Source organism: Thiomonas sp. UBA7699 (assembly GCF_002482605.1).
GTDB lineage: Bacteria > Pseudomonadota > Gammaproteobacteria > Burkholderiales > Burkholderiaceae_C > Thiomonas > Thiomonas arsenitoxydans.
Map to the genome: position 1 here is coordinate 56,571 of NZ_DLGH01000024.1, position 57,671 is coordinate 114,241.

Consider the following 57,671-nt stretch of genomic DNA (forward strand, 5'->3'; position numbering starts at 1 on the left):
AGGACATGTCGGGCGTCATAGCGTCGACCGCACGGCGGTTGGCTGCCCCCAGAAAAACCCCTGTCCCCAATGCACGCCGAGGTCGCGCAGCCACTGCAGCGCCGCCTGGCTTTCCACGCCCTCGGCGATGGTGATGAGGTTCAGGTCTTGCGCAAGCTGGAGCAGGTGGTGCATCACCTGCTCGCCCTTGGCCGTGCGCAGGCCCGTCTGCACCAGGCTTCGGTCCAGTTTGAGATAGCGGATGGGCAGGGCCAGCAGATAGGGGAAGGCACTGTGATTGCTGCCGAAATCGTCGAGCGCCAGTTCAAAGCCCAGATCGAGCAAGGGCTCGAGGTTCGCAAGAAGACGGGCCGGATCGGTGTCGAGATTGCGCTCGGTGATTTCCAGCACCCAGGGTGTCTGGCTTGTATCAGCGCCGCTCTGCTTCTGCCGCCAGTGCTGGTGCTGCCGCGCGAGCTTGTCCATGCAGGACGGCTCAGCCAGGAAAGCGCTGGAGCAGTTGAGGAACAATTTCCCCGGGGCCGCCGCGAACGGTACGGGCTGAGAAGCGGCGGCCATGGCTTGCGCGGTGATGACAGCGTCGATGCGCGGCTCGATGCCTAATTTAGCGGCCGTGCCGATGAACGCCTCCGCCGTCACCACCCGCCCTTGCGGGGTCAGCAGACGCGCCAGCGCCTCCTGGCCCATTGTCTGCAGATCGTCCAGACGCAGGATGGGTTGATAGGCCACGCGCAGCCGCTGTTCCTGCAAGGCCAGCCGCAGTTGGGCGCGCGCAAAGGCGTCGCTACCGCTGGCGGCGCCCAGCCGCTCCCGCACCCACTGGGCCGGAAGGAGGGATTCTGCAGTAGACAAGGCCGACGGTGCGATGAACTCCGGCGCGCCCATGGTCAATGGTCCTGATGGGCGGGATTTTCCTGCAGCGTATCCAGCGGGTTTTCGTTCATCACGAACAGGCCGTTGGAAGCGGGCGCAGCGGTGCTGTAGATCATGTCCTTGGCACCCATGACATAGAACATCTGGCCGGTGAAGGTGCTGCTTTTTCCGGAGGGATTGGACTGGGTGATGGTGACGCTGGGGGCATTCAGGATGTAGGGCGTAGTGCGGGTGTTGTTGAGGGAAAAATTGCCGAAGCTCACGCTGGCGCCGGGCTTGAAATCGTCGTCGCTATAGTCATGTCCATTCCCGTTGGGTAGAGCCTGACTGAGATCAAGCCCTGCGGTCTGCGGCATGACGCAGGCGCCGAGCACCAACCCCCCTACTGTGGCGCCCGTACCCATGAGTCGCACGCCAAACATGCTGCTGTTGCTCCCACAATTCACGCCGTCGCTGTGCTGAGAACTGTATTGAGCGATTTGCGCCCAGCCCGGCTCACTGTTCTGCGGCACCAGCACCGCATCGAAGCGGGTGAGTACGCCGCCCGACTGGGTGCGGCCGCCCATGCGCAGGCCATAGCCGACGCTAGCGCTTGGGACGCTGGCGGTCGATGAAGCGCTGCTCGCAGGCACACTGGGGCTGGGTGCAGGCGCCGTGCCGCCGACGACAAAGCCGCTCGGCAGCAGCCCGGCCTTGCCGGCCAGCACATAGGTGTTGCCTTGGCCGTCATTCACCGTCAGGGTCATCAGATTGCCGACGATCACGCCGGTCACAGTGCCGCTGCCGTCCGCCGAACTGAGGTTGCCGTTGGCGTCCACGCTGACCAGGGTGTTGAGAATGCCAGGTGGCAGAGTTCTGGTCTGTGTGGGAATGGATGCAGCGGATGCGGCGGAAGCCGGCGGGGTCGGCAGCATGGGCAGGGCGCTCATGCCCGATTGCGCCAGCACGCCCTGCAGGCTGTAAGTGCCGGGGGCCACGGCAGGTGCGCCTTGCTCCAGCACGTCGCCGAGGTCAAGCTCAGGCGCCCAGCGTTCATCTGACGAGATGTACTGCATCAGCGACTTAAGGTTGCCGTCGCAACTCGGACCGAGCGTGGTCGACGCCGAGTTCAGTGCACTGGCCGCGTTGTTGGACAGCCCCTGCTTGGCGATGTCATGCGCCATGTCTTCGGTGTCGTGATACTGCGCCGGGCGAGCGCAGTAGCCGTCGGCCACGGCCTTGATCGCGGCGGACAGCGCGAGGATGTCATCGTGATGCTGGGACAGCAGCGCGGCATAAAGAGCAGGCGTGAGGTTGGCATAGCTGCCGCCCGAGGCGATATAGACCGCCAGCGCGGCGGTGGTCACCTGGCTGATGACCAGATTGGGCAAGTTGGCCGATGTGAGCGAGCCCGCGGCGAGCACGGCGCTGCTCGTGCCCAGATAGGCGGTGAGTACCACCTGGCCGTCCGGCGAGGTGGCATTGGCAAACAGCGGTACGGAGGTGTTGGGCAAAGTTGTCTGCACGGTGTAGTTGCCGCTGGCGTCTGCCGTGGCGGTGCCCACTACCACCGAGCCTGGCTGGCCCATGGGGGCAACCGTAGTGAACGTCACCGCCGCGTTGGCGATGGGCGCATCGATCACGGCGCCTTTGAGCGTGGTGTTGGCTGCGACCGGGTTGATCTGGGCCGTGCCGCCGCCGCCCCCTCCGCAGGCGCTCAGGCTGAGCGCCAGGGCGGCTGCGATGGGCAAGAGTTTTCGGGTGGAACGTGTGCGGGATTGCGAGGGCTGCATGAGGATCTCCAAGAATGGGTCGGTGGCGCGCCGCATGACGATGCGTGCCGGAATAATAGATGGGAAAAAATAACATGCAATAAAAATCTTGCATTAAACTTCGGTCAACCCCTTCAAACGTCTTCAAGCACCTCGATCAAAACTCATGGGACGCCCCCCGCGCCGTCTGCCTTGCCCTCCTCCGCCAGAGCATCCATTGCCTGCGTCGGAGGATGTGTTGCGGGCGCTCGCGCAAGTCATGGCACCGCTGGCGCGCCTGCTGCTGGCCAGTGGCCTGGACTACACCCGTCTCGCCGCGGAACTCAAGCCCCTGTTTATCGAGCAGGCCAGGCTGGAGCTGCTGCGCTCGGGGCAGAAAGACACCGATTCGGCCATCAGCCTGCTCAGCGGCGTGCACCGCAAAGATGTGCGCGAATGGCGCACGAATGGGCTGAGCGGCCGCATCGCGCAGGAGATGTCGATCAGTTCGCAGGTGTTCGCCCGCTGGGTGCAAGACCCTCTTTATCGCGACCGGCGCAAACGCCCCAAGCCTTTGCCGCGTCTGGGGCCGGCGCCGTCTTTTGACAGCCTGGCGCGCAGCGTCACGCAGGACATCCATCCCTTTACCGCATTGACCGATCTGCTGCGCCTCGGGCTGGTGACAGTCAAGACCGTGAAGGAGCAGGAATGGATCGTGCCGCACCGCGAGGGCTTTGTGCCGCCGCCGGGATCGCGTGATCTGCTCGATCTGTTCGGCGCCAATCTGTCGGACCATGCGGCGGCGGCCGTCGGCAATTTGCTGGGGCAGCCGCCCCAACTCGAGCAAAGCGTGTTCGCCGAGGGCGTGACGCCCGAATCGTCCAGAGAACTGGGCGAGCTGGCGCGCAAGCTGTGGGCGCAGGCACGCGCCGAAATGATTGCAGAGGCCACCCGGCGTTATGCGGCCGACCAAGGCCGCGCCGATGCCACCTGCCGCCTGCGTTTTGGCGCCTACTACTGGGCGGAGGATGTCTCGCAGCAGACGCCGCAGCCCGACCCCACGGCAACGGGAGACGACCGTGATGATGCATAAAAATCATTTGCGCAAACTGGGCGCGGTGGCGCTGGTTCTGCTGGCCGCCTTATTGGCTTCCTGTGGGGGCGGTGGCACGGTCGCCACGACGGGCGGCGTCGGCACGGGCGGCACGGGCATTTCCACCGGCACCGTCACCGGCTTCGGCAGTGTGGTGCTCGATGGCACCGCCTACAGCAGCGCCAGCCCGGTTTACTACGCGGGCACCGATCAGGACGAAGAGGCGCAGACTTCCTCCACTGCGGTGAATCTGGGCGACCAGTTGCAGATTCGTCTCGACGCCCAGGGGCATCCGAGCAAAGTGGTCATCGATCCTGAGCTGATGGGGCCGGTCGCCAACCTGGGTGCAGGCGGCTTCACGGTCAATGGCGTGGCGGTTCGGGTGAACAGCAATGCAGACGCCGGGCCGGTGACCTACTACACCGGGTTGAACGATTTTTCCAGTCTGCAGAGCGGCATGCAGGTGGAGGTACACGGCGCCTATGGCCAAAGTGCCAGCGGGCAGGGCTATATCCAGGCCACCCGCATCGAGCAGTTGCCCGCCAGCAATCCGGTGACGCGGCTGACCGGCGTGGTCAGCCATCTCAATGCGGTGAACGGCAGCTTCCAGATTGGCGCCACCCTGGTGCAGACTCAGGCTTCAACCCTGATCACGCCGTCGGGCATGGCGCTGGCGAATGGACAACTGGTGAATGTCTGGAGCAACACGGCACCTGCGGCCAATGGCGCGATTCAAGCAGGCGCGGTCAACGTGCGCACCCTGCGCGGCGTTTCCGGCCCGGCGCAGGTGGGCGGGCTGGTGGCGCAGTTGGCGGGCAGCCGCTTCCAGGTCGCGGGCATCCCGGTCGATGCCAGTGCGGTGAATCTCGCCAGCGCAGTGCAGAGCTTGAGCAATGGCGCGTATGTAGTGGTGCAGGGGCAGGCCGATGCCTCCACCGGGGTGCTCACCGCCACATCTTTGCGCACCTACGCGAACAGCCCCGCGCAGGTGGAATTGCGCGGCACCATCACCGGCTTTGTGAGCGCCAGCAATTTTCTGGTGCGCGGCGTACCGGTGGATGCGTCTGCGGCGAACGTGGTGTTCACCGGCGGCACCGCCGCTTCGCTGCGAAACGGGGTGTTTGTGGACGTGGTCGGCCAAGTGGCGGGCAGCAGCGGCAATCTGGTGACGGCCAGCAGCGTGTCCGTGCTCAGCCAGGCGCCCGATGGCGGCACGGTGGACTATCAGGGCACGGTCAGCGCAGTGAATCCGGCCAGCGGCGTGTTCAGCCTAAGCGTGCAGGACGACGGAAAGACCCAGACTTTACCGGTCACGCTCGCCCCGAATGTGGTGTTCAGCCATGGGACGGTCGCGCAATTGATCGATGGGGCCAACGTGGAGATCGAAGCCACCAATACGGCGAGCGGGCTGCTGGCCTACAGCGTGTCGTTTCAGAAAGTGCAGGCCTCCTCTGGCTCCAGCGATGGGACGTCCTCGCCCGTGCTGGAGACCAAAGGCACGCTCTACAACCTCACGGCAAGCAGCTTTGAGATCAACGCCCTGACCATCCAGATCAACGGCGTCATGCCCAAGAATGGAAAACTGGTCAATGGGGCGAAAGTTGATGTGAGCTTCATCCAATCCGGTAGCCTGAATCTGGCTCAGGAGATCAGTCTCGACGACTGAGAAAATAGGCCCAAAAAAACCCGGCGGCGCCGGGTTGAAATGAAGCGAGAGCTTTGTGCTGCCTGCTCAGGCGGGGTCGATCAGTCGGCGTTGGCGCCTTCGACACTGTTTTCAAGCACGGCGCCGGTCTGGGCGTCCACGCCCACCTCATGCTCGGTCTGCTCCACTTTGAGGTCGAAGGAATACCGCAGGCCGCTGCCGCCCTTTTCCTTTTCGAGTTCCTGGTCGGTGATGGTGGCGCCAGGGAGGGTTTTGAGAGCGATGGCGCGGGCTTCATTCAGCGTCACCTTGGCTTCCTTGGTGTATTGCGAACCGTCCATGGCATAGGCGGAGCCAGCGGCGCCGGCCAGGCCAAGAGCCAGCGCGCTGGCGAACAGAAATGCGGTTTTGTTGCGTTGTTGCATGATCAAACTCCTTATGAACTCTTGCGAGCGAAACACCGCTGGATGCGGCGATCGCAAACCGTTTGCGATGGAAGGAGTGTCGTCTTCTGGAATGAGCGCACGCTTAGCAAAACGTCACGGTTTGATGACATCTGCACACAACTCGGCAGGCGGCATCCGCATACAGTACCCGGTATGTTGACCCAATCATTAAAGAGAGGCGCGCCATGAAATCACCCGCTGAACGCCAGACTGTTGCCAGCGCAGAGGATGCGCCGTTGAATCTGCCCCGTCGCAAAGCATTGTTGGCGCTGGGGGCGCTGGGCTTTGCGGTTGCCGGGCAGGCGCGCGGCGCTGGAATGGGCGGCATGGCGGGGATGCCGGGCATGGGCGGCATGGCGGGCATGGACATGGGGCAGTCACGGCCGACGGCTGCTGCGCCAGGAGTCGGCGTGTTCAGCCGCGCCTTGCTCATTCCTGCGGAGCTTCATGGCCAGCCGCGCGACGGCGTGCTGCATTACGCCCTGCGCATGGCGCCGGGGCACAGCATGCTGGTGGATGGTCTGCAGACTGCCACCTGGGGCTACAACGGTGCGGTGCTCGGCCCCACGCTGCGCGTGCCGCGCGGCAAAGCCGTGCAAATCGATCTGAACAACGCGCTGGACCAGTCCACCACCCTCCATTGGCATGGCGCGCATGTGCCGGGCGAGATGGATGGCGGGCCGCAAAGTCTCATCGCGCCCGGCGGGCAACGCCGCCTGCACTTCACCCTGCAGCAGCCCGCGGGCTCGCTCTGGTATCACCCCCATCCTGACACCCGTACCGGGCCGCATGTCTATGCGGGCCTGGGCGGCCTGTTCCTGGTGGACGATCCTGCTGACCAACACCTGGGTTTGCCGCAGCAATACGGCGTGGACGATATTCCCCTCATCCTGCAGGACCGCCGTCTCGCTGCCGATGGCCGACTGCTTTACATGACCCGCATGATGGATCGCATGGGCATGAAGGGCGACCGCTTTCTGGTCAACGGTCGCGAGCAGCCGTACTGGAACGCGCCGGCGCAGTGGGTGCGGCTGCGCCTGCTCAATGCGGCCAATGCCCGGGTGTTCAATTTGGCGTTTGCCGATGGCCGCGTGTTTCATGTCGTCGCCACCGATGCCGGTTTGTTGCCGCGCCCGGTGCCGGTGCACAGCTTGTTGCTGGCGCCAAGCGAGCGCGCTGAAATTCTGGTGGACCTACGCGGCGATCAGGGCAAGCGCTTGATATTGCGCAGCAATTCCGGCGCCGTGGTGCCGGATCTGAGCGCTATGCCGATGGACGCCGACTCCTTCGATCACCAAGGCTTCGAGCTGCTGGAGTTCAGAGTCGGCCCGCCTGCGGGAACCCCCGCACGGCTTCCTGCCCGGATGGTGGATCTGCCCGTGTTGCGTGCCGACGCGCCAGTGCGCCGCTTCACCCTGCAGGGCATGTCGGGCAACATGATGGGCGGCGCAATGGGCGGTATGGGGAGCATGCGCAGCGGCTCGCAGGTGATGGATGCGAGCGAAGTCGGTCCTGGCGGCATGAGCCTGGGGGTAGGAGGGCAGAAGCTGTTTTCCATCAACCACCACCACATGGACATGGCCCGCATCGACCAGCGGCTGCGGCTGGGTTCCACCGAGATTTGGGAAGTCGCCAATCAGGGCCATATGGCGCATCCCTTCCACTATCACAGCACCTCGTTCCAGATTTTGAGCCGCAATGGCAACCCACCGCCCGCGCACGAAGCCGGGTGGAAAGACACCGTGCTGGTGCGGCGGGGCGAAACCGTGCGGCTCATCGCCCACTTCGGTCAACCGGCGGGTGATGCCCATCCCTTCATGTTCCATTGCCACATTCTGGAGCATGAAGACAACGGCATGATGGGCCAGTTCACCGTGACCTGATCTCAGCCGCCAAAGTAACCCGGCAGAATTTTCTCGTGCGTCGTCGGCGGGTTATCGGCCAGCAGGCGTTTGTCGGTGGTGACGATGATCAGCCCGGCCATCGGGTCGCCGAAGCCGTGCACGGTGGGGCGCTTTTTCGGCACGGTGCGGCCGCCCGGCTCCTTCGCCAGTTCGGCGTGCACCGAGCAGTAATAGAACTGCAACCCCGGATGCTTGAACGCAATCGCGTAGGTGCTCACCGGGTGTCCTGGGCCGGGCGTGCCTTGCACGGCGCCATCGAAGCGGGTGCTGGTTTTGCCCGTCAGCGGGTTGTAGCCGATGATGGTGTGCGCGCCCGTGTCCTGATCGACGAACACCACCTTTTGCCCGGGGCGCACCATCACCACGTTTTCCAGAAACATGTTCGCGCCGTTCATGTGCACATAGACCGGTGTTGCGGCGGTGGCGGCGAAGCTGCCGGGCGCCAGTAGCAGGGCGCCGGCTGACAGCAGCGCGCTTGCCGCGGCATTGCGCGCCCGAGCGCGCAGGGGGTTGGACGTGTGCAAGTTGATCTCCTTGGCGATGGCGGGTTGTGCAACAACTGGCGGCGACCACCGCTTCGTGCCGGTTGCAAACGAGGGATGAGTGTGAGCGGTAAGAGTCTTCATTCGGGCGCCCGGTTCCGGGGATGGGCCACGCCAAAGCGCAGCGCCAGCGAGGGCAGCACGAACAGGTTGTAGAGCAAGCTGGTGAGCAGTCCGCCGAGCAGCGCCACGGCCATCGGCCCTTCGACTTCGCGCCCCGGAGCGTGTAGGCCCAGCGCCAGCGGCAGCACACCCAGTGCCGTGACCAGGCTGGTCATCACGATGGCGGCCAAACGGTCGGCCACGGCGCGCTGCAGGGTATCGGTGTTCCAGTCCAGGCCCTGCTCGCGCTGCAATTGCGCGGCATGGGCAAAGATGAGAATGGCATTGCGCAGGCTGATGCCCATTAGCGCGAGCAGGGCGATCACCGCGCCCAGCGAGAGCACGCCGCCCACCAGCCAGGCGGCGAACACGCCGCCCGCCCAAGCGGTGGGAACCGAGAGCAGCACCAGCAGGACCTGCCGCGTCGTGGTGGAAGCGGCCTGCAGCGGCGTGGCCGCATACCCCTCCCGCGCATGAGGTCTGCGTCCCAAGGCGATCGACAGCAGCAGGATCAATCCGGCCAGCACCCCGAGCACGTCCACACCCAGCCGCTGCAGCGTGGCGCTGCGCTGCGCCGCCTCGCCCTCGAATTGCAGGGTGATTCCTGGCGGCAGTTGCACCAGCCGGGCAATGGCCGCGCGGGCGCGTTGCACAAAGCCGGTGAGATTGGTCGATGTGGTGGAAGCCAGCACGGTCTGCTCTCGCTGCCCGCCCAGATGGCGGATGTCCGACGGGCCGCTGGCGGCGCTGATGCGCGCCAGTTGCGACAGTGGCACGAAGCCCAGCGTCGGCGTGTGAATCAGCAGATCGCCCAGTGCCTGCGGATTGCTACGGGCGCTGCGGTCCAGCACCACGCGCACCGGCACCGGCACCGCGCCGTGGAACACCGTGCCGGTGATGCGGCCGGCAAACGCGGTCTGGATGGTCTGCAGCACCGGCAGCGGCTGCAGCCCCCAGCGACGCAGCGCCTGCGCATCCAGGCTGATGTCGAGTTGCGGCACTCCGGGCGGCGCCTGCAACTGCACGCCGGTGGCCGTGGGCAGGCGGCTCAGCACGGTGGCCACTCGGGCGGCCACGGCATCGAGGGGGTGCAGATGGTTGCCCAGCACATGCACCACCAGCGGCGCACCCGCGCCGCTGGCCACGGTGTTGTCCATGCGCTCGGTGAGAAAGCTGTTGACGCGAAAGCTGGCCCCGACAAAACCGCCGAGCACGCGCTCGATGGCGGCCAGCGCCTGAGCCGAATCAGCACCCGGTTTGAGATTCACGTCGAGCGAACTGCTTTGCGTGCCGGAGGCGTCGGGCGAAAGTGTGGCGCGGCCGGTGTGCTGCGCGACCAAGCGGACTTGGGGCAAGCGTTCGAGCGCCTGGGTCACGCGCGCACCTTCGTCCAGCGAAGCCTGGATGGAGGCGCCCGGCGCCAGCCGCATGTGCACGATGTATTGCCCTTCCTGCAGCGGTGGCAGAAAGCTGCCGCCCATGCCCCGCGCCAGCAGCGCCGCACCGCCAACGAGCAGAAGGGTGATGAGTGCCGCGGGCAGCCAGTGCGGCAGCAGACGGTGGAGCAGGGCGCCATAGCCACGTTGGGCGACGCGTACCGGGGCAGGCGTATAAAGCCGGTGATCGCGCCCGGCCAGCAGCAACGCGGCCAGCGCTGGCGTGACCGTGAGCGCAACTGCAAGCGAGGCCAGCACCGACAGCGCATAAGCCTGCGCCAGCGGCGCGAACAAGCGGCCCGACAGTCCCGGCAGCAACAAGATCGGCACGATGACCAGCAGCACCGCAGCCGTTGCGTAAACCACCGCGCCGCGCACTTCCAGGCAGGCGGCGAGCACGACGCGCAACGGCGGCTGCGGGTGCGCGGCCACGGCGTTGGCGCGCAGTCGGCGCAGGATGTTCTCGACGTCGATCACCGCATCGTCCACCACCACGCCGATAGCGATCGCCAGGCCGCCCAGGGTCATCACATTGAGCGTCACACCCATCCACACCAGCACGGTGACCGCGGCCAGCAGCGACAGCGGAATGGCCAGCGAGGAGATCAGCGCCGCGCGCCAGTCCAGCAGCGTCAGCGCAATGACCAGCACCACCAGCAGCGCGCCCAGCACGAGCGAATCGCGCACATTGCGCATGGCGATGGTGATGAAGTCCGCCGGGCGGAACAGCTTGGCATGCAGCGCGATGCCCTGCGCCGCGAGCGCGGCCCGGTGGCGCTGCAACACCGCCTGCACCCCGCGCGTCACCTGCAGAGTGTTGGCGCCGTAAGACTCCTGGATTTTGAGGATGACTGCAGGCTGGCCGCTGATACTGGCGCCGCCGATGGCGGGCAGCGAGGCATAGCCCACTTGCGCCACATCGCCCAGAGTGATGGCGCCGTCCGGCGTGGCGCGCAGCACGGTGTCGGCCAGCGCCTGTGGGGTGTCGGCCGCGCCGTGGCTGACCAGCAGCACGCGTTGCTGCGGCGTGGGCATGAAGCCCGCGCCCAGCAGCCCCGTGGCGTGCTGGGTGGCCGCCTGCACTTGCTGCAGATCGAGATGAAAACTCTGCAGCGCCTGCGGATCGACCCGCACCTGCAGCGCCCGCACCTGCTGGCTGAACACCAGCACATTGGCCACGCCGGGCACGGCCATGAGCTGCGGGCGAATATCCCATTGCGCGATGGACTGCAGATCCATCAGGCTCTTGCGGTGCGAAGTCAGCCCGGCCATCAATACCGTGCCCGTACTGGAGGTCAATGGAATCAGCCGCGGCGGCCCGACGCCCGCAGGCAGATGCACGCTGGCGAGGTGTTGCGCCACGCGCCAGCGGTCCTCCTGCAGCTGGGTGTCGTCCTCGAAATACAGCTTCAGGATGGAGATACCCGGCAGGCTTTTCGACGCCACCTGCTTCACCCCCAGCAGCCCGCTGGACGCCGCCTCCAGCGGGTTGGTAACGAGCAGTTCCACCTGCTCGGGCGACAGGCCGTTGGCCTCGGTCTGCACCTTCACCATCTTGGCGGCGAATTCGGGGAACACGTCGGTACTCGCGGTGCGCGCGACGTTCACCGCCAGCACGGCGAGCAAAACCGCCAGCGCCAGCACCACGCCACGGCGACGAATGCTCAAGGCGATGAGCGCGGCTTGCCAACCCGAGGTGCGAGCCATCAGTCGTCGTCTCCGCCAACCGTGGGCAGGGCGTGTGGTTTCGGTGGCGGCGTCAGCACCAGTCCGGCGCCGCGCGTCACCACATCCACCGCGCCCCAGCCCGGTTGCACATACCCGCCGTGCAACGGCCAGGCGGTGGACACCTTGCGCGCGGTGAAATAGCGGGCCTTGCCGTCGGCTGAGGCGGCGACAAACACGACCGCCTCGGCGTCAGTCCACACCACACTGCTGGACGGCAGCCTGACGCCAGATTGCGCTCGTGCGGACTGCACTTCGGCCACCAATTCCAGCCCCGGCATCAGACCGGGTGCGGCGGGGGCGATGAGCACCTCGCGCCATCCCTGCAACTGGCTGGAGGCCGCAGCGGCCGGGCCGATGACGCGGGCGTGCACTGTGCGTTGGCTGCCTGGAATATGCAGTTCGACTTGCGCTGTCTGGGGCAGGGCTCGGCCCGGCGGCAAGGTGAGATCGACGATAAGTTCGCTCCCATTCAGAATGGCCTGCCGCACCGCAGTTTGCCTGCTCAGTTGCGACGCCAGCGCCGTGCCAAGCTGGGCGGTGAGCTGTGCTTGAGCCACGTCCACTGCCGCACGGGCGCTGTCGACCTCGGCCCGCGCTTGCTCGGCTTCCGTCTGCGCTTGCTGCACCTCGGCCAGCGCGACATTTTGTCCGGCCTCGAATAGCCCCTGATCGCGCTGCGCCTGCATGGCGGCGAGTTGCAGGTTGCTTTGAGCGACCTTGAGCCGCGACCTTGCCGCGTCCAGTGCAGTCAGGCTGCGCAGCAAACCCGATGGGCTCTGGACGGTGGCGCTGGCGGTGAATCGCGTGCGGTAATTCGCGGGCGTGAGGTGCTCGATCCGCAAGTCGGCCGACGCCATCTGCGCAGAGCTCCACAGCACGGGCTGCGGCAAGGCGGCCTGCGCCGAAGTTGCCCCCAGCCAGCATGCGGCCGCGCAACAGGCCGCAAGGCTGAGGCGGGAGAGAGAGGGTTTTTTGCTCTGCATCAGGCTTTACTCCTTGCGCCAGATCACTTGAGATAGGTGCGGCGCAACAGCGGGCGGCATGACAGCGGGCGGCGCCGAGTTGGAACGCCGCGACCGGGCTGCCGAAACAATGGGTTGCTCGAGCGCGCCCTGCAATGCGCCGAGCGCCTGCCATTGATCGGTGCGCGCTTGCAGCGCCGCCTGCTCGGTGGACAGAAGTCGCAGTTGCGCACGCAGGGCAGGTTCCGGTCCAAGCAGTCCGCGGTGCTGTGCGGCAAGGTCGGCGTTGAGCAATGCCCGATTGGCGGCGATCAATTGCTCGGCCTGGCGCACCCGGTCTTGTGCGGCTTGCAGGGCGGTTTCCGTCCGTTCGATGCGCACGAGCACTCGCGCCTGCGTTTGCTTGAGCAGGGCTTCACGCAAGCTCAAACGCGCGCGGGCGGCAGCGATCTGGCCCTGATGCTGGTTGAACAGGGGCAGAGGGATGCGAGCGCCGAGCATCAGACGGTTGACACCCTGATCGCGCTCGGCACCGGGAGCGATCGACGGCGGCCCGCCGTCGCTCTGGGCCTGCGCCAGCCGCAGGGCGGCCTGCGCCGAGAGCACCTCTTGCCAGGCGGCGCGAACATCGTCGCGCTGTTCCAGCGCCTTGCGCCGCAACTGCGTTAGCTGGGTTGCATCTGGAAGGGTTGGAAGGCTGTGAAGCGCAGAAAAGTCGATTTTCACTCCCTGCAGCGCGGCAACCGGCAGACCCATCGCACCGGCCAGAGCGACGCGGGCGGCGCCTTCCGCGCCGATATCGCGGCTCTTTTGCAGGGCGGCGCTTTGTGCGGCCTGCTGGGCCAACGCGGCGGCCAGTGGCGAGTCCACACCCGCTTGCGCCCGCGCGGCGGTGCGGCCTTGCAAGGCTAGATCGGTTTCCAGCACTTGTTGCTGAAGATGCGCCCTTTGCTGCGCCGCCCAAAGCGAGACATAGGCCTGTTGCACTTGGTCGCGTACCGTCCAGCGTGCGCCGCTCAGCAGCAACTGCGCAGCGTGCACGCCCGCCTCGGCACGCGAGGTCTCTGAGGTGCGTTGAGCCTGCGATTGCAGCAGCAGGCCGATGGCCATGCCCACAGTCCACGGGCTCGGCGCCAGCAGCCCGGCCGCAGCGCCGTATTTCAGACCGAGCTGCAAACTGGGGTTGGGATACTGGCGGGCGATCTGCAAGTCGGCCTGGGCCAGTTGCGCGTTGGCGCGGCTCACCTTCAGGCTGGGGTGGAAGTAGAGGGCGGCCAGACTCAGATCTTGCAGCGTCCAGGGCTGGGCGATTGGGTGCGGCTTCCCTGTCTGCAGGGCGATGAAACGCTGCAATCGCGGATCGAGCAGGCTGCGGTGTTGCAGTGCATTTGCGCTGGCTTGCGGAGTGACTTCGGTGGGCAAAGCCGGTGCGCTCGCGCAACCCCCCAGCAGCGCTGCGAGCAGAGCTGCAAGTAGCAATCGACCCGCGTAAGAGCGGTTTGATGAGCGTGCTGTCATCCCCGCATGCTGCACTGCGGGGCTTGACGCCGACATGAAGTCCGCATGACGATTCCGTCATGTTGCAGACCGATACGTCGCTCTGCCAGCGGCGGGCCGACAATGGGGGATGCGAATTCTCATTGTCGAAGACGAGGCCAAGACGGCGGCCTATCTCAAGCGCGGACTCGGGGAGAACGGCTTCATCGCAGATGTCGCCGTCGATGGCACGGATGGTCTGCATCTGGCGCTGACCCAGCCGTACGACTTGATCGTGCTCGATGCCATGCTGCCCGGCCGCGACGGCTGGAGTGTGTTGAGCGAACTGCGGGCGCGGCAGACCACCCCGGTGCTCATGCTCACCGCGCGCGACGGCGTGGCCGATCGGGTACGCGGGCTGGAGCTGGGCGCCGACGACTATCTGGTCAAGCCTTTCGCGTTTTCCGAGCTGCTGGCGCGGGTGCGTAGTGTGCTGCGGCGCGGTGTCACGCGCATGCCCGACGTGATGGAAGTGGCCGATCTACGGGTTGACATGCATCGCCAGCGCGCCGAGCGCGGCGGGCTGCGGCTGGCGCTCACCCCCAAGGAGTTCGCGCTGCTGGCGCTGTTGTCACGACGCGCTGGCGAGGTGCTGTCGCGCACCCTGATTGCCGAACAGGTCTGGGATATGAACTTCGACAGCGACACCAATGTGGTGGACGTACACATTCGTCGCTTGCGCAGCAAGCTCGACGAGCCCTTCCCCGCGCCGCTGTTGCACACCGTCCGCGGGGTGGGTTATGTATTGGAAGTGCGCGATGCAAAGTGATTCGACCGAGGCCGTGGTCGCTTCCCGGCCTTCCCCGCGAACCCAGGCAGGCGAGGGCCGAAAGAGGCAAGGCATGGGCCTGCTGGGCTGGACCGACTTTGCGCTGCGCCGTCTGCGCCAGTACGGGCTGCCGCCGCGCTCGCTGGCGGCCTGGATGGCGGGAGCGTTTTCGCTGACATTGGCGCTCATCCTGCTGGCGGCAAGCAGCTGGGTGTACTGGGGTCTGAGCGCGCGCATGATGCAGGAAGACCGCGAGTCGGTGCTGCGCAAACTCGATACCGTTGCCGCGCTGTTGCAGACCCACCCCGTGCAGAGTGATGAGGTGGGGCAGGAGGCTTATCTCAAGCTGCCGCCGGATGCGCCGCGCGATCTCTACCTGCGCCTGCTGGACGCTCGTGGGGCCGTGCTGCTGCAAACACCGGGCTTTAGCCGTGCGCTGAATGAAGGCGCTTTTCTCACGCCGGGCGTTGAGGGAGCGCCGCGATTGCACGAAGTGCATCTGCCTCACGATCAGCATTACCTCACCGCCCTGCTGCCCCTGACGGCGCGGGTTGTGGCAGGGGCGGCGCTCACACCCATGCGCCTGGAAGTGGCGCTGAACCGTACGGCGGAGTCGCGTATTTTGGCCGATTACCGGCTCCGCCTTTCGGCAGTGCTGCTCGCGGCCATTCTCGCTGCGGCCGCGGCGGGTTATGGCATCGCCTGGCGCGGTCTGCGTCCCTTGCGGCATATGGCCGATTCCGCGCGCGGTATCGGTGCGCAAGACCTGCACAAGCGGCTCGATACCCAACGCCTGCCCGCAGAACTGCAGACGCTCGCCCTGGCCTTCAATGTCACCCTGCAACGGCTGGAGGAATCGTTCGGCCGCATCTCCCAGTTTTCCGCCGACATGGCGCATGAATTGCGCACACCCATCACCAATCTTTGGGGCGGGCTGGAGGTGGCGCTGGGCAGACCGCGTGAACCTGGCGAGTACCGTGAGGCGCTCGAATCGGCGGTGGAGGAGTGCGAGCGTCTGTCGCAAATGATCCAGACCCTGCTGTTTCTGGCGCAGACCGAGCATCCAGATGCCGCGCTGCGGCTGGAACGGCTGGATGTCGCGCAGGAACTCCGCACCCTGGCCGATTTCTTCGAAGCAACCGCAGCCGAGGCCGAGGTGCGCCTTCATGTGCGGGTGACACCGCAATTGGCCTTTCAAGCCGACCGCATGCTGCTGCAGCGGGCCATGGGCAATCTGATCGGCAACGCCTTGGCGCACACCCCGCGCGGCGGCGCGGTGACGCTCTCAGCGCATCCACACAGAGGCGTAATACGTATTGAAGTGGCCGACACCGGGTGCGGCATCGCCGCCGAGCATCTGCCGTACCTGTTCGACCGCTTTTACCGCGCCGATGCCGCGCGCAGCCGAAGCCGCGGTGGGTTGGGCCTGGGCCTGGCCCTGGTGCGCAACATCGTGCGCCTGCATGGCGGCGAGGTCAGTGTCGAGAGCATTCCGAATCACGGAACCCGAATGATGCTGGACTGGCCCGCCTGAAAAACAGCGCAGGGGCGCTGATCAGAGGGCCGCGATGGCCGCCTTGTCTCTCGCGGCTTTCAGTGATTGTCGCGTCCGTGACCGTTGCCTGGCCCATGGTCAGGCCCGTATCCTTGCTGTTCCCGGTCATGTCGGTCCGGGCCGCGTCCGTGGTCTGGGCGTTGTCCCGGGGGGCCGCCCTCGGGGCGATAACCGGGGCGGGGCGACTCGGCGCGGAAACGCTTCCATTGCGGATCGCGGTCGTGGCGATAAGCGCGGTCTTGGGCCCGCTGCCAGTCGCGATCATGGAATTGGCGCAGGCCGGGCGGAATGCGTGCGGCGGGATGCCACGGGCCGCCGTAGTGCGGGCCGGTGTACCAACGTCCACCGCTGTTGTAGTAATAGACGCCGCCAAGGTAGAACAAAGGCTGCGATACCCCCAGCGCGACATAGCCGCCGAATTCGGGGAGCCAAATCATGGTGGGCGGCGCCGCGACGACTACGGGCGGCGGCGCATACACCGGCTGCGGCGCCACATAGACCGGCTGCGGGGGCGGCGTGCCAATGCTGAACTGAATGCTCACCGGGGGGCCATCAGCGTGCGCAGGCAAAGCCCAGACGCAGGCGCTCAGGAGGAGGGCGGGGAATGCGAGATTTGGTTTCATGGGATACCAACGGAGACGATCAGGGAAAGTTGACAAGTGGGTCTTGCCATCGAACTGAAATAGGGGTGCTCAGCTTACAAGACTTGAGCCGTAGCGCAGCTTGCCTACACTGCGGTAAGCAACCGAGAAAACTCCAATATGACGACGACTGCCTATCTCCTCACCATTGACGCCCACGATCCCACGGGGGGCTCGGGCCAAGCGGCCGATCTTGCCACCTGGGCTGCGCTGGGCTGGCGCGGCACGAGCATCACCACGGCGCTGACCGCGCAGAACTCCTACGGCGTGCAGGGCGTGCAGGCTGCGGAGGTGGCTTTGCTGCGCAATAGCCTGCGGACCTTGCTGGCTGACGGCGAGCCCGCCGCAGTGAAAATCGGCATGATCAGCCATGCCGCGGTGGCCGAGGAGGTGGCGCAGTTTGTCGAAGCGCGGCAGTGCCCGGTGGTGTGGGACCCGCAACTGGCTTCGGCGGACGGCTCGGAGCCCTGGGCCCGAGCGCACGGAGGCGGTCTGGCCATGCGTCTGGCACAACGGGCCGACCTCATCACTGCCAACCGTGCGGAGGCCAGCGCCTTGCTCGATCTGCCTGCTTGGGAGATGGGGCCTCCCCCGGCCGCATGGATCAACGCGATTCGCAGCCGCTGGCTGGAAGCGGGCGCGCCGCATCGCGCCGTGGTGGTGAAAGGCGGCAATGCCTGGGGGGCGCACAGCACCGACTGGTACATCACCAGCAGCACGGTGCTGCCGCTCGTCAGCCGCCGCCTGCCGCGCAGTGCGCATGGCTCGGGCAGCGTTCATGCCAGTGTGTGCGCCGCGCGACTGGCCGAGGGCTGGAGCGTGCTCGACTCCGCTGCCGAGGCGCAGTTGCGAGCACATGCCGGCATCGATCAGGCCATTGCGGCCGGACCGGGTCGGCCGAACACCCGAACCGACGCGCGGGCTGACAGCGACGATCTGCCCTGGCTGCCGTTGCCGGGGCAGTCTGAAGAGGCGCCGCCCGATTTCGCGCGGCTCTCCGGGCAGATCGGGTTTTATCCCGTCGTGCCCGATACGGATTGGGTGTTGCGTCTGCTGGAGTGGGGCGTGTGCACCATCCAACTGCGCATCAAGGAAATCGAGGGCGCCGAATTGCGCATGCAGATTCGCGAAGCCGTGCAGGCGGCGCGAGAGGTGCCGGGCACGCAGTTATTCATCAACGACCACTGGCGCGAAGCCATCGAGGCGGGCGCCTATGGCGTGCACCTCGGGCAGGATGATGTGCATACCGCCGACCTGCCCGCCATCCACACGGCCGGGCTGCGTCTGGGTCTGAGCACTCATACCCCGGCCGAGATCGCCCGTGCGCATGCGCTTCGGCCTTCCTATATTGCGCTCGGCCCGGTCTTTCCCACCACGCTCAAGGCCATGCCCTATCGCCCGCTGGGCCTGGAGCGCCTGACTCAGTGGCGGCAGTGGTTGTCCCCGCGCTACCCGGTGGTGGCGATCGGCGGCATCAGCCTGGGGCAAATGTCGGCTGTGCGGGCCACCGGGGTATCCGGCGCGGCGGTGGTCAGCGCAGTGACGCAGGCGGTCAACCCGCGCCTGGCCGTGCGCGAGGCCCTGCACATCTGGCCGGCCTGCGCTGACGAAGCCGTGGCGCAGGCGATGGTTTGAAGCGCAAAATTTGAACAGTTGACGCTGCAAAAATGAAGTCTTGCTGAAATGCGGCGTTTGGTTACCACCGTTCTGTGAAAGGTCGTCGCGGGCGTAAATGGATGCAATAAACGAGATGTTTGGTTTGAATTGACATACTCGCTGGACTATGGTTTGTGCAGGTCGGTTGTCGCACAGGTGTCTTGGTGTGGTGAATTCGGCCACCGGGGTTGGGCTCTCTTTCCCCGGATCCACAACTCACTTGAGGAGAACGCCATGAGTGCAGCAAAACCACGGGTCTTGATTCTGGGCGGCAATTTCGCGGGCCTGGGCAGTGCGCAGGAAATCCGTAAGTACGCGGGCGACAGTGTGGACATCACGGTCATCGACCGCAAACCCTACCTGTTGTACGTCCCCAATATTCCGGCAGAGGTATTCGAGAACCGCAACCCGCAGCTCACCATGACCATGGACATCCTGGAGCCGCTGCACGACATCGGCGCGCGCTTCATCCAGGGCGAAGTCACTGCCCTCGATGTGGATGCCAAGCGCGTGGACTATGTGCCCACTGAGCGCCCCGGCGCAGCGCCCACATCCACGACCTACGACTATCTGGTGGTGGCTTTGGGCAACCGGCTGGCGTTCGACAAGATCGAGGGCTTCGCGCAGTTCGGCCACACCGTCACCGACAACACCTACGGCGAGGCGCTGCGCCAGTATCTGATGCACGATTACAAGGGCGGGCCGATAGCCATAGGCTCGGCGCGCTTCACCCAGGGCGATGGCGCCAAGGGGCTGGAGCCGTATCCCGGCGGCAGCATTCCTGCAGCCGAGGCCGCGTGCGAAGGCCCGCCGGTCGAAACCATGCTTGCCTGCGCCACCTGGCTAGGACAAAACGGCAAGGGCGGGCCGGACAAGATCACCGTGTTCACCCCGGCCGCGTTGATCGCCGAAGACGCTGGCGAGAAAGTGGTCGGTCAGTTGCTCGACATCGCCAGCGGCATGGGTTTTCACTACATGAACAAGACGAAGGACATCAAGCGGCTGACCAAGGAGGGTGTGGAATTCGCCAACGGCCAGTCGGTCGAGGCCGAGTTGAAAATCATTTTCCCCGACTGGACGCCGCACGCCTTCCTCAAAGGCTTGCCGATCAGCGACAGCGAGGGCTTCATCATCACCGACTTGCTGATGCGCAACCCAAAATATCCCACGGTCTTTGCTGCGGGAGATTGCGCCGCCGCCACGCTGCCCAAGCTCGGCGCCATTGGCCACCAGCAGGCTGAAATCGTCGGCAAGCAAATTGCCAAAGACATGAAGCGGCTCACGGCCGAGCAGGCCGATGGCAAGCTCCAGCCTGTGGTGTATTGCATTGGCGACATTGGCAACAACCAGGCCTTCTACATCCGCTCCAACTCCTGGTTCGGCGGCGACACTCAGGTACTCAAGCTCGGTCACATTCCCTATTTGCTGAAGATGCAGTACAAAAATCTGTTCTTCCGCTCCAAAGGCAAGATGCCGCCGTGGGGCCTGGATGCCGCCCGCATCATGGCCGAAAAAATGGCGGCTTGAGCCAGCGCAACGGGAGACCACCATGGACATGACCGATACCTCGAAGGGGACCGCGGCCGCCCCTGCACTCAACCCGACGCAATGGGCCGCGCTAGGCCGTATGGCCGACCGCTATGCGCAGGCCGAAGAACTTGGCAGTTTTGCGGTGAAAAACCTCGGCGGCGAAATGACCGAAGCGGTGCTCACGCTCACTGAACTGGTGCAAGACCCCAAGCTGCTGCCAGCCGTGCGCGAGCTGCTCGCCACCCTCGTCACCCTCTACGAAGTGGGCGCTTTGCGGCAATTGCGCGATAACGCCATCCTCGCGGCAGAGGGGCTGCGAGACACCGACCTCAACGCCACCATGACGCAGATGCTCAAGCTGCCCGACAGAATCAGCGCGGTGATCGATCAGGCCAGTCAAGCCTCCGACGACAAACACCTCGGCGGCTTCGGCGGCCTAATGCACATGCTGCGCGACAAGGAAGTGCAGCACGGCATCCAAACCCTGGCCCGCATGGCCGGCGCGCTGAACAACAACGACCCTGACAGCAAGGGAGCTGCGGGGCATTGAAGCCCGAGTCTTACCTCAGGCTTGCGGGGACGCGGTCAACTCAGCGCGCAGGCGGTTTTTCAGAATCTTGCCGGTGGCGCCTAGGGGAATGGCCGGGACGAAGACCACATCGTCCGGGATCATCCATTTGGCCACCTTGCCTTCGTAGAACGCCAGCAGCTCGTCGCGCTCCAGCGTGCTGCCTTCGCGCTTGACCACGACCAGCAGCGGCCTTTCGTCCCACTTCGGGTCGGGGCGGGCGATGCAGGCGGCCATGGCCACGGCAGGGTGGGCCATGGCGATGTTTTCCAGTTCGATGGAGCTGATCCATTCGCCGCCGGACTTGATCACGTCCTTGGTGCGGTCGGTGATCTGGATATAGCCGTCGGCGTCGATGGTGACGACGTCGCCGGTCGGAAACCAGCCGTCCTGCAAGGGGCTGGGCGCCTCGCTGCGGTAGTAGTCGCTCGCAATCCACGGCCCGCGCACTAGCAGGTTGCCGGTGGATTTTCCGTCCCACGGCAGGTCGGCGCCGTTGCCGTCTACCACGCGTACATCCACCCCGAAAATCGGCCGCCCCTGCTTGACCTGAATGGAAAATTGCGATGCTTTATCCAGTGCCAGGTGTTTGTTTTTCAGGCTGCACAAGGTGCCCAGCGGGCTCATTTCGGTCATGCCCCAGGCGTGCAGCACGTGAATGCCGAGTTCCTCTTCGAAGGCGCGGATCATGGCCGGGGCGGCGGCCGCGCCGCCGATCACCGTGCGCTGCAAAGTGGGAATTCTGACTTTGTTGTCGCGCATGAAATTGAGCAGTCCGAGCCAGACGGTGGGCACACCGGCGGCTAGGGTCACGCCCTCGTCGCGCATCAGTTCGAACAGCGATTTGCCGTCGAGCGCCGGGCCGGGGAACACCAGCTTGGCGCCGGTCAGCGCCGCCGCGTAGGGAATGCCCCAGGCGTTGACGTGGAACATGGGCACCACGGGCAACACGCTATCGCGCGCCGACAGGTTCATCACATCGGGCAGGGCGGCGGCGTAGGCGTGCAGCACGGTGGAGCGGTGGCTGTAGAGCACGCCCTTCGGGTTGCCGGTGGTGCCGCTGGTGTAGCACAGCGAGGAGGCGGTGTTTTCGTCGAACACGGGCCACGCGTAGCGGGTGGGTTGCGCTGCGAGCAATTCGTCGTAGCTCAGCACCCCTGGGATGGCCTCGGCCAGATCGGCGGGCAGGGCACCAGTTTCGCACAGCGCCACCCAGTGTTTCACCCCAGGGCAATGCGCGGCGATCGCCTTGGCAATGGGGGCGAAGGTGAGATCGAAGCACACCATGCGGTCGTCGGCATGGTTGATGATCCAGGCAATCTGCTCGGGGTGCAGCCGGGGGTTGAGGGTGTGCAAAATGCGCTCGCTGCCCGACACCCCGTAATACAGCTCGAAGTGCCGGTAGCCATTCCAGGCGAGGGTGCCCACGCGGTCTTGCGCCGTCAGCCCCAGCGCGTCGAGCGCGTTGGCGCACTGGGCGGCACGCTGCTGCACTTGGGCATAAGTGGTTCGGTGAACATCGCCCTCTACCCGGCGAGAGACGATTTCGGTGTCGCCGTGATAGCGCGCAGCGAAATCGAGCAGCCCGGAAATCATCAGCGGATGGTTTTGCATCAAGCCCAGCATGGCGGTCTCCTGTTTTGTGATGTTTACCAATTGTTGCACTGCCGGGCTGGGAGGTGCATGACAGGGTATTCACTGGAGTTTGCGATCATTGCGTCTGCCACTCTCGCCATCCCGCCCATGACCGTACCCGTTTCTGTTATTGCACCTGGCCAATCCGGCTTGATCTGCGGCTATCTGTTCGATGCACAGGGGCGCGGCCAAGCGCTGGATCTGTACCAAGCCGAGCGTTGGTTCGGTGATGCGGCGCCGACGGAGGGGGAGTCTTTCGTCTGGCTGCATTTCAACGCGGCCAATGTCACCGCTGAAAAGTGGTTGCTGGCGAACCTGCCGCATGCCGCGCATTGCTTCGAGACCCTGCGCGAGGGGGTGCGTTCCACCCGGCTGGAAGTGGTGGATCAGGCGCTGGTGGCCGTGGTCAACGATGTGGTGTACGACTTCGCACAGCGCGAATCGCTGCAGGTCTCCACCCTGTGGATGAGTGTGGAGCGGCGTCGGGTCATCAGCGTGCGCATGCAGCCGCTGCGGGCCATCGACCGCCTGCGAATCGCGGTCAAGGCGGGCGAGACGTTTTCCTCGCCGCTGTCGCTGGTCGATCATCTATTGCGCGATCAGGCCGATGAACTTATCGCCATTCTGCGCGGCGCCGCCAGCAAGGTTGATGCCATCGAAGATCAGCTGCTGGCCGGCCGTCTGGGCCGACGCCGGGTGCAACTCGGTGCGCTGCGCCGCAATCTGTTGCGGCTGCAACGCCTGCTGGCGCCTGAACCCGCGGCCATGTTCCGCCTGCTCAGTCGTCCGCCGCAAAGCCTCGGGCCGCAGGACTGGGAGGAACTGCGGCATTCCACCGAGGAGTTCTCGGTGGTGCTGCGCGATCTCGTGGCGCAGCAGGAGCGTATCAAGCTACTGCAGGAAGAAATCGCCGCCAGCATTGAAGAACGCACCGGGCGCACTCTGTTCGTGCTCACCGCGGTGACGGTGGTGGCGCTGCCGATGAATGTGATCGCCGGCCTATTCGGTATGAACGTGGGCGGCATTCCCTTCGCGGAAGACAAGGCCGGGTTCTGGACCATGGTGGCCGTGGTGCTGATGGCCTCCGGCCTGCTGGCGTGGCTGCTGTTTCGTCAACGAGACGACTGACCTCTTTAGCGCGTCACTTCGACCAGCCGAATTAGGCGGTTGCGCCCGCGAGATAGTCAGGTACGCCGCTTGCCCCGGCAAACGGACTGGGATTCAGTCCGTTTGCCGCAAGCGGTGAGAAGGAGTGCCGCAGAGATGGCGGCAAAGCACAGCACGGGAACGATTCGTGTCCGCATGGCTCACCCGACTTCCACGCCGGGCGTGTGACTTACTCGCCCAGAGCGGCCATGCCGCCGACCACGGCGTGCATGCCGGCATCGACGTGCAGAATCTCCGCGGTGATGCCGGCCGCTAGATCGGACAGCAAAAAGGCCGAGGCGTTGCCGACCTGCTGTGTGTCCACATTGCGGCGCAGCGGGGCGTTGGCCTCGTTGAACTTGAGCATCTTGCCGAAATCGGCAATGCCCGAGGCGGCCAGAGTCTTGATCGGCCCGGCGCTCACGCCGTTCACCCGCATGCCGCGCGGGCCCAGCGACTCGGCCATGAATCGCACCGTGGCTTCGAGTGCGGCCTTGGCCACGCCCATGGTGTTGTAGTTGGGCACCACGCGCTCTGCGCCCAGGTAGGTCATGGTGATGAGCGAAGGCATCTGGCCCGCTTCCACCGATTTGCTCAGCAGCGGCAACGCGGCCTTGGCCAGCGCGGGGAAGGAATAGGCCGAGATGTCGTGGGCGATGCGGAATCCTTCGCGAGAAAGGCCGTCCATGAAGTCGCCGGCAATCGCCTCGCGCGGCGCGAAACCGATGGAATGCACCAGCCCGTCGAGCTGCGGCCAATGGGCGGCCAAGCCGCTGAAGGTGGCGTCGATCTGCGCGTCGTCGCTCACGTCGCAGTCGAACACCAGGCTGCTGCCGAACTCGGCGGCGAATTCGGTGATGCGCTGCTTGAAGCGTTCGCCCACATAGGTGAACGCCAACTCGGCGCCCTCACGGTGGCAGGCCTGGGCGATGCCGTAGGCGATGGAGCGGTTGGACAGCAGGCCGGTGATGAGAATGCGTTTGCCTTGAAGGAATGCCATGATGGGGCGCTTTCAGTTGTGATGCAGTCTTGCAGGGGTTTGCCACGCAGCCGTGGCAAGTCATGCAGAATTCTCGCATGGCACACGCCCTGTCCCGTCCGCTATCTCCCGCCCGCCGCCGCTTGCTGCAAAGTCTGCCGCTGGGCTTGTTTCCGTTTGGGGCGGCGTGGGCGAGTCAGCTGGAACAACAGCCGGAACAACCGGCCTACGCGCTGTACGACCAGCCGAAGTATCCGCCCGGATTCACTCATTTCGACTACGTCAATCCGCAAGCGCCGGTCGGCGGCAGCCTGGTGCTCACGCCGTCCACCGTGGGCGGCAGTTTCGACAAGCTCAACCCCTTCACCCTCAAAGGCAACGCTGCGCCGGGCTTGAACACCCTGGTGTTCGAGACCCTGATGACCGCCAGTTGGGACGAACCCAACACCGTCTACGGTCTGCTGGCCGACGATATTGCCGTGGCGGCAGACGGGCTTTCCGTGCTGTTTCACCTCAACCCGCTGGCGCGGTTTTCCAACGGCGACTCCGTGACCGCGCACGACGTGGCCTACAGCTACAACACCCTGATCAGCAGCGCGGCCGCGCCGCAGTTCGCCAGTATCTACGCCGACGTGGCCGGCGTGGCCGCGCTGGATGAGCGGCGGGTGCGCTTCACTTTCAAGCGGCGCAATCACGAGCTGCCCATTTTGCTTGCGGGCCTGCCGGTGTTTTCGCCCAAGTGGGCGGGCCAGCGCGCGTTCAACGAAGTAATCGACACGCCCATCGCCAGCGGCCCCTACCGCATCGCCCGCACCTCGCAGCAGCGCGACATCACCTACGTACGCCGCAGCGACTACTGGGGCTGGCATTTGCCCACCCGTCGCGGGCAGTTCAATTTTTCCGAGGTGAGCTACAAGCTTTATCTCGACGGCACGGCGCGGCTCGAAGCCTTCAAGGCGGGGGAGTACGACCTGCTGCAGGAGTTCATCGCCCGCAACTGGGCGAGACAGTATCGCGGCCCGAAGTTCGACAGCGGCGCGCTGAAAAAACTGGAGCTGCCCAACCACAACCCGGCCGGGTTCCAGGGCTTCGTGGTCAACCTGCGCCGTCCGCAGTTTCAGGACGTTCGGGTGCGTCAGGCGCTGGCGCTGGCGCTCGACTTCCAGTGGCTCAACCGCATGCTGTTCTACGGCGCGTACAAACGCATCGAAGGCTATTTCGCCAATTCGCCGTTCGACGCCCATGGCGCGCCGGGGCCGGATGAACTGGCCTTGCTGGAGCCGCTGCGCGCCAAGTTGCCGCCGCAGGCCTTCGGCGCCTTGCCGAGCATGCCATCGACGGCCCCGCCGAACAGTCTGCGCGGCAATCTGCTCAAGGCGCGCGCGCTGCTGGAGCAGGCAGGTTGGCACTGGCGCGATGGTGCGCTACGCAATGCCAAGGGGCAGGCATTGGTGATCGATTACCTCGACAGCCAGGGTTCGATGTCGCGCATCATCTCGGTTTATTCGCAGGCGCTGCAACGGCTGGGCATCACGCTCAACTATCGCCTGGTGGATTTCGCGCTGTACCAGCAGCGCATGGACACTTTCGACTTCGACATGACCACCATCCGCTACGGCGGCAGTACCAGCCCGGGCAACGAGTTGTTCGACCGCTTCGGCTCGCGCGCTGCTTCGGTGCAGGGCTCGGACAATGTCTGGGGCCTGCGCGATCCGGCCGTCGATGCGCTGATCGAGCGCGTGGTGGCGGCCACCTCCATGCAGGCCCTGCAAACGGCCTGCCGCGCGCTCGACCGCGTGCTGGTCTGCGGCTGGTATTCGGTGCCGCAGTGGTACAGCGACACCTTCCGCGTGGCGATTGCCGCACACAAATTTTCCTGGCCGAAGACCTTGCCGCTGTACTACCAGCCTGAAGGCTGGGCGGTGCAATGCTGGTGGGCTGATGCCAAACCCGCTTCCGGAGCGCCGACGTGAATCTCTGGGCCTATATCTTCAAGCGCGTACTGCTGATGATTCCCACTCTGCTGGGCGTGCTCACCCTCACCTTCATCGTGGTGCAGTTCGTCCCCGGCGGGCCGGTGGAGCAGATGGTGTCGCAACTGCGCGGCAAGGAAGGCGGTGCGGCAGGTGAAGCCGCCACTGCGCAAGGCATTTACCGTGGTGCGCAGGGCATCTCGCCCAAGCAACTCGCCGAGCTGCGCCAGCTCTACGGTTTCGACAAACCGCCGCTGCAGCGCTACCTCGACATGCTGTGGCAGTTTGCGCATTTCGACCTCGGCCGCAGCTATTACCACCACGAAGCGGTGTGGACGCTGATCAAAGAGCGGCTGCCAGTCTCCATCTCGCTGGGCTTGTGGAATTTTCTCCTCACCTATCTGATTTCCATTCCGCTGGGCATCGCCAAGGCGGTGCGGCATGGCAGCCGCTTCGATGTGTCCACCAGCATTGCGGTGCTGGTGGGCTACGCCATTCCGGGCTTCGTGCTGGGCGTGCTGCTGCTGGTGCTGTTTGCGGGCGGCACCTGGTTGCAGTGGTTTCCGCTGCGCGGGCTGGTGTCCGACGGCTGGTCGCAATTCAGTCTATGGCACAAGATCACCGACTACCTGTGGCACATCACCTTGCCGGTGCTGGCGGCCACGGCGGGCAGCTTCGCCATCATCACCATGCTGACCAAGAACGCGTTTCTGGAGGAAATCCGCAAGCAATATGTGTTGACGGCGCGCGCCAAGGGCTTGAGCGAGCGCACCGTGCTGTGGCGGCATGTGCTGCGCAATGCGCTGGTGCCGTTGGTGACGGGCTTCCCCGCGGCTTTCATCGGTGCGTTCTTCGCCAGCTCGCTGCTGATCGAGACCCTGTTCTCGCTGCCGGGGCTGGGACTGCTGTCTTATGAGGCCGTGATGCGGCGCGACTATCCGGTGGTGATGGGCTCGCTCTATCTCTTCACCCTGATCGGACTGTTCACCAAACTGATCGCCGACCTGAGCTATGTCTGGGTCGATCCGCGCATCCAGTTCGGAGCGCTGCGGTGAGCGCCGCCGCGCTGGCGCAGGCGCAGCCCGCGCGCCATCCCTTTCTCACGCAGGGATGGGCGCGGTTCAAGGCGCATCGCCTGGGGCGCTGGAGCCTGTGGCTGTTTCTGCTGCTGTTCGGCCTGAGTCTGCTCGCGCCCGTGATCAGCAACGACAAACCGCTGCTGGTGCGCTATGACGGACGGTTTTATCTGCCGCTGCTGCACGGCTATCCCGAAACCACGTTTGGCGGCGACTTCCACACGCCGACCGACTATCTCGACCCCTACATTCGCGCCAAGCTGACGGCCCCCGGAAATTTCGCGCTCTATCCCCCCATTCCCTACAGCGCCACCACCATCGACTACTTCGCGCAGCGGCCTTTTCCCTCTTCGCCCTCGGCGCGGCATTGGCTGGGCACCGACGATCGCGGGCGTGACGTGTTGGCGCGGCTGATCTACGGCTTCCGGCTGTCGGTGCTGTTCGCGCTGGCGCTCACCGTCACGGGCACGCTGCTGGGCCTGCTCATCGGCGCCGTGCAGGGCTATTTCGGCGGGCGCATCGATCTGTCGGTACAGCGGCTGATGGAGGTCTGGGGATCGATGCCTGAGCTGTATCTGCTGATCATTTTTTCGGCGGTGTTCGCGCCCGGCCTGGCCTTGCTGCTGGTGCTGCTCTCTCTGTTCGGCTGGATGGGGCTGGCCGACTATGTGCGCGCCGAGTTTTTGCGCAACCGGCAGATGGACTATGTGCGCGCCGCGCAGGCGCTGGGGCTGTCGCACGCGCGCATCATGTGGCGGCACATCCTGCCCAACAGCCTGACGCCGGTGGTCACCTTTTTGCCGTTTCGCATGAGTGGGGCGCTGCTGGCGCTCACCAGTCTGGACTTTCTCGGTCTGGGCGTTCCGCCGCCCACGCCCAGTCTGGGCGAACTGCTGGCGCAGGGCAAGGCCAACCTGGATGCCTGGTGGATTTCAGCGGCAGCTTTCGGCGCGCTGGTGAGCATTCTTTTGCTGCTGACCTTCATCGGTGAGGCGCTGCGCGACGCCCTGGATCCCCGGCACACTGGCGCGGGCCGGGGATGAGCGACATGCCTTCAACCCCTTTGCTCAAAGTACGCAATCTGCAGGTGCGTTTTGGCGCCCAAACCGTGGTGCATGGCGTCGATCTCGACATCGCCGCGGGCGAAAAAGTCGCGCTCGTCGGCGAATCCGGCTCGGGCAAGACCGTCTCGGCGCTGGCCTTGCTGCGTCTGCTGGACGGGGCGCAACAGACCGGCAGTGTGATGTTCGACGGGCGCGAACTCTCCACACTGAGCGAGCGCCAGATGCGCGGTCTGCGCGGCAAAGACATCGCCATGATCTTTCAGGAGCCGATGACCGCGCTCAACCCGCTGCATCCGGTCGGGCGGCAGATTGCCGAGGTGCTGGAGCTGCACGAGGCGCTGTCCCGCCGCGCGGCTTGGGCGCGGGCCGTGGAGTTGCTGGGGCAGATGGACATCGACCAGCCCGCGCGGCGTGCGGCGGACTATCCGCATCAGCTCTCCGGCGGCCAGAGGCAGCGGGTAATGATTGCCATGGCGTTGGCTTGCCGCCCCCGCCTGCTGCTGGCCGACGAGCCCACCACCGCGCTCGACGTAACCGTGCGCCGCCAGATTCTCGATCTGCTCGACGCCTTGCAGGCCGAGTACGGCCTGGCCTTGCTGTTCATCACCCACGACCTTCATCTGGTGCGGCGCTATGCGCACCGCGTGGCCGTCATGCAGCAGGGCAGGGTGGTGGAAGCCGGAACGGTTTGCGCAGTGTTCGCCGCGCCTCAGCACCCCTATACGCAAATGCTGCTGCGCAGCCGCCCGCGCCGCCTCGTGCAGGAGTCCGAAAAAAATGCGGCGCCGCTGCCCACCGTGCTTCAGGCGCGCGCGCTGAGCGTGCGCTTCGCCCAAAACAGCGGCTTCTGGCGCAAACACTGGCACACCGTGCTGCAGGACATTTCGCTGGAATTGCTCGCAGGGCAGACCTTGGGCGTGGTGGGCGAATCGGGCAGCGGCAAATCGACCCTCGCGCTCGCACTGCTCGGTCTGCTGCGCCGACAGGGCGGGGAGGTGAGTCTGCTGGGACGCGATCCGGCCCGGTTGTCCGCTGCTGCGCTGCGCCCCTTGCGCGCGCAGGCGCAAATCGTGTTCCAGGACCCGTTTTCCAGCCTGTCGCCGCGTCGCACTGTGGCGCAGATCGTCGAAGAGGGTCTGGAAATCCATCGCCCTGGGTGGAATGCCGTGCAACGTCGCGAGCGCGCCCAGCAGATTCTGGCGGAAGTCGGCTTGCCGCTTTCTCCGGCCGAAATGCAACGCTATCCGCACGCATTTTCGGGTGGGCAACGCCAGCGCATCGCGATCGCGCGGGCCCTGATTCTGGAGCCCAAGGTGCTCATCCTCGACGAGCCGACCAGCGCGCTCGACGTCTCCGTGCAGCAGCAGGTACTTGATCTTCTCGCTGCATTGCAGCAAAGGCATGGGCTGGCCTATGTGCTCATCAGCCACGATCTGTCGGTCATTGGCGCGCTGTCGCAGCGTGTGCTGGTGCTGCACCAGGGAAAGGTGGTCGAGCAAGGGCAGGCAGACGCCGTGCTGCGTGCGCCACGCCAGCCCTACACCCAGGCCTTGCTCGCAGCATCCGATCTGGGGGAAGAAGTGCGCGACGGATAGCGCAAAGTGTGCGCAGCCGAGCCGCGTTATTGCCAAAAAGTTCCTTCCTCTCTATAATCCACTTTTTTGTTGACCGCAAGAAAATTTCCGAGAATTTCAGACTCAGGCTTTGTCAGACTTTATCTGATGGGGCATAGAGGGCGCAGTTCAGAGCGCAGTTTTCAAAGAAAAAGTAGTCAAAGAGCAGTCGCTTGGCAGTGGCAGAACACCGGGAGAGCGCAGTGTGCGGGCCCGACCACAGCAGTGAGCAAAAACTGGGCGACGTCATCGCCCTTTTTTTTTGCTTGCGCGGCGGGCGATTGACGAGATTTGCGGTCAGGTGATGAACGGAATATTGGCAAACGCATGAGTGCAGCACAGGCAATCGATACGGCAGTCACCAGTCTTGGACTGGAACTCGTGGAGGTGGAACACCTTCCGCGCGGCTTGCTGCGCGTGACCATCGATCATGCCGACGGCGCCCCGGTGACGGTGGAAGACTGCGAGCGGGTGACCCGTCAGTTGCAGTATGTGTTTGAAGTGGAAAACGTGGACTACGGTCGTCTGGAGGTGTCGTCTCCCGGCTTGGACCGTCCTCTGCGCAAGGCAGAAGATTTTGTGCGATTTGCCGGGTTGGAGATCGACGTCGTTCTTCGCGTGCCGTTTCAGGGCCGCAAGAAGTACCGCGGCGTTTTGCTCGAGCGCTCGCAAGACGACGAGCCGGGGCGTTTTTCCGTCGCCTTGTCGCCGCCTGAGGTGGGCGCAAAAGGCAAAGGCAAAGGCAAACCCGGCGCCGCGAACAAAAAGCCGAAAGCTGTCGGAGCGCCTGTCGCTCCCAAGGCAGAAGAGCAGGACGTGTTGTCCGTCATGAATTTCAGTCTGGCCGAGGTGCGCGATGTGCGCCTGGTGCCTGTTGTCGATTTTGGGAGTGGTCGAAAATGAGTCGCGAGATTTTGATGTTGGTGGACGCCCTGGCGCGTGAAAAGAATGTCGATCGCGATGTCGTCTTCGGCGCCGTCGAGGCCGCGCTGGCCTCCGCAACCAAGCGCTTGTATGAAGGCGAGGCGGATGTGCGCGTGCAGATCGACCGCAATACCGGCGAATACGAAAGCTTCCGTCGCTGGCATGTGGTGCCTGACGAAGCCGGACTGCAGTTGCCCGACAGCGAAATTCTGCTGTTCGAAGCGCGGGAACAGATTCCCGATATCGAAGTGGGCGACTACATCGAGGAACCGATCGAGAGCATCGCCTTCGGCCGAATCGGCGCGCAGGCGGCCAAACAGGTCATTCTGCAGAAAATCCGTGACGCCGAGCGCGAGCAGATCCTCAATGATTTCCTGGCCCGTAACGACAAGATTTTCAACGGCTCGGTCAAGCGCCTCGACAAGGGCGACCTCATCATCGAATCGGGCAAGGTCGATGCGCGACTGCGCCGAAGCGATCTGATTCCGAAGGAAAACCTGCGGGTGGGTGACCGGGTGCGCGCGGTGATTACCAAGATCGACCGCACCGCCCGCGGCCCGCAGATCGAAATCTCGCGCACCGCGCCGGAATTCATGATCGAGTTGTTCCGCCTGGAAGTGCCCGAGATCGAGCAGGGCCTGATGGAAATCAAGTCTTGCGCCCGTGAGCCGGGAGTTCGCGCCAAGATTGCGGTGGTGTCGCACGACCGCCGTGTCGATCCCATCGGCACCTGCGTGGGCATTCGCGGCTCGCGCGTCACCGCGGTGACCAATGAACTCGGCGGCGAACGGGTCGATATCGTGCTCTGGTCGGAAGATCCGGCGCAGTTCGTCATTGGCGCGCTGGCGCCGGCGAATGTTTCCTCCATCGTGGTGGACGAAGAAAAGCACGCCATGGATGTGGCTGTGGACGAGGAAAATCTGGCGCTGGCCATCGGCCGCACCGGGCAGAACGTGCGGCTGGCCTCCGAGTTGACGGGGTGGAAGATCAATATTCTCAGCGCCGAAGAGTCCGACGCCCGCAACACCCAGGAAACGCAGAAAATGCGCAGCCTGTTCGTCGAAAAGCTCGACGTCGATCAGGAAGTGGCTGACATTCTCATTTCAGAAGGGTTCACCAGCCTCGAAGAACTGGCCTACGTGCCGATCAACGAAATGTTGGAGATCGAGGCCTTCGATGAAGACACGGTCAATGAACTGCGCGAACGCGCCCGCAATGCCTTGCTCACGCAGGAAATCGCGCGCGAGCAGAAGCTCGATGAGGTCGATCCGGCGCTCAAGGCGCTCGATGGCCTGAGCGCAGACGAGCTGGCCCTGCTGGCCGAAGCCGGTGTGCTCACCCTTGACGATCTGGGCGATCTGGCGACCGACGAGCTCACCGGCATTCTCCGCACCGACGAGGCCCGGGCCGCCGACCTCATTCTGAAGGCGCGCGCGCACTGGTTCGACGCCTGAACCCCTCCGAACCTGTCGCCCGCACTTCACACGTTTCAAGCCGTACTAGGACACACCATCAATGGCCAGTCATACCGTCTCACAACTCGCTGCAGAACTCGGCAAACCCTTGAACCTCTTGCAGGAACAACTGCAACAGGCGGGAGTCGGAGCGCGCGCGGCAGACGACGTCATCAGTGAGGCCGACAAGGCCCGCCTGCTTGAGCACTTGCGCGCGGCGCATGGCGGTGCAGCTGGCGGCGAGCGCAAAAAAATCACCCTGACCCGCAAGCAGACCAGCGAGATCAAGCAGGCGGACGCCACGGGCAAGGCGCGCACCATTCACGTGGAAGTGCGCAAAAAGCGTGTGTTCGTCAAACGCGACGAATCCGCACCGGTTGCCGAGGCGTCGGCTGCACCCGAGTCGAACGAGCCGGTGGTGGATGATGCCGAACTCCAACGCCGCGAGGCTGAGGCGCAGCGTCAGGCCGATTTGCTCGCGCGCCAGGCCGAAGAACTGGCTGCGCAGCGCGCAGCCGAGCAGGAGCGTCGGGCTGCCCAGGAGCGCCAGGAGCAGCAAGCCCGCGAGCAGGCCGAGCGCGAGGCTCAGGCGGCCCGCGAAGCTGCAGCCAAGTCGCAACAGCCCGCGACCGTGACGGCCGAGCCGACCGCGCAAATACAAGACAAGCAAGACAAGGAGCCGTCGCAAGCGAGCGAGGCGGCTGCCTCGGCTTTGGCGAGTTCGCAGGCCGCTGCAGCCGAGCGCGCCGCAGCGCAGAAGAAGCAGGACGCCGAAGAAACCGCCAAACTGGCGCAGATCGAAAAGCGCCGCAAGGCCGCCGAGGCGGAAGCCGCCGCCATTCGCGACATGATGGCCCGCCCGCGCACGGTGATGCGCGCCGAGAAGCCTGCGGTCAAGACGGCCGAGGCAGCTCCCGTCAGCGGCACCATCAAGGGCACGATCCACAAACCGGCGGCGGGTGCAGCCAAGACGGCCGGGGCCAGTGCCACGGCCGCGCCGGGTACTGCGGCGAAGAAGGACGACAAGCAGGTCAAGTCGGAAAAGCTGTCGTCCTCCTGGGCGGACGACGCGGCGAAAAAGCGCGGTGCGTCGATCAAACCCCGCGGCAATCCCACCGGAGCGCCGGGTGGCTGGCGCGGCCCGAAAACGACGGTTGGGCGTCGCGGCGGACGCAATGATCGGGGCGGTGAGCAGCATGTGCAGGCAGCGCCTGCCGAGATAATCGTGCGCGAGGTGCATGTGCCCGAGACCATTACCGTGGCCGAATTGGCGCACAAGATGTCGGTGAAGGCCGCCGAGGTCATCAAGAGCCTGATGAAGCTGGGACAGATGGTGACCATCAACCAGGTGCTCGATCAGGAAACTGCGATGATCGTGGTCGAGGAACTCGGCCATACCGCCGTTGCCGCCAAGCTCGACGATCCCGAAAACTTCCTGACGGAAGACGGCGAAGGCGCGATGGCCGACGCGGAACAATTTCCGCGAGCGCCGGTGGTCACGGTCATGGGTCACGTCGACCACGGCAAGACTTCGCTGCTCGACTACATCCGCCGCGCCAAAGTGGCGGCAGGCGAGGCCGGCGGCATTACGCAGCACATCGGCGCCTATCACGTCCAAACGCCGCGCGGCATCATCACCTTCCTCGACACCCCGGGTCACGAAGCCTTCACGGCCATGCGGGCGCGTGGTGCGAAAGCGACCGATATCGTCATCCTGGTGGTGGCCGCAGACGACGGCGTGATGCCGCAGACCAAGGAAGCGATCGCCCACGCCAAGGCGGCAGGCGTGCCCTTGGTGGTGGCGCTCAACAAAATCGACAAGCCGGGGGCCAACCCGGATCGCGTCCGCCAGGAACTGATTGCCGAGAGCGTGGTGCCCGAGGAATACGGCGGCGACTCGCCCTTCGTGCCCGTGTCTGCCAAGACCGGCGAAGGCATAGATAGCCTGCTTGAACAGATTCTGCTGCAGGCCGAAGTGCTGGAGCTCAAGGCCCCGATTGACGCCCCAGCCAAAGGGCTGGTGATCGAATCGCGCCTCGACAAAGGCCGTGGTCCTGTGGCCACCATCCTGGTGCAGTCGGGCACGCTCAAGCGCGGTGACGTGGTGCTCGCCGGGGCCGCATTCGGCCGCGTGCGCGCCATGCTCGACGAGTTGGGCAAGCCGGTGACCGAGGCTGGGCCGTCCATCCCGGTGGAAATTCAAGGCTTGACCGAAGTGCCCAGCGCCGGTGAAGAAATCATGGTGCTGCTCGATGAGCGCAAGGCGCGCGAAATTGCGCTGTTCCGCCAGGGCAAGTACCGCGATGTCAAGCTGGCCCGCCAGCAGGCCGCCAAGCTCGAAAACATGTTCGAGCAATTGAACGAAGGCGCGCAAAACCTGCCGCTCATCATCAAGGCCGACGTGCAGGGTTCGCAAGAAGCGCTCATCCATGCGCTCACCAAGCTCTCCACCTCCGAAATCAAGGTGCAAGTGGTGCATGCGGCGGTCGGCGGCATTTCCGAGAGCGACGTCAATCTGGCCATCGCCTCGAATGCGGTGATCATCGGCTTCAACACCCGCGCCGATGCTGGAGCGCGCAAACTGGCCGAGAACAACGGCATCGACATCCGCTACTACAACATCATTTACGAGGCGGTCGACGAGATCAAGGCGGCCATGTCAGGCATGCTCACGCCGGACAAGAAGGAAGAGACTCTCGGTCTGGTCGAAATTCGCCAGGTGTTCCGCATCCCGAAGGTGGGCGCGGTGGCCGGCTGTATGGTGTTGTCGGGTCTGGTGCGCCGCTCCGCGCAGGTGCGCGTGTTGCGCAACAACGTGGTCATTCACACCGGCGAGCTCGATTCGCTCAAGCGCTTCAAGGACGATGCGCGCGAAGTCAAGGAAGGCTTCGAGTGCGGCCTGTCGTTGAAGAACTACCAGGACATCGAAGAGGGTGATCAGCTCGAAGTCTTCGAGATCAAGGACGTGGCGCGCACCCTGTAATGGGCCAGCAGCCAGACTGAGATGAAGCGCGCAACGCCCAACCGCACCCAGCGTATCGCCGACCAGATCCAGCGCGATCTGGCCGAACTGATTCAGCGCGAGCTGCGCAACCCGCAGCTTGGGCTGGTGACGCTCACCGATGTGCAGCTCACGCCCGACTACGCCCACGCCAAGGTTTACTTCAGCGTGATCGGCGCCGAGCCAGACACTGCGCGCCAGATCTTGAGCGACAAAGCCGGGTATCTGCATAGCCTGCTGTTCAAGCGCCTGCAGATCCACACCGTGCCTACGCTGCACTTTCTGTTCGATCCGACCACCGAGAAGGCGGCGGAGATGGACGGGCTGATCCGCCAGGCCTTGGCGCAACAGGCCAAAGACGATTGATCCGGCGTGCCGCGCCCGGGTTTTGACCACCATGAATGTCCAGAAAACGCCTTGGGAGGCGGTCAACGGCGTGCTCCTACTGAACAAGCCCCGCGGGTTGACCTCGCAGCAGGCTTTGTTTCGCGTGCGCCGCAGGCTGCGCGCCGCGAAGGCCGGGCATGGCGGCACGCTCGATCCTCTGGCCGACGGTCTGTTGATGCTTTGCTTCGGCGCCGCGACCAAGTTCGCCCAGCGTCACCTCGAAGCCGACAAACGCTATGCCGCAGTGCTGCAACTCGGCGTGCGCACGACGACTGATGACGCCGAAGGTGAGATCGTCGAACGCCGTGCCATACAGGTGAGCCGGCCACAGGTCGATGCCGTTCTGCCGCGGTTCATCGGCGCCATCAGCCAGACGCCGCCGGTGCATAGCGCGCTCAAGCGCGACGGAAAGCCGCTTTACGCCTATGCCCGGGCGGGCGAGACCGTCGAGGTGGCGGCCCGCACGGTGCAAATTCACTCGATGGACGTGTTGTCGCTGCAAAACGACCAACTGGCGCTGACCGTGCATTGCGGCAAGGGCACATACATTCGCGCGCTGGCGCGTGACATCGGTGAGGCGCTAGGCTGTGGCGCGCATCTGGCGGCACTGACGCGCACGGCAAGCGGCGGTTTTTCGCTGGAACAGGCGTTGACGCTCGACGAGGCCGAAGCGCTGGCCCCTGCCGATCTGCGCAGCAGGCTGCTGTCGACCGACGTGCTGCTGCAATCTTCGCCGCGCCAGAATCTCGATCTTGCCTTGGCCCAGCGGTTTTTGCACGGTGCTCGTCTGAGTGGTTTGGCGCCGGATGAACCTGTAGTGCCGGGCGAAGACGTACGGGTTTACGGACCGCTAGCGGCGGGCCAGGACGCCGTGCTGCTGGGCATCGGCGCCTGGGAGCAAGGCGCGGAGTCGGTTGTGTTATCGCCGCGCCGCCTGCTTTGCTCCGACGAACTCGCCCCTGCCAGAACTTTTGCGATACCGCTACCCATTTCACAACCCCGAACCGAATCTCTCCCCGAATCTTTCCATCAGGACGCAACACCATGAGCAAATCCATCCGCAATATCGCCATCATCGCCCACGTCGACCATGGCAAGACCACCATGGTCGACCAGCTGCTGCGTCAGTCGGGCACCTTCGCCGAACACGAAAAAGTCGTGGATACGGTGATGGACAACAACGCCATCGAACGCGAGCGCGGCATCACCATTCTGGCGAAGAACTGCGCGGTGAGCTGGGAAGGTACGCACATCAACATCGTCGACACCCCGGGCCACGCCGACTTCGGCGGTGAAGTCGAGCGCGCGCTGAGCATGGTCGATGGCGTGGTGCTGCTGATCGATGCCCAGGAAGGCCCGATGCCGCAGACGCGCTTCGTCACCAAAAAGGCGCTGGCCCTGGGGCTCAGGCCTATTGTGGTGGTCAACAAGGTGGACAAGCCGGGCGCCAAGCCCGATGCGGTGGTGAATGCCGCGTTCGACCTGTTCGACAAGCTCGGCGCCACCGACGAGCAGCTCGACTTTCCCGTGGTCTATGCCTCGGGCATCAACGGCTGGACTTCGTTGGAAGAGGGCGAGCCGGGCCAGCAATGGGGCCCGGACATGTCCGCCCTGTTCAACACCATTCTCAAGCATGTGCCGCCGCATAGCGGCGACGCGGCAGCGCCGCTTCAACTGCAGATTTCGGCACTGGACTACAACAGCTTCGTCGGCCGCATCGGCGTGGGCCGCATCAATGCCGGCACGATCAAACCTGGCATGGACGTGCTGGTGATGGAAGGGGTGGACGGCAACTCGTTCAAGGGCCGCGTCAATCAGGTGCTGACCTTCCAGGGACTCGACCGCGTGCAGGTGACCGAGGCGGGCCCGGGCGACATTGTGCTGATCAACGGCATTGCCGACATCGGCATTGGCGTGACCGTCACGGATCCGCTCAACCCGGCGCCGCTGCCCATGCTCAAGGTGGACGAACCGACGCTGACCATGAACTTCTGCGTCAACACCAGCCCTCTGGCCGGCCGAGAAGGCAAGTACGTCACCAGCCGCCAGATCTGGGATCGGCTGCAGAAAGAATTGCAGAGCAATGTGGCGCTGCGGGTGAAGGAGACTGACGAAGACGGCATTTTCGAAGTCTCGGGCCGCGGCGAACTCCACTTGACGATTCTGCTGGAAAACATGCGCCGCGAAGGTTACGAACTGGCGGTGTCCAAGCCGCGTGTGGTGTTCAAGGACGTGGACGGCGTGCGCCATGAGCCGATCGAGTTGGTGACCGCTGACATCGAAGAGCAGCACCAGGGCGGCGTGATGCAGGCGCTGGGCGAGCGCAAGGGTGAGCTGGTCAATATGGAGCCGGACGGCCGCGGCCGCGTGCGCCTCGAATACCGTATTCCGGCGCGCGGCCTGATCGGTTTCACCAACGAATTTCTCAATCTGACTCGTGGCTCTGGCCTGATCTCCAATATTTTCGACGGCTACGAGCCGCACAAGGGCGAGATCGCCGGACGCAAGAACGGCGTGCTCATCTCCATGGACGATGGTGAAATCTTCACCTACGCCCTGGGCAAGCTCGATGACCGCGGCCGCATGTTCGTCAAGGCGGGTGATCCGGTTTACGAAGGCATGATCGTGGGCATACACAGCCGCGACAACGATCTGGTGGTCAACGCCACCCGGACCAAACAGCTGACCAACTTCCGCGTGTCCGGCAAGGAAGATGCGATCAAGGTCACGCCGCCTATCGACCTGAATCTGGAGTATGGCGTCGAGTTCATCGAAGACGACGAACTGGTCGAAATCACCCCCAAGAGCGTGCGCCTGCGCAAACGCTATCTGACCGAACAAGAGCGCAAGCGCGCCGGTCGCTCGGCCTGAGTCTGCTCTGAATCCCGCCCCGAATCCCGCTCTACACCCCGCGCGGCAGATGGTGGCCAAACCTCACGTCCGCGCCGTGCTCGCCATGGTGGGCGCCACGCTGATGTGGAGCGTGGCGGGGGTGATCACCCGGCATCTGCATCACCAGAACGGGCTCGATCTGGTCTTCTGGCGCAGCAGCTTCGCGGCGCTGGGTGTGTTGGCCTGGCTGCTCTGGCGCCAAGGGCCACGCGGTCTGGCGCGCGACGTGCGGCATGCTTCGCCGCTGTTGTGGCTGTCGGCCGGGTTCTGGGGGGTGATGTTCACCGCCTTCATGGTGGCGCTCACCCTGACCACGGTGGCGCAAACCCTGATCGCCGAAAGTCTCAGTCCCCTCATCGCCGCCTTGCTGGGTTGGCTGGTGCTGCGCCACGCCTTGCCCGCGCGGACCTGGCTGGCCATCGCGCTTGCCCTGACGGGCATGGGATGGATCGTCTGGCAAAACCTGCATCACCTCAACGGATCGACACAGTTGCTCGGTATGCTCGTCGCGCTGGCCGTGCCGTTCAGCGCGGCGGCCAACTGGGTCAGTCTGAGACGGGCCGGGCCCGCTGTGCCGATGCAGGCGGCCGTGATGTTGGGTGCGCTGTTCTCGGTGCTTGCCGTGGCGTTTCCGGCCTGGCCTGTGAGCGTGGACCTGCACGATCTACTCTGGCTGGCGTTCTTGGGCGTGTTTCAGCTCGCTGTACCGGGTTTGCTCGCTGTCTGGGCGGCTCAGCGTCTGGCCCCGGCAGAGGTCGGTTTGCTCGGTCTGCTGGAGATTGTGTTCGGCATTCTCTGGGCGTGGATCGGCGCAGGTGAACAACCGGGCATCGGGACTTTGATGGGCGGTGGACTGATCATGTTCGCACTAGTAGGCAACGAATTACTGGGATGGCGGCAGATCAAACGGGGAGAGCAAATTTATGCTTAAAAATTTGCGCCACGCAGGCCTGTGGATCGGCCTGACGGGCTTGTTGTTGTCAGGCTGCGGCGGCGGGGGCGGCACCAGCGCCTCTACCGACAGTGCGACCACGGGCGCCACACCTGTTGCCTTAAAGCGCACCACGCCGATGGGTGTGCTCGTGCCGCTCTACGGCTATCCGCTGGTGTCCAGCGGCAGCGGCGCGACTTACACGACGGCCGAGAATCCCGCCTGGACGGAGGTGGCCGCTAATGCGGCCGCGGTGCCCACGGTCGCCATCATCAACCCGCAAAACGGGCCGGTCGCATGCACCACTCCGCCCTCGGCCACGCTCAGCGCTTTCACGCAGGGCATCGGTCAGCTTCACGCCGCCGGGGTGAAAGTACTGGGCTACGTTCACACCAGTTACGGCTCGCGCGCGCTCTCGCTGGTGCAGCAGGATGTGCAGACCTACGCCCAGTGTTATGGCGTGGACGGCGTTTTTTTTGACGAGGTTTCCAATAAGGGCAGCCTGGCGAGTTATTACGCAGCGGCCGCTGCCACGGTGCGCAAGGACATTCAGCCGGGCAGTGGTCAGGCCGCGCTGGTCGCGATCAATCCCGGCACCTATCCCGACCTGTCCATCGCCCAGACGGCCGACATCACGGTGATGCACGAAAGCGCAGACCTGAATCTACCCGCCGCGCCGGCGAGCCTCGCTTCTTACCCGCCGGCGAAATTCGCCTATCTGGCGCTGGGTATCAGCAATCTTACGCAGACTCAGGCGGCTACGCTTTCCAGTCTGTACCAGCAGGGCGTCGGTTATGTTTATCTGACCGATCAGGGCAGCGGCAACGATCCGTGGGCCAAGCTGAGTACCAGTTATCCGGCGCAGATCCAGATCATTCAGGCGTTGAACCAAAGCAAGAACTGAGGCCCCCATCGCCCCCCGACTGTCGTGTAGATTTGGAGACAGAAAACAGGAGGCGCGATGGAATTCGACACGGTGATTGTCGGCGCGGGTTCGGCGGGCTGCGTGCTGGCTAATCGGCTCAGTGCCGACCCCGCCCACCGGGTGCTGTTGATCGAGGCCGGTGGCTCGGACTGGCATCCCTACATTCGTATGCCTGCGGGCATCGCCAAGCTGGCTGGGCACAAGCGCTTCAACTGGGGCTTCACCACGGAGCCTGAGCCGCAGTTGCACCATCGCCGTTTATGGTGGCCGCGGGGCAGGGTGCTCGGGGGTTCGAGTGCGATCAACGCCATGTGCTATGTGCGGGGTGTGCCGCAGGACTATGACCGCTGGGCCGAGCTGACCGGAGAGTCGGCGTGGTCGTGGGACGCCGCGCTGCCGCTGTTTCGCGCCATGGAATGCAACACGCGCGGCGCCGACGCCTGGCATGGTGATCAAGGCGAATTGGGGGTCAGCGATCTGCGGCATCACAATGTGCTAACCGATGCGTTCATGGCCGCTGGAGAGTCGTTCGGGTTGAACCGCAACGCCGATTTCAACGGCCCCACTCAGGAAGGCGTTGGGCTCTATCAGGTCACGCAGAAAAACGGCTTGCGGCATTCCAGTGCTGCCGCCTTTCTTGCTCCCGTACGCGGGCGAAACAACCTCACCGTACTGACGCAGACCCTGACGGAGCGCGTGTTGATCGAGCATAACCGGGCAGTTGGCGTGCAAGTACGCACGCGCGGCGCTTCTCCGACGCGCATCGAAGCCGGGCGCGTGGTGCTCAGCGGCGGGACGATCAATTCGCCCCAACTTCTGCTGCTCTCGGGCATCGGGCCAGCCGATCATCTCCGCGACATCGGCATTCCGGTCGTGCGCGATCTACCGGCCGTGGGCGAGAACCTGCAGGATCACCTCGACATCTGCACCTTGAACGCCGCCACCCAGCCCGTAACCTACGACCACGTCAATGTCGTCCTGGCCGGTTTGCAGTTCTGGCTCACCCGTCAGGGCGTTGGAACCTCCAATGCCGCCGAGGGCGGCGGCTTCATGCGCTCGCGCTACGCCACCGATGCGCGCTGCGACCTGCAATTTCACTTCGTTCCCGCGCTGCTCGACGACCATGGCAGGGGACGCCTGCCAGGCTACGGCTACACCCTGCACGCCTGCGTATTGCATCCGCGCAGCCGCGGGCGTATCCGGCTGCGCAGTGCCGATCCCGCCGCACATCCACTGATTCAGCCCAACTACCTGAGCGACGCCGATGGCTTCGACCTATTGCGCATGTGCGAAGCCGCGCGCGTGTCGCGCGAAATATTGGCGCAACCCGCATTCGACCCATGGCGAGGCGCCGAGATCTTTCCTGGAACGCTCGCCTCGCCGGACGGCGACTTTACCGAATTCATCCGCAGCAAAGCCGAAACGGTCTATCACCCGGTCGGAACCTGTCGCATGGGGGCTGACGAAGCCAGTGTGGTCGATCCGCAGCTTCGCGTCCGGGGCATCGAGGGCCTGCATGTCGTGGATGCGGCCATCATGCCCGAGGTCCCCACGGGCAATACCAACGCTCCGACGCTCATGATTGCCGAGCGCGCCAGCGCATGGCTCCTCGCCGATAACTGACCCCAAGTCGTGCTGTTTGTTGTTTTGCGATTGGTTTTGCGATTGGTTTTGCAATCGCACCCTTTGAATTGGGGGGTGTGCCGCCTGTGCCGGGGATAGACCTGTCATTCCCGATTGACAACAATCCCACGAACCCAACAAGAAACCCAGATTTGTCGTCAGAACTGCCAAAAATTTCACATCGATCTGACCGCCTCGCAGCGCAAAATTCTAGCAACGAGGTGGTGTCGCAACCGCGCCGGATTGCCCTCGTTCTCCTGACGCAATAATCCCATACCCAGAGTGAAAAATGTTCAAGATCTTTAATCTATACATTCCCGCAAAAATGACGCTGGAATTGCTGGTTGATCTGGCGATTTCCATTCTGTCCTTTGCGCTTGCAACCTGGTCTGTTTATGTGATGACTGTAGGTAAGCAAGATTTTTCGTATTGGATTCAGCAGGGGTTCTATCCGCTGATTCTGTATACGGCGTTGACTATTTTGCTATACACCGCATTGGGTGTTTACCGTATTGATGCGGAAAACAGCTTGCGCAGCTTTTTAGGGCGCACCTCGGTTGCATTCGCCTTCGTCTTCTTTCCGGTTTACTGGTTCACCCTGATGTTCACCGAAGCCGGTAGTTCGTTTCGAGTGCTGGCGTTTGCCTATCTGTTTCAAATGGCACTTCTCGTGCTGATCCGTTATATTTTCTTGCGACAAACAGCGTTGTCTGGCATGACGCGACGCATTTTGATCGTCGGAAATGGGCGCGAGGCGCAAGCGCTATCGCGCCAGATCATGGAAAATCACGGTACTTCCTACAGCATCGTCGGCTTCTATCCCACTCAGCAAAATGATCAGCCGCCGGTTCAACTTGCTGGTAAGGTGTTTGACGAAAATACGCCTCTCGAGCAGGTCGTGCTCGATATGCGGGTGGATGAAATCATTGTTGCCGTGCGCGAACATCGGGGAGGCGTACTCCCGATCCGCCAACTGCTCGAGGCCCGGATTCTCGGCACGCCGGTTCACAATCTGCCGACTTTCTACGAGCGCTTGAAAGGCGAGGTTCCGCTGGAAAGCATGAAAGCGAGTTGGCTGATTTATGGAGGCGGTTTTACACAAGGCCACATCCGTGCCTGGGCCAAGCGTCTATTCGACATCATTAGCGCCAGCGTTCTTCTGCTTGCCCTCTGGCCCATCATGTTATTGGCTGCTCTGTTCATCAAATTAGAAGATCGGGGGCCTGTATTTTTTCAGCAAGAGCGTGTCGGCTTGTTTGGAAAGTCTTTTTACTGTCTCAAATTCCGCAGTATGCGCACGGATGCAGAAAAAGATGGCGTGGCACGATGGGCCAGCACCAATGACAACCGGATCACCCGTGTCGGCGCTTTCATCCGCAAAACACGTATTGACGAACTGCCTCAACTGATCAATGTCTTGCGCGGAGAAATGAGTATGGTCGGACCGCGCCCGGAGCGCCCGACTTTTGTGGACATGCTCGAAAAGGATATTCCCTTCTATGCGATTCGTCACAGCGTCAAACCGGGGGTCACAGGTTGGGCGCAGGTGCGCTACGCCTATGGCGCCTCGGTGGAAGATGCGAAGCGTAAGCTGCAGTTCGATCTTTACTACGTAAAAAATAACAGCGTCTTTCTCGATTTTTTTATTTTGTTTGAGACGGTGCGTGTCGTGATTTTCGGTGAAGGCGCAAGATAATTTTTAACTTTTAGAAAGAGAACGATGACAGTAGTTGCTGTGGTGGGATTGGGGTATGTCGGTCTTCCTTTGGCCGTCGAGTTTGGTAAAAAATATCGCACGATCGGATTCGACCTCTCGGTCGAAAAAATAGCGGCTTATTGCAAGCATGTCGATCCGACTGGGGAAGTCAGTCAGGAGAACCTCAAGCAGGCGACCTTGCTCGAGCCGACAACCGATGCCTCGAAACTGAAGGAGGCCGACTTTGTGATCGTCGCCGTGCCGACGCCGGTTGACGATGCCCACAACCCGGATTTCAGCCCCCTCGTGGGCGCGAGTACCGCCGTCGGTAAATATCTCAAACCCGGCGCCATCGTGGTCTATGAATCGACCGTTTATCCTGGGGCTACCGAAGAAATCTGTGTGCCGATTCTTGAAAAACAGTCGGGGCTGAAGTGGAAAAAAGATTTCTTCGTCGGCTATTCACCCGAGCGTATCAATCCAGGTGACAAAGAGCACACCCTGACCCGAATCGTCAAGGTGGTTTCCGGAGATACCTCGGAAACGCTTGAAACCGTCGCAAATGTTTATGCCTCAGTGATTACGGCCGGGGTTCACCGAGCCGAAAGCATCAAAGTGGCCGAGGCGGCGAAAGTGATTGAAAACACGCAGCGTGACCTGAATATTGCGCTGATGAATGAGTTGTCGCTCATTTTCCACCGCATTGGCATTGATACGCTAGACGTGCTCAAGGCGGCGGGCACCAAGTGGAATTTCCTGCCGTTCCGTCCGGGCCTGGTGGGTGGGCATTGCATCGGTGTCGATCCTTATTACCTCACGCACAAGGCCGACATGCTCGGCTATCACCCGCAAGTGATTCTGGCGGGGCGTCGCATCAATGACGGCATGGGCAAATACATCGCTGAACAGACGATCAAGCAAATGAGTCAGGCGGGCCTGCCGATCAAGGGGAGCGACGTGATCGTTCTCGGTCTGACCTTCAAGGAAAACTGCCCCGATCTGCGCAATTCCAAAGTGATCGACGTGATTCGCGAACTGGCGTCATATGGGGTCAACGTCATCGTGCACGATCCCATTGCCGATGCGGGTGAGGCTGTGCATGAATATGGCGTCACGCTGACGCCTTGGGCCGAATTGCCTCGCGCTCAGGCGATCGTGGCGGCCGTGGCGCACCAAGCCTACAAGGACATGTCTGTGGCCGAAACCCTCGAAAAGCTGCTGCCGTCGGGCATTTTCATGGACATCAAGTGCCAATACGACGCTGCCGCGCTCCAGTCGCACGGCGCCCAGGTCTGGAGACTTTGAGCCGCCATGTCGATCGAACAATTGCTGTCTTCAAAGCCCCAGCGCTGGCTGGTGACGGGGAGCGCCGGATTCATCGGCTCTCACCTGATCCAAACGCTTCTGACCCATGGCCAGAATGTAGTCAGTCTGGACAATTTTTCAACCGGCCATCAATCCAATCTGGATGAAGTGCGGCGCCTGGTTGGCGAGGAGGCCTGGAAGCGGCACACCTTCATCGAGGGTGACATTGTCGATCCGCAGACTTGCCAGCAGGCCTGTCAGGGCGTCAACATCGTGTTGCATGAGGCGGCTTTGGGATCTGTGCCGCGCTCGATTGAAAACCCGCTGGCAACGCATGCAGTCAACGCCACGGGTTTTCTGAACATGCTGGTCGCCGCGCGCGACGCGGGCGTGGGCCGCTTCGTTTACGCGGCTTCCAGTTCCACCTATGGAGATCATCCGGGCTTGCCCAAGGTCGAAGACCTCATCGGCAAGCCGCTGTCGCCCTATGCGGTAACTAAATATCTCAACGAACTTTATGCCGACGTGTTCGGCCGGGTCTATGGCTTGCAGAGCATCGGGCTGCGCTATTTCAACGTGTTCGGCACCCGCCAGGATCCCAATGGCCCTTATGCGGCGGTCATTCCCAATTGGGCCAAAGCCATCCGCGGCAATCAGCCTTGTTTCATCAATGGCGACGGCGAAACCACACGCGACTTCTGCTATATCGACAACGTGGTGCAGGCCAATGTGCTGGCGGGGCTGAGCACCCATCCAGAATCGGCGAATCAGGTCTATAACGTGGCGTTTGGCGAGCAGACCAGCCTGAACACCCTTCACCAGTTGTTGAGCGAGGAAATCATGGCGCTCGACACTAGCGTGAAATTCACCCCGCCGGTCTACCGCGACTTTCGCAAGGGTGATGTACGTCATTCTCTTGCCGACATCAGCAAGGCCAAACGCCTGTTGGGCTACAGCCCCGATTTCAGCGTGCGCGCCGGCTTGAAAATCGCCATGCCGTGGTACGTTGCCAAGTCGTAAAGGTCAAGGTTTGATCGTTGATCTTTCTCTCAGCAAGCTGCCGGATAGACAGCTTGCTGAGAGAGCAAGGCAGGGCGTCAATCCGGGCGTTGAATTGACCCGTTCAGACCGTCGCCGGGGTGGCGTCGAGTGAGGGGTAGTCGGTGTAGCCGGCTTCGCCGCCGCCGTAGAAGGTGGCAGGGTTGGGTTTGTTCAGTGCAGCGCCTTGCTGAAAACGCGCCACCAGATCCGGGTTGGCGATGAAGGGGCGGCCGAAGGCTACCGCGTCGGCCAGTCCTGAAGCCAGGCGGGCCTCGGCGGATTCCCGGGTGTAGTTGCCGCAGACGATGATGCGGCCCGCATAGGCGGCACGCAGCTTTTTGCGGAACTCGTCGGTCAGCGCCGGTCCGCCCGCCCAGTCGGGTTCGGCGATGTGGATGTAGGCAATGCCTCGGCGATTGAATTCCTGCGCCAGGTAGAGGTGAATCTCTTCGGTCTGCGCGTCCTGAATGTCGTGACGATTGAAATGCGGCGAGATTCGCACCCCTACCCGGTTGGCGCCGGCCACCGCAATCAGTGCATCGATGGCTTCGAGCACGATGCGGGCGCGGTTTTCCAAGCTGCCGCCGTATTGATCGGTGCGTTGGTTGGCGTTGGTCGCCAAAAACTGTTGCAGCAGATAGCCGTTGGCGCTGTGCAACTCCAGCAGGTCGAAGCCCGCTTGCAGCGCGCGCTCGGCTGCTCGTCGGTAGTCGGCGATGATGCCCGGAATTTCGGCGGTTTCGAGCGCGCGCGGCATATCGCAGGGCACGCGCTTGGGGCCTTCATCAGGCAGCACGACGAAGGATTCGCCCGTGTCGCTGCGCAGGGCACTGGGCGCGACCGGGGCCTGGCCGTCCTGTTGAAGCAGGTGATGGGAGATGCGTCCCACATGCCAGAGCTGCATGGCCATATGGCCGCCGGCGGCATGCACCGCATCGGTGACTATTTTCCAACCGGCGACTTGCGCGTCGGTATAAATGCCCGGGGTGAAGGCGTAACCCTGACCTTGCCGGGAAATTTGCGTCGCCTCGCTCACGATCAGTCCGGCGGAGGCGCGCTGGGCGTAATAGCGTGCATTCATTTCGCCCGGAATGTCGCCCGGTTGTTGCGCGCGGGAGCGCGTCAGCGGCGCCATCACCATGCGGTTGGGCAGTTGCAGGGCGCCGAGTTGGAGGGGGGTGAACAGGGTAGGTGCAGTCATGTCGTTCCTTTTGTTGTTGCAGTGCGTCAATATCGTAGGGGCCTTTCGCAAGGCCTGCACGAGTGCTGAAAAACAGACCGAGCATCCCGGCTCAGCGCGCGCCTGGAGCGCTTTTGTAGATCGGGCTTTGCTCGGGCCCAGGAAGTTGGACCTCGTAGAGCGACGGATAACGCGCTTTGCGCGTCAGCCAGATCTGAAGCAGAAAGCTGATGACCACCGCGAGCATGGTGGGCGCCATGAGCTTGGTGGCGATGGGCACGCGCGCGGCACCGCCTAACCAACCGCGGCGCTGGTGATGGCGCAGGGCAAGGCGCGGTCGTCTGTTGACAGGGGCAGGCGAACAAGCCGCTCAATTCATCACAAAATCAGATATAAAAAATCAGAACAATTCGTTTGTTGAATCAATTATCGGCGGCTAAGGTCTAGGCATTCCTTTAAAAAGAGACTGCGCCCTGCCATGTCCGCCCTGTTCAAACCGCTCGATCGCTTGTTCTCCAACGGCCAGCCGCTGCACGATCCGCTGACCCCGCCTCCCGGCGATACCGAGGTGAAGACGACTACGTGCTATATGTGCGCCTGCCGCTGCGGCATCAAAGTGCATCTGCGCGATGGCGAGGTGCGTTTCATCGAGGGCAACCCCAACCATCCGCTCAACCAGGGCGTGATTTGCGCCAAGGGGTCGGCCGGCATCATGAAACAGGTGTCGCCGGCGCGCTTGACGCAGCCCTTGCGCCGCAAACCCGGCAGCGAGCGCGGCGCGGGTGAGTTCGAGCCGATCTCGTGGGACGAAGCGCTGCAGACGCTGGAAGACCGGCTGCGTCACCTGCGCGCCACCGACCCCAAGCAATTTGCGCTGTTCACCGGACGCGACCAGATGCAGGCGCTCACCGGGCTGTTCGCCCGGCAGTTCGGCACGCCCAACTATGCCGCGCATGGTGGCTTCTGCTCGGTGAACATGGCTGCCGGCATGATCTATACCTTCGGTGGCAGTTTCTGGGAATTCGGCGGCCCCGATCTGGAGCGCGCCAAGCTGTTCGTGATGATCGGCACCGCCGAAGATCACCACAGCAACCCGATGAAAATCGCGCTGTCCAAATTCAAGCGGGCGGGCGGGCGCTTCATCTCCATCAACCCAGTGCGCACCGGCTATTCCGCCATTGCCGATGAGTGGATCCCGATTCGCCCCGGCACCGATGGCGCTTTGCTGCAGGCATTGGTGCACGAACTGCTGCGCACCGGCCGATTCGATGCCGACTTCACCGCGCACTGCACCAACGGCGCGCAACTGCTGCGGGTGCAGCCGGGCCACGCGCAAGACGGCTTGTTCATCCCCGATGCCTCTGGCGCGGAGCAGTCGCAAGGCCGGATGTGGTGGGACGCCGTGACCCAGCGTCCCGTGCCCGCCTGGGCTGAGGGCGCGCAGCCCGCGCTTTCGGGCCACTACCGTCTGGCCGATGGCACGCCGGTCGCGCCCGCGCTGCAACTGCTGCGCGAACAACTGGCCGACAGCACGCCCGAATGGGCCGCGGGCATCACCGGCGTGAGCGCCGAGCGCATTCGCCAACTGGCACAAGAGATGGCGCAGGCCGCGCTCGATCAGGGCGAAGACCTGCCCATCGCCTGGACCGACTGGCTCGGCCGCGAGCACGCCACGGTGCGCAGCAAACCGCTGGCGTTTCACGCCATGCGGGGTCTCGCGGCGCATTCCAACGGCTTTCAGACCATCCGCGCGTTGTCCATTCTGATGAGCCTGCTGGGTACGATCGATGCGCCCGGCGGCTTTCGCCACAAAGCGCCGTACCCGAAGGACGTTCCGCCCGAGGTGCGCAACCCGCGCGGCCCGCAGGACGTGCGGCCCGACACGCCGCTGAACGGCGCGCCGCTGGGCTGGCCGACTTCGCCCGACGATCTCGCACTGATGGACGACGGCAGCCCGCTACGCATCGACAAGGCGTTTTCCTGGGAGCATCCGCTGGCGGTGCATGGTCTGATGCACAACGTCATCACCAACGCCTGGCGCGGCGACCCTTATCCCATCGACACCCTGCTGATCTTCATGTCCAACATGGCGTGGAATTCGGCCATGAACACCGTGGACGTGCGGCAGATGTTGCGCGACAAACGCGCAGACGGCAGCTACCGCATTCCCTTTCTCGTGGTGTGCGATGCCTTTCAGAGCGAGATGACCGCCTTCGCCGATCTGCTGCTGCCCGACACCAGCTATCTGGAGCGGCATGACGCCATGTCCTTGCTCGACCGGCCCATCTCCGAGTTCGACGGCCCGGTGGACTCGGTACGCGTGCCGGTGCTGCCGCCTCTGGCGCAAACGCGGCCATTCCAGGAAGTGCTGGTGGAGCTGGCAGGTCGCCTCGGCCTGCCGGCTTTCGTGAACGCCGACGGCAGCCGCAAGTACAAAAACTATCCCGACTTCATCGTCAACTACGAAACCGCGCCCGGCTCAGGCATCGGCTTTCTGTCGGGCTGGCGCGGCAAGGACGGCACGCAGTCGCTCAAGGGCGAGCCCAACCCAAAGCAATGGGAGATGTATGCGAAAAACGACTGCGTGCACTTTCACCACCTGCCCGAGTCGTTGCGCTATATGCGCAACTGGAACCGCGACTACCTCGACTTTGCGCAGGAGCAGGGCTGGCGCGCGCGCAACACGCCCATCATCATCGCGCTCTACTCCGACGTGCTGCAGCAGTTCCGGCTGGCGGCGCGCGGCCAGCGCCCCGGTCGGCAACCGCCCGAAGCGCTGCGGGCGCGGGTGGCGCATCACTTCGATCCGCTGCCCTTCTGGGAGCCGCCGCTGGAACATGCGGCCACCGATCTGGCGCGCTATCCGCTGGCCGCCGTGACCCAGCGCCCGATGGCGATGTATCACGCCTGGGACTCGCAGAATGCCTGGCTGCGGCAGATTCACGGCCACAACCGGCTTTACGTCAATCCCGCAGTAGCCGCTCAGCAAGGCATCGCCGATGGCGACTGGCTGTGGATCACCTCGCCCTGGGGCCGGGTGCGCGCGCGTTGCCAATACAGCGAGGCGGTCGAGCCCGGCACAGTGTGGACCTGGAATGCCATCGGCAAGGCCAGCGGCTTCTGGGGACTGCATCCGCATGCCGAGGAGGCGCAGACCGGCTTTTTGCTCAACCATCTCATCCGCGAGGAGCTGCCGGCCGCCGCGCTGAGTGGGGGGCAGGGACACTCAAGAAAACGCCGGGCCGCCCCAAGTTTTCTTGACCCCCGCGGGGGGCGGGCTGGGCGCAGCCCGGCCCAGGGGGCGCTGATCTCCAACAGCGACCCGGTCACCGGCCAGGCCGGCTGGTATGACGTGCGGGTGCGCATCGACCACGCCGAAGCGCCGCCTGAAACCGACGAGCCACTGCCCGCTTTCGCCGAGCAGAGCTGGCCGCAATTTGCACCTCCCGCCGCGCTGCCCCAGCCTGCGCTGCACGCACCGCACCTCAGTGTGCTGCGCTATTTCGCCGGGCGTTCGTCCCGCCAAGGAAAACAGCCATGACCCAACTCGCCCTGGTCATCGACCTCAATGTCTGCGTGGGCTGCCACGCCTGCGTCACTTCCTGCAAACAGTGGAACACCTCCGGTACGGCCGGGCATCTGAGCGACCACGAACCCTACGGCGAGAATCCGCTGGGGGTGTTTTTCAACCGGGTGCAGACCTACGAGGTGGGGCAGTTTCCGCAGACGCAGACCGTGCACTTTCCCAAGAGCTGCCTGCACTGCGAAGAGCCGCCCTGCGTGCCCGTTTGCCCGACCGGCGCGTCGTACAAGCGCCAGGAAGACGGCATCGTGCTGGTCGATAGCGACAAGTGCATCGGCTGTAAATACTGCTCCTGGGCCTGCCCCTACGGTGCACGCGAATACGACGAAGACCGCGGGGTGATGACCAAGTGCACCCTGTGCGTCGATCGCATCTACGACGAGAGCATTCCGCAGGCGCAGCGCCGCCCGGCCTGCGTCAACGCCTGCCCGACCAACGCAAGGCTGTTCGGCGATGTGCACGACCCCGAGTCCGAGGTGTCTCGCGCCATCCGCGAACGCGGCGGCTATGCCCTGATGCCCGAACTCGGCACCCGTCCGGCCAATCACTATCTGCCTCGCCAACTGCCGCAAGGCGCTGCACCGGCCAACGCGGAGGCCGCGTCGCCGCACCAGACCACGGCGCGCCCACAAGCCGCTGCGGTGCGCCCGGCGCCGAGCGAAGCGGCGCTGGAAGTCGAAGCGCGCGGGTTGTTCGCCAAGCTGTTCGGCGCGTTCTCCAAGCCCTCGCAAACGCGCGCGGGCCACAAGACCGCCGAGGCCACTCAACTGGAGGCTCGCTAAAGTCATGCGTCCCGCGTTTTCCGTTTTATTGCTCACCACCCTGGTCGGCTGCGCGCAGGGGCTGGGGGTTGTGGTGGCGCTGCCAGCGCTGTTCGGCGCGGCGCAGAGCGCCTGTTGGCTGGCGTTTTGCAGCTTGAGTCTGTGGATCATCTTGGGGCTGGGCGTCATCGGGCTGGCCGCCTCGTTCGGCCATTTGGGGCGGCCGGAGCGCGCCTGGCGCGCCGCCGCCATGTGGCGCACCTCCTGGCTATCGCGCGAGGTCATCGCCCTGCCGGCCTTCCTGGGATTGACCGCCTTGAGCCTGCTGGGCATTCAAACCCTGCACGACTGGCCTGGTCTGCTGGCCGCGGTCTTGATCGTCGGCGCGCTGGCGCTCTGGGTCTGCACCGCCATGATCTACGCGGGGGTGCGGTTTCTGCGCGAATGGGCCACCCCGCTCACCGTGCTGAACTTCGTGCTGATGGGTCTGGCCAGCGGCTGTCTGCTGGCTTCCGTGCTGGCGCTGTGGCGGCTCGCGCCGCAGGCGGCGCTCTATGCCCGCGCCGCCGCCGCATTGCTGGGCGTTGCCTTGGTGGGGCGTCTGGCGGCGCTGCTGCGTGTGCGGGGTCTGACACCTGCGGGGTCGATGCAGTCGGCCATCGGGGTGGGCAGTGCGGTGATCCGCCAGACCTCCAAGGGCTTCACCGCCGGGGCATTCAACACCCGCGAGTTCTTTCATGGACGAAGCGCGCTGTGGGTGGCGGGTACGCGCTGGGGCTTCGTGGTGTTTGGCTTCGTGCTGCCGGTTTTGCTGCTGCTTCTCACGCCGCAGCCGCTGCGCTGGGTCGGTTGGCCGCTGGCGCTGGCGAGCAACCTGCTGGGCATGCTGGCCGAGCGCTGGGATTTTTTCGCCCAGGTCCGCCATCCGCAAAACCGCTATTACCAGGCCGCGCTGTGACCGATTGAAACCAGCGGGAACGCCCGCCCGCGGCGCGGCTCCATCCTTCTTTTGAAAGAGGATGAACATGCGTGGAATCGGCTTTTTGTGCGGCGGGCTGTTGGTGTTGGCGTGCTTCGGGCAGGCGCAGGCTGCGATTGGGGTGAAGACCCCGCCCATCTGCCTGTCGCAACCGCGTAGCGCTGATTGCGCCGCGCAGACCCGGCGCGCGCTCAATGAGCGCATGACCCATCTCTATCGCCTGGAATTGCAGAAGGTGATGGGCACCTACACCGAGCGGCGACTCGATCATGCACAGAATCTGTGGCGGCGCTGGGCGAATGCGGAATGTGAGTTCCGCAACGGCCCGCCCGATTGGCAAAATGCCGCCTGGAGCACGCGGCAGGATGACTGTCTGTCGGGCATGATCCGCACCCGAATCGCCCAGCTCGACGGCTTTTTGCACTGTTCCGGCGCCACCTGCCCACCCAAATGACCCGCGTCAGATAAGGTTCAGCATGTGCTTGCATCATCTACCGAAAACCCAAGGAGACCGCCATGCCCAACCCCACGAACCCGACCGACGTCCTGCTGCATGAACGCGATGCGCGCGGCGTGGTCACCCTCACGCTCAACCGCCCGCAGGCGTTCAACGCCTTGTCGGAGGCTTTGCTCGATGCACTGCAGGCGCAGATCGACGCCTTGACGGAAGACGACGCCGCCCGCGTGGTCATCCTGCGCGGTGCAGGCCGAGCTTTTTGCGCCGGGCACGATCTCAAGGAAATGCGCGCCCAGCCTTCGCAGGCCTATTACCAGTCGCTCTTCGCCCGTTGCGGCAAGGTCATGACCGGATTGATGCGGCTGCCCCAGCCCGTCATCGCGCAGGTGCATGGCATCGCCACGGCGGCCGGCTGTCAGTTGGTGGCGAGTTGCGATCTGGCGGTGGCCAGCGCCGACGCGCGCTTTGCCGTCTCGGGCGTGAATTACGGGCTGTTCTGTTCCACGCCCGGCGTGGCGCTGGCGCGCAATCTGCCGCGCAAGCAGGCGATGGAAATGCTGCTCACCGGCGAGTTCATCGACGCCGCCACCGCGCAACAGCGCGCCCTCATCAATCGCGTCGCCCCGGCCGATGCGCTGGAAGCGGAAGTGGAGCGCCTCGTCGCCAGCATTCTGAACAAACCCGCCGCCGCGGTGCGCATGGGCAAGGCGCTGTTCTATCGCCAAGTCGAGACCGGCATCGATGCGGCCTATCAACTCGCGGCGCAAACCATGACCTGCAATATGCTCGACGACTGCGCGCTAGAAGGCGTGCAGGCCTTTATCGAAAAACGCGAACCGAGTTGGCGCGTGGCCTCAGGCGCCTGATGACGCGCTGGATGTCTCGCCCGGCGCGGGCAGCCGCGCCAACTCGATGACGATGAGGGACAGGTTGTCGCCGCGGCCGCCGGCGCGGGTGCGGGCCTTGTCGATCAGGTACTGACAGCACTCGCGCGGCTGCAGTTTGGAGGTGGCGATTTCCAGATCCTGATCGGTGAAGTAGTGCCACACGCCGTCGCTGCACAGCATGAGCACATCACCCGGCATCAGCGGGCTTTCTTCCACCGGCTTGGACGGCAGCTCCGACATGCCCAGACTGCAGGTCAGCACATTGCTCATCGGGTGGTTGCGGGCCTTGGCTTCGGTGATCTCGCCCTTGTCGACCAGGGTTTGCACATACGAGTCATCGGTGGTGCGCAGCAGCAGCCGACCGTTGCGGAAGATATAGAGCCGGCTGTCGCCCACATGCGACCAGTAGCAGCGGCCTTCGTCGGCGTGAAACAGGGCGCAGACGATGGTGGAATGCGGCTCCTGCTCGGTGGACAGGGCGGTGAGCCGGATCATGCTGTGGCTTTCCTGCACGATCTGCCGCAGCAGCGCATGCGGGTCGTCGCTGTCCGGGTGGTAGCGCTCGAACAGTTGCTGTGCGGTGAGCATGACCTGATCGGCCGCCTTGCGTCCGCCGCTTTTTCCGCCCATGCCGTCGGCAATCACCGCCAGCACGCAGCCCTGCACGCGGGGGTGGGCAATGACCCGCAGTTGATCTTGCTGATACGGCCGGTCGCCTTTGTGCAGGCCACTCGCCGCGCTCAGCCGCCAGCGGGTACCCGCGCGGTGCTGCACCGGCGTGGGCAGGGGCGGCAACCGGGACGGCGGGTAGTGATCGGTGGGATCCATAGAATCGGCGGCGATTCGGGGCAGAAGGCGGCGATGAGTGAGCGGATGAACAAACTGATGGAAAACACTAATTCTAGGGGGCGCGTATGTCCGCCTTCGCCATGCTGCGCGGCACTGGAATGTGCCCGCCATCGGCATGCGCGCTGATTCCCCGTCTACGACGCCTCAGGCGCCAGAAAGCTCCACCGCTTTGGCCGAGCATTGCGACGCGCTGTTTTCTCCCGGCAGTCCGCTGCAGGAGGAATTGCCGCAATGGTCGGTGCGCGAGGGGCAGCGAGAGCTGGCGATGGCGGTGGCCGGGGCCATCGCCGACCGGGCCATCCTCATGGCGGAAGCCGGTACGGGCACGGGCAAAACGCTGGCTTATCTCGTGCCTGCGCTGTTGCATGGCGGGCGGGTGATCATTTCCACCGCGACCCGCAATCTGCAGGATCAGCTCTACAACAAGGATCTGCCCGCCGCGCGCCGTGCGCTGGGCGCAGCGGTGAGTACCTGCGTGCTCAAAGGCCGCTCGAATTACGTCTGCCTCTACCGCCTGCAGCGCGCGGCGGAATGGGTGCACGGCCGCCATGCCCATGCGCAATTGCGCCGCATCACGCAGTTCGCCAAAAGCGATGCGCGTGGCGATCTGTCGGCGCTGTCGGGGCTGGAAGAAAACTCTGCGCTTAACTTTCTCGTCACCTCCACCACCGACAACTGCCTCGGGGCCGACTGCCCTGACTACAAAGCCTGTTTTGTGATGAAAGCGCGCCGCGAGGCCTTGGCCTCCGACGTGGTGATCATCAATCACCATCTGTTTTTCGCCGATCTGGCGTTGCGCGGTGAAGGCGTGGCCGAATTGCTGCCGACCGCAGACACGCTGATTCTCGACGAAGCGCATCAGCTTGCCGAAATCGGGGTGCAATTCCTCGGGGCGCGCTGCGGCACGGCGCAGGTGGTCGATCTCAGCCGCGACGTGCTGGCCGGCGGCCTGCAACACGCCAAAGGCCTGGCCGACTGGCAGACCTTGAGCGGCGCGCTGGAGCGCGCAGCGCGCGATTTGCGCCTGGCCGCACCGCAAAACCCCGGGCGTCTGAGTCAGCCCCAGGTGCTCGATCTGCCCGGGTGGGACGTGGCCTTGCACGACCTCCAGGCGCAACTGGCGCATACCGCGGAGGTGTTGTCGGCCCATGTCGAGGCGGCGGCTGAGTTCGAGCGGCTGATGGATCGCTGCACCGCCTTGCACCAGGCCTTTTCAAGTTGGCAGACCGCACCTGACCCCGAACAGACCGACGCGCCGCCACAGGTGCGCTGGGCCGACGTGGGCAGCGCGCATCTGCGGTTGCAAGCCGCGCCCTTGTCCATCGCACCGGCGTTTGCCGCCCTGGTGGCACAACGCAGTCAGGCCTGGATTTTCACCTCGGCGACCTTGAGCGTTGGCGGCAGCTTTCGCCACGCCCGCGCCGCGCTGGGGCTGACACCGGAGCAGGGCGGCTGTGCGCCGGTGGAAGACGGGACGGCACCGCGTTGCCGCGAATTGCGCGTGGCCAGCCCGTTCGACTATGCCGAGCAAGGGCGCTTGCTGGTGCCGCAAGACTTGCCGCTGCCCAACCAGCCGGGCCATTCGGAATCGGTGGGGGCGCTCGCCGCCCAACTCGCCACGGGCAATACCGGCGGCACGTTCGTGCTCACCACCACGCTACGAGCAGCGAAGATCATCGCGCAAACCCTGCGCGCGCTGCTGCCGGGTAGGGCGGTGCTGGAACAGTTCGACGAATCGAAAGCCGCCTTGTTGGCCCGCTTCGCCAGCACGCCGCAGGCGGTGCTGGTGGGCAGTCAGAGTTTTTGGGAGGGCGTCGATCTGCCCGGTGACCGGCTGACCCTGGTGATCATCGACAAACTACCGTTCGCCCCGCCCGACGACCCGCTCACCGCCGCACGGCTCAAGCAGATCGAGGCCGAAGGGCGCAGCGGCTTTGCCGACTACAGCATGCCCCAGGCCGCGCTCTCGCTGCAGCAAGGGGCGGGCCGCTTGATCCGCAGCGAAAGCGATAGGGGAGTGCTGGTGGTGTGCGACCGGCGCCTGACGGCGACCGGCTGGGGGCGACAACTTCTGGCGAGCCTGCCGCCCTTCACGCGCGTGAGCCAAACCGCAGAGGCTCAGGCGTTTTTGCAGGCGATGGCGTAAAGCGAGAATAAAGCGGATTTACCAGAGCTTCCAGAACGGATCGTCGCGCTTGGGCAGACCTTCGGTGAGATAGGTGCAGTTCGGATAGTTCAGCTTGAGCACGCGCTCGGCGTCGTCGCGCAGTTGGGTCAGGCCCAGTTTGCCGTAGGCATCGACCAGTATCGCCAAGGCGAGCTCAGTGGCCGGCGCGTCCTGGTAGTGTTCGATGGCGCGTTGCGCGCGGTCGGCTGCGGCGACATAGGCCCCACGACGGTAATAGAACAGCGCGACATGCGTTTCGTACTCGGCCAGCGAATTCACGATGTAGCGCATGCGCTGGCGGGCGTCGGGCGCGTACTTGCTCTCAGGAAAACGGGTGACGAGTTCCTTGAAGCTCTCGAACGATTGCTTGGCCGCCGCTTGGTCGCGCTCGTACAACTTCTGGTCGGACAGGAAGGAGAACCAGCCC

The 57,671-nt window shown here is 64.2% G+C and carries 45 protein-coding genes (1 of these 45 only partly in view); 31 read left to right on the forward strand and 14 right to left on the reverse strand.

Going from position 1 to position 57,671, the window contains the following annotated elements:
* Window positions 1–15: 15 nt before the first annotated feature.
* Both B3H47_RS10800 and B3H47_RS10805 read right to left on the reverse strand, forming a co-directional pair.
* A complete protein-coding gene (locus B3H47_RS10800) occupies window positions 16–885 on the reverse strand; it encodes an EAL domain-containing protein (RefSeq protein WP_286987003.1) in 870 nt (289 codons plus the stop codon).
* Window positions 886–887: 2 nt separating this feature from the next.
* Window positions 888–2,645: a hypothetical protein gene (locus B3H47_RS10805; protein ID WP_286987004.1), complete on the reverse strand. Its 1,758-nt coding sequence runs from the start codon at window positions 2,643–2,645 to the stop codon at window positions 888–890.
* 145 nt (window positions 2,646–2,790) lie between these two features.
* On the opposite strand from B3H47_RS10805, the gene B3H47_RS10810 reads away from it, so the two are divergent.
* A complete protein-coding gene (locus B3H47_RS10810; protein ID WP_286987005.1) occupies window positions 2,791–3,696 on the forward strand; it encodes a DUF6502 family protein in 906 nt (301 codons plus the stop codon).
* Window positions 3,686–5,362: a DUF5666 domain-containing protein gene (locus B3H47_RS10815; protein ID WP_286987006.1), complete on the forward strand. Its 1,677-nt coding sequence runs from the start codon at window positions 3,686–3,688 to the stop codon at window positions 5,360–5,362. The genes B3H47_RS10810 and B3H47_RS10815 overlap by 11 nt, the downstream gene beginning before the upstream one ends.
* Before the next feature lie 80 nt (window positions 5,363–5,442).
* Here the strand turns inward: B3H47_RS10815 and B3H47_RS10820 are convergent, their stop codons facing one another.
* Entirely contained in the window at window positions 5,443–5,766 is a 324-nt protein-coding gene (locus B3H47_RS10820) for a PepSY domain-containing protein (protein ID WP_286987007.1), read from the reverse strand.
* Window positions 5,767–5,972: 206 nt separating this feature from the next.
* On the opposite strand from B3H47_RS10820, the gene B3H47_RS10825 reads away from it, so the two are divergent.
* Window positions 5,973–7,670: a multicopper oxidase family protein gene (locus B3H47_RS10825; RefSeq protein WP_286987008.1), complete on the forward strand. Its 1,698-nt coding sequence runs from the start codon at window positions 5,973–5,975 to the stop codon at window positions 7,668–7,670.
* A 2-nt stretch (window positions 7,671–7,672) separates the two neighbouring features.
* Here the strand turns inward: B3H47_RS10825 and B3H47_RS10830 are convergent, their stop codons facing one another.
* From B3H47_RS10830 to B3H47_RS10845, 4 genes are all read right to left on the reverse strand, one after another.
* The gene (locus B3H47_RS10830; protein WP_286987009.1) at window positions 7,673–8,215 is read right to left on the reverse strand and encodes a cupredoxin domain-containing protein; all 543 of its coding nucleotides are present in this window, start codon (window positions 8,213–8,215) and stop codon (window positions 7,673–7,675) included.
* Window positions 8,216–8,313: 98 nt separating this feature from the next.
* Window positions 8,314–11,478 (reverse strand): efflux RND transporter permease subunit, encoded by a 3,165-nt coding sequence (locus B3H47_RS10835; protein ID WP_286987010.1) that lies wholly within the window; start codon window positions 11,476–11,478, stop codon window positions 8,314–8,316.
* Entirely contained in the window at window positions 11,478–12,482 is a 1,005-nt protein-coding gene (locus tag B3H47_RS10840) for an efflux RND transporter periplasmic adaptor subunit (protein ID WP_286987011.1), read from the reverse strand. Before B3H47_RS10840 ends, B3H47_RS10835 begins: the two co-directional genes overlap by 1 nt.
* Before the next feature lie 6 nt (window positions 12,483–12,488).
* A complete protein-coding gene (locus B3H47_RS10845) occupies window positions 12,489–13,940 on the reverse strand; it encodes a TolC family protein (protein WP_286987012.1) in 1,452 nt (483 codons plus the stop codon).
* Window positions 13,941–14,088: 148 nt separating this feature from the next.
* Here B3H47_RS10845 and B3H47_RS10850 point away from each other — a divergent pair, with 148 nt between their 5' ends.
* Window positions 14,089–14,766 carry a heavy metal response regulator transcription factor gene (locus B3H47_RS10850; RefSeq protein WP_286987013.1) on the forward strand — a complete coding sequence of 226 codons (678 nt, stop codon included), beginning with the start codon at window positions 14,089–14,091 and terminating at the stop codon, window positions 14,764–14,766.
* Window positions 14,756–16,300, forward strand: coding sequence for a heavy metal sensor histidine kinase (locus B3H47_RS10855; RefSeq protein ID WP_286987014.1), 1,545 nt, complete (start codon window positions 14,756–14,758; stop codon window positions 16,298–16,300). The genes B3H47_RS10850 and B3H47_RS10855 overlap by 11 nt, the downstream gene beginning before the upstream one ends.
* 59 nt (window positions 16,301–16,359) lie before the next feature.
* Here B3H47_RS10855 and B3H47_RS10860 read toward each other — a convergent pair whose 3' ends face one another.
* Window positions 16,360–16,863, reverse strand: a complete 504-nt coding sequence (locus tag B3H47_RS10860; RefSeq protein ID WP_286987015.1) for a hypothetical protein — start codon at window positions 16,861–16,863, stop codon at window positions 16,360–16,362.
* A 219-nt stretch (window positions 16,864–17,082) separates the two neighbouring features.
* On the opposite strand from B3H47_RS10860, the gene thiE reads away from it, so the two are divergent.
* The 3 genes from thiE (at window position 17,083) to B3H47_RS10875 (ending at window position 20,698) form a co-directional block, all read left to right on the forward strand.
* Window positions 17,083–18,597, forward strand: a complete 1,515-nt coding sequence (gene thiE, locus B3H47_RS10865) for a thiamine phosphate synthase (protein WP_286987016.1) — start codon at window positions 17,083–17,085, stop codon at window positions 18,595–18,597.
* A gap of 255 nt (window positions 18,598–18,852) precedes the next feature.
* Window positions 18,853–20,145, forward strand: a complete 1,293-nt coding sequence (locus B3H47_RS10870) for an NAD(P)/FAD-dependent oxidoreductase (RefSeq protein WP_286987017.1) — start codon at window positions 18,853–18,855, stop codon at window positions 20,143–20,145.
* Window positions 20,146–20,167: 22 nt separating this feature from the next.
* Window positions 20,168–20,698 (forward strand): hypothetical protein, encoded by a 531-nt coding sequence (locus B3H47_RS10875; RefSeq protein WP_286987018.1) that lies wholly within the window; start codon window positions 20,168–20,170, stop codon window positions 20,696–20,698.
* A 15-nt stretch (window positions 20,699–20,713) separates the two neighbouring features.
* Here B3H47_RS10875 and B3H47_RS10880 read toward each other — a convergent pair whose 3' ends face one another.
* Complete coding sequence (locus tag B3H47_RS10880) at window positions 20,714–22,342, reverse strand: 3-(methylthio)propionyl-CoA ligase (protein WP_286987019.1); 1,629 nt, start codon at window positions 22,340–22,342, stop codon at window positions 20,714–20,716.
* A 117-nt stretch (window positions 22,343–22,459) separates the two neighbouring features.
* Here B3H47_RS10880 and B3H47_RS10885 point away from each other — a divergent pair, with 117 nt between their 5' ends.
* Window positions 22,460–23,479, forward strand: a complete 1,020-nt coding sequence (locus B3H47_RS10885) for a transporter (RefSeq protein WP_286987020.1) — start codon at window positions 22,460–22,462, stop codon at window positions 23,477–23,479.
* Between the two features lie 208 nt (window positions 23,480–23,687).
* On the opposite strand, the gene fabI is transcribed toward B3H47_RS10885, so the two are convergent.
* Window positions 23,688–24,497, reverse strand: coding sequence for an enoyl-ACP reductase FabI (gene fabI / locus B3H47_RS10890; protein ID WP_286987021.1), 810 nt, complete (start codon window positions 24,495–24,497; stop codon window positions 23,688–23,690).
* A gap of 77 nt (window positions 24,498–24,574) precedes the next feature.
* Here fabI and B3H47_RS10895 point away from each other — a divergent pair, with 77 nt between their 5' ends.
* The 16 genes from B3H47_RS10895 to B3H47_RS10970 all read left to right on the forward strand — a co-directional run bounded on the left by B3H47_RS10895 (window position 24,575) and on the right by B3H47_RS10970 (window position 46,360).
* Entirely contained in the window at window positions 24,575–26,449 is a 1,875-nt protein-coding gene (locus tag B3H47_RS10895) for an extracellular solute-binding protein (RefSeq protein ID WP_286987022.1), read from the forward strand.
* A 35-nt stretch (window positions 26,450–26,484) separates the two neighbouring features.
* On the forward strand, window positions 26,485–27,504 hold the full coding sequence (locus tag B3H47_RS10900) for a microcin C ABC transporter permease YejB (RefSeq protein WP_049774720.1): 1,020 nt from the start codon (window positions 26,485–26,487) through the stop codon (window positions 27,502–27,504).
* Window positions 27,501–28,568 (forward strand): ABC transporter permease, encoded by a 1,068-nt coding sequence (locus tag B3H47_RS10905; RefSeq protein WP_286987023.1) that lies wholly within the window; start codon window positions 27,501–27,503, stop codon window positions 28,566–28,568. The genes B3H47_RS10900 and B3H47_RS10905 overlap by 4 nt, the downstream gene beginning before the upstream one ends.
* Window positions 28,565–30,184 carry an ABC transporter ATP-binding protein gene (locus B3H47_RS10910; RefSeq protein ID WP_286987024.1) on the forward strand — a complete coding sequence of 540 codons (1,620 nt, stop codon included), beginning with the start codon at window positions 28,565–28,567 and terminating at the stop codon, window positions 30,182–30,184. The genes B3H47_RS10905 and B3H47_RS10910 overlap by 4 nt, the downstream gene beginning before the upstream one ends.
* Before the next feature lie 345 nt (window positions 30,185–30,529).
* A complete protein-coding gene (gene rimP / locus B3H47_RS10915; RefSeq protein WP_013122960.1) occupies window positions 30,530–31,105 on the forward strand; it encodes a ribosome maturation factor RimP in 576 nt (191 codons plus the stop codon).
* A complete protein-coding gene (gene nusA / locus B3H47_RS10920; protein WP_276706955.1) occupies window positions 31,102–32,580 on the forward strand; it encodes a transcription termination factor NusA in 1,479 nt (492 codons plus the stop codon). The genes rimP and nusA overlap by 4 nt, the downstream gene beginning before the upstream one ends.
* Window positions 32,581–32,641: 61 nt before the next feature.
* Window positions 32,642–35,563, forward strand: coding sequence for a translation initiation factor IF-2 (gene infB / locus B3H47_RS10925; protein ID WP_286987025.1), 2,922 nt, complete (start codon window positions 32,642–32,644; stop codon window positions 35,561–35,563).
* Between the two features lie 21 nt (window positions 35,564–35,584).
* Complete coding sequence (gene rbfA, locus B3H47_RS10930) at window positions 35,585–35,947, forward strand: 30S ribosome-binding factor RbfA (protein ID WP_013105626.1); 363 nt, start codon at window positions 35,585–35,587, stop codon at window positions 35,945–35,947.
* 31 nt (window positions 35,948–35,978) lie between these two features.
* Complete coding sequence (gene truB / locus B3H47_RS10935; RefSeq protein ID WP_286987026.1) at window positions 35,979–37,016, forward strand: tRNA pseudouridine(55) synthase TruB; 1,038 nt, start codon at window positions 35,979–35,981, stop codon at window positions 37,014–37,016.
* Window positions 37,013–38,839: a translational GTPase TypA gene (typA, locus tag B3H47_RS10940; RefSeq protein WP_156052744.1), complete on the forward strand. Its 1,827-nt coding sequence runs from the start codon at window positions 37,013–37,015 to the stop codon at window positions 38,837–38,839. The genes truB and typA overlap by 4 nt, the downstream gene beginning before the upstream one ends.
* Before the next feature lie 49 nt (window positions 38,840–38,888).
* Window positions 38,889–39,791: a DMT family transporter gene (locus tag B3H47_RS10945; protein WP_286987027.1), complete on the forward strand. Its 903-nt coding sequence runs from the start codon at window positions 38,889–38,891 to the stop codon at window positions 39,789–39,791.
* A complete protein-coding gene (locus B3H47_RS10950; RefSeq protein WP_286987028.1) occupies window positions 39,784–40,695 on the forward strand; it encodes a spherulation-specific family 4 protein in 912 nt (303 codons plus the stop codon). The genes B3H47_RS10945 and B3H47_RS10950 overlap by 8 nt, the downstream gene beginning before the upstream one ends.
* A 57-nt stretch (window positions 40,696–40,752) precedes the next feature.
* Window positions 40,753–42,339, forward strand: a complete 1,587-nt coding sequence (locus tag B3H47_RS10955) for a GMC family oxidoreductase (RefSeq protein ID WP_286987029.1) — start codon at window positions 40,753–40,755, stop codon at window positions 42,337–42,339.
* 289 nt (window positions 42,340–42,628) lie between these two features.
* Window positions 42,629–44,035 carry a TIGR03013 family XrtA/PEP-CTERM system glycosyltransferase gene (locus B3H47_RS10960; protein WP_286987030.1) on the forward strand — a complete coding sequence of 469 codons (1,407 nt, stop codon included), beginning with the start codon at window positions 42,629–42,631 and terminating at the stop codon, window positions 44,033–44,035.
* 24 nt (window positions 44,036–44,059) lie between these two features.
* The gene (locus tag B3H47_RS10965; RefSeq protein WP_286987031.1) at window positions 44,060–45,340 is read left to right on the forward strand and encodes a nucleotide sugar dehydrogenase; all 1,281 of its coding nucleotides are present in this window, start codon (window positions 44,060–44,062) and stop codon (window positions 45,338–45,340) included.
* Window positions 45,341–45,346: 6 nt separating this feature from the next.
* Window positions 45,347–46,360 carry an SDR family oxidoreductase gene (locus tag B3H47_RS10970; protein ID WP_286987032.1) on the forward strand — a complete coding sequence of 338 codons (1,014 nt, stop codon included), beginning with the start codon at window positions 45,347–45,349 and terminating at the stop codon, window positions 46,358–46,360.
* 103 nt (window positions 46,361–46,463) lie between these two features.
* On the opposite strand, the gene B3H47_RS10975 is transcribed toward B3H47_RS10970, so the two are convergent.
* Window positions 46,464–47,582: an alkene reductase gene (locus B3H47_RS10975; RefSeq protein ID WP_276706932.1), complete on the reverse strand. Its 1,119-nt coding sequence runs from the start codon at window positions 47,580–47,582 to the stop codon at window positions 46,464–46,466.
* A 91-nt stretch (window positions 47,583–47,673) separates the two neighbouring features.
* Complete coding sequence (locus B3H47_RS10980) at window positions 47,674–47,841, reverse strand: chloride transporter (protein ID WP_276729852.1); 168 nt, start codon at window positions 47,839–47,841, stop codon at window positions 47,674–47,676.
* 198 nt (window positions 47,842–48,039) lie between these two features.
* On the opposite strand from B3H47_RS10980, the gene B3H47_RS10985 reads away from it, so the two are divergent.
* The 5 genes from B3H47_RS10985 (at window position 48,040) to B3H47_RS11005 (ending at window position 54,207) form a co-directional block, all read left to right on the forward strand.
* Window positions 48,040–51,102 (forward strand): molybdopterin oxidoreductase family protein, encoded by a 3,063-nt coding sequence (locus tag B3H47_RS10985; protein WP_286987033.1) that lies wholly within the window; start codon window positions 48,040–48,042, stop codon window positions 51,100–51,102.
* A complete protein-coding gene (locus tag B3H47_RS10990) occupies window positions 51,099–51,926 on the forward strand; it encodes a 4Fe-4S dicluster domain-containing protein (RefSeq protein WP_286987034.1) in 828 nt (275 codons plus the stop codon). Before B3H47_RS10985 ends, B3H47_RS10990 begins: the two co-directional genes overlap by 4 nt.
* Window positions 51,927–51,930: 4 nt before the next feature.
* A complete protein-coding gene (locus B3H47_RS10995) occupies window positions 51,931–52,863 on the forward strand; it encodes a dimethyl sulfoxide reductase anchor subunit family protein (RefSeq protein WP_286987035.1) in 933 nt (310 codons plus the stop codon).
* Between the two features lie 67 nt (window positions 52,864–52,930).
* Window positions 52,931–53,338 (forward strand): lysozyme inhibitor LprI family protein, encoded by a 408-nt coding sequence (locus B3H47_RS11000; RefSeq protein ID WP_286987036.1) that lies wholly within the window; start codon window positions 52,931–52,933, stop codon window positions 53,336–53,338.
* A 62-nt stretch (window positions 53,339–53,400) separates the two neighbouring features.
* Entirely contained in the window at window positions 53,401–54,207 is an 807-nt protein-coding gene (locus B3H47_RS11005) for an enoyl-CoA hydratase (RefSeq protein ID WP_286987037.1), read from the forward strand.
* Here B3H47_RS11005 and B3H47_RS11010 read toward each other — a convergent pair.
* A complete protein-coding gene (locus B3H47_RS11010) occupies window positions 54,196–55,056 on the reverse strand; it encodes a PP2C family protein-serine/threonine phosphatase (protein ID WP_276729863.1) in 861 nt (286 codons plus the stop codon). The genes B3H47_RS11005 and B3H47_RS11010 overlap by 12 nt on opposite strands.
* 136 nt (window positions 55,057–55,192) lie before the next feature.
* On the opposite strand from B3H47_RS11010, the gene B3H47_RS11015 reads away from it, so the two are divergent.
* Complete coding sequence (locus B3H47_RS11015) at window positions 55,193–57,223, forward strand: ATP-dependent DNA helicase (RefSeq protein WP_286987038.1); 2,031 nt, start codon at window positions 55,193–55,195, stop codon at window positions 57,221–57,223.
* Between the two features lie 18 nt (window positions 57,224–57,241).
* Here the strand turns inward: B3H47_RS11015 and B3H47_RS11020 are convergent, their stop codons facing one another.
* Window positions 57,242–57,671, reverse strand: partial view of an outer membrane protein assembly factor BamD gene (locus B3H47_RS11020; protein ID WP_286987039.1) — the 3' portion only. 392 nt of this gene lie beyond the right edge of the window; 430 of the gene's 822 nt are visible here — the last part of the coding sequence; the start codon falls outside the window, past its right edge; it ends in the stop codon at window positions 57,242–57,244.

Coding starts and splice junctions, on each gene's coding strand:
- B3H47_RS10895 (WP_286987022.1), top strand. CDS start 24,575: ATGGCACACGCCCTGTCCCGTCCGCTATCTCCCGCCCGCCGCCGCTTG.
- truB (WP_286987026.1), top strand. CDS start 35,979: ATGAATGTCCAGAAAACGCCTTGGGAGGCGGTCAACGGCGTGCTCCTA.
- B3H47_RS10825 (WP_286987008.1), top strand. CDS start 5,973: ATGAAATCACCCGCTGAACGCCAGACTGTTGCCAGCGCAGAGGATGCG.
- B3H47_RS10805 (WP_286987004.1), bottom strand. CDS start 2,645: ATGCAGCCCTCGCAATCCCGCACACGTTCCACCCGAAAACTCTTGCCC.
- B3H47_RS10945 (WP_286987027.1), top strand. CDS start 38,889: ATGGTGGCCAAACCTCACGTCCGCGCCGTGCTCGCCATGGTGGGCGCC.
- B3H47_RS10815 (WP_286987006.1), top strand. CDS start 3,686: ATGATGCATAAAAATCATTTGCGCAAACTGGGCGCGGTGGCGCTGGTT.
- B3H47_RS11000 (WP_286987036.1), top strand. CDS start 52,931: ATGCGTGGAATCGGCTTTTTGTGCGGCGGGCTGTTGGTGTTGGCGTGC.
- B3H47_RS10840 (WP_286987011.1), bottom strand. CDS start 12,482: ATGCAGAGCAAAAAACCCTCTCTCTCCCGCCTCAGCCTTGCGGCCTGT.
- B3H47_RS11010 (WP_276729863.1), bottom strand. CDS start 55,056: ATGGATCCCACCGATCACTACCCGCCGTCCCGGTTGCCGCCCCTGCCC.
- B3H47_RS10990 (WP_286987034.1), top strand. CDS start 51,099: ATGACCCAACTCGCCCTGGTCATCGACCTCAATGTCTGCGTGGGCTGC.
- B3H47_RS10910 (WP_286987024.1), top strand. CDS start 28,565: ATGAGCGACATGCCTTCAACCCCTTTGCTCAAAGTACGCAATCTGCAG.
- B3H47_RS10900 (WP_049774720.1), top strand. CDS start 26,485: ATGATTCCCACTCTGCTGGGCGTGCTCACCCTCACCTTCATCGTGGTG.
- B3H47_RS10960 (WP_286987030.1), top strand. CDS start 42,629: ATGTTCAAGATCTTTAATCTATACATTCCCGCAAAAATGACGCTGGAA.
- thiE (WP_286987016.1), top strand. CDS start 17,083: ATGACGACGACTGCCTATCTCCTCACCATTGACGCCCACGATCCCACG.
- nusA (WP_276706955.1), top strand. CDS start 31,102: ATGAGTCGCGAGATTTTGATGTTGGTGGACGCCCTGGCGCGTGAAAAG.
- typA (WP_156052744.1), top strand. CDS start 37,013: ATGAGCAAATCCATCCGCAATATCGCCATCATCGCCCACGTCGACCAT.
- B3H47_RS10850 (WP_286987013.1), top strand. CDS start 14,089: ATGCGAATTCTCATTGTCGAAGACGAGGCCAAGACGGCGGCCTATCTC.
- B3H47_RS10965 (WP_286987031.1), top strand. CDS start 44,060: ATGACAGTAGTTGCTGTGGTGGGATTGGGGTATGTCGGTCTTCCTTTG.
- B3H47_RS10855 (WP_286987014.1), top strand. CDS start 14,756: ATGCAAAGTGATTCGACCGAGGCCGTGGTCGCTTCCCGGCCTTCCCCG.
- B3H47_RS10885 (WP_286987020.1), top strand. CDS start 22,460: ATGACCGTACCCGTTTCTGTTATTGCACCTGGCCAATCCGGCTTGATC.
- rbfA (WP_013105626.1), top strand. CDS start 35,585: ATGAAGCGCGCAACGCCCAACCGCACCCAGCGTATCGCCGACCAGATC.
- B3H47_RS10820 (WP_286987007.1), bottom strand. CDS start 5,766: ATGCAACAACGCAACAAAACCGCATTTCTGTTCGCCAGCGCGCTGGCT.
- B3H47_RS10810 (WP_286987005.1), top strand. CDS start 2,791: ATGGGACGCCCCCCGCGCCGTCTGCCTTGCCCTCCTCCGCCAGAGCAT.
- B3H47_RS10835 (WP_286987010.1), bottom strand. CDS start 11,478: ATGGCTCGCACCTCGGGTTGGCAAGCCGCGCTCATCGCCTTGAGCATT.
- B3H47_RS11005 (WP_286987037.1), top strand. CDS start 53,401: ATGCCCAACCCCACGAACCCGACCGACGTCCTGCTGCATGAACGCGAT.
- B3H47_RS10995 (WP_286987035.1), top strand. CDS start 51,931: ATGCGTCCCGCGTTTTCCGTTTTATTGCTCACCACCCTGGTCGGCTGC.
- B3H47_RS10875 (WP_286987018.1), top strand. CDS start 20,168: ATGGACATGACCGATACCTCGAAGGGGACCGCGGCCGCCCCTGCACTC.
- rimP (WP_013122960.1), top strand. CDS start 30,530: ATGAGTGCAGCACAGGCAATCGATACGGCAGTCACCAGTCTTGGACTG.
- B3H47_RS10970 (WP_286987032.1), top strand. CDS start 45,347: ATGTCGATCGAACAATTGCTGTCTTCAAAGCCCCAGCGCTGGCTGGTG.
- B3H47_RS10880 (WP_286987019.1), bottom strand. CDS start 22,342: ATGCTGGGCTTGATGCAAAACCATCCGCTGATGATTTCCGGGCTGCTC.
- fabI (WP_286987021.1), bottom strand. CDS start 24,497: ATGGCATTCCTTCAAGGCAAACGCATTCTCATCACCGGCCTGCTGTCC.
- B3H47_RS10985 (WP_286987033.1), top strand. CDS start 48,040: ATGTCCGCCCTGTTCAAACCGCTCGATCGCTTGTTCTCCAACGGCCAG.
- B3H47_RS11015 (WP_286987038.1), top strand. CDS start 55,193: ATGCGCGCTGATTCCCCGTCTACGACGCCTCAGGCGCCAGAAAGCTCC.
- infB (WP_286987025.1), top strand. CDS start 32,642: ATGGCCAGTCATACCGTCTCACAACTCGCTGCAGAACTCGGCAAACCC.
- B3H47_RS10870 (WP_286987017.1), top strand. CDS start 18,853: ATGAGTGCAGCAAAACCACGGGTCTTGATTCTGGGCGGCAATTTCGCG.
- B3H47_RS10950 (WP_286987028.1), top strand. CDS start 39,784: ATGCTTAAAAATTTGCGCCACGCAGGCCTGTGGATCGGCCTGACGGGC.
- B3H47_RS10800 (WP_286987003.1), bottom strand. CDS start 885: ATGGGCGCGCCGGAGTTCATCGCACCGTCGGCCTTGTCTACTGCAGAA.
- B3H47_RS10975 (WP_276706932.1), bottom strand. CDS start 47,582: ATGACTGCACCTACCCTGTTCACCCCCCTCCAACTCGGCGCCCTGCAA.
- B3H47_RS10955 (WP_286987029.1), top strand. CDS start 40,753: ATGGAATTCGACACGGTGATTGTCGGCGCGGGTTCGGCGGGCTGCGTG.